62 protein-coding genes (2 of these 62 running past the window's edge) are annotated in these 55,888 nt (G+C 69.0%); 27 read left to right on the forward strand and 35 right to left on the reverse strand.

The features are described 5' to 3' along the window. The 3 genes in view from HNR02_RS34340 to HNR02_RS34350 are tightly spaced (at most 3 nt apart) and all read right to left on the reverse strand, a layout consistent with a single transcriptional unit that may run on beyond the window. On the reverse strand, positions 1–1,678 hold the 5' portion of the coding sequence (locus HNR02_RS34340) for an aerobic carbon-monoxide dehydrogenase large subunit (protein WP_179777746.1). It extends 704 nt beyond the left edge of the window; the window shows 1,678 of its 2,382 coding nt (coding positions 1–1,678); its start codon is at positions 1,676–1,678; its stop codon lies beyond the left edge, outside the window. Further along, positions 1,675–2,190 carry a (2Fe-2S)-binding protein gene (locus HNR02_RS34345; protein ID WP_179777747.1) on the reverse strand — a complete coding sequence of 172 codons (516 nt, stop codon included), beginning with the start codon at positions 2,188–2,190 and terminating at the stop codon, positions 1,675–1,677. The genes HNR02_RS34340 and HNR02_RS34345 overlap by 4 nt, the downstream gene beginning before the upstream one ends. Before the next feature lie 3 nt (positions 2,191–2,193). Further along, positions 2,194–3,078, reverse strand: a complete 885-nt coding sequence (locus HNR02_RS34350) for an FAD binding domain-containing protein (RefSeq protein ID WP_179777748.1) — start codon at positions 3,076–3,078, stop codon at positions 2,194–2,196. A 115-nt stretch (positions 3,079–3,193) separates the two neighbouring features. Here HNR02_RS34350 and HNR02_RS34355 point away from each other — a divergent pair, with 115 nt between their 5' ends. Further along, positions 3,194–4,129, forward strand: a complete 936-nt coding sequence (locus HNR02_RS34355; RefSeq protein ID WP_179777749.1) for a LysR family transcriptional regulator — start codon at positions 3,194–3,196, stop codon at positions 4,127–4,129. Between the two features lie 4 nt (positions 4,130–4,133). Here HNR02_RS34355 and HNR02_RS34360 read toward each other — a convergent pair whose 3' ends face one another. From HNR02_RS34360 to HNR02_RS34370, 3 genes are all read right to left on the reverse strand, one after another. Continuing rightward, positions 4,134–5,045 carry a hypothetical protein gene (locus HNR02_RS34360; protein ID WP_179777750.1) on the reverse strand — a complete coding sequence of 304 codons (912 nt, stop codon included), beginning with the start codon at positions 5,043–5,045 and terminating at the stop codon, positions 4,134–4,136. 2 nt (positions 5,046–5,047) lie between these two features. Beyond that, positions 5,048–5,542, reverse strand: coding sequence for a SigE family RNA polymerase sigma factor (locus tag HNR02_RS34365; protein WP_179777751.1), 495 nt, complete (start codon positions 5,540–5,542; stop codon positions 5,048–5,050). A 78-nt stretch (positions 5,543–5,620) separates the two neighbouring features. Beyond that, positions 5,621–6,262 (reverse strand): FMN-dependent NADH-azoreductase, encoded by a 642-nt coding sequence (locus HNR02_RS34370; protein ID WP_179777752.1) that lies wholly within the window; start codon positions 6,260–6,262, stop codon positions 5,621–5,623. An 82-nt stretch (positions 6,263–6,344) separates the two neighbouring features. Between HNR02_RS34370 and HNR02_RS34375 the strand changes: the two genes are divergently transcribed. Then, positions 6,345–6,815, forward strand: a complete 471-nt coding sequence (locus HNR02_RS34375; RefSeq protein WP_179777753.1) for a MarR family winged helix-turn-helix transcriptional regulator — start codon at positions 6,345–6,347, stop codon at positions 6,813–6,815. On the opposite strand, the gene HNR02_RS34380 is transcribed toward HNR02_RS34375, so the two are convergent. Both HNR02_RS34380 and hemW read right to left on the reverse strand, forming a co-directional pair. Beyond that, positions 6,802–7,269, reverse strand: a complete 468-nt coding sequence (locus HNR02_RS34380; protein WP_246339350.1) for a GNAT family N-acetyltransferase — start codon at positions 7,267–7,269, stop codon at positions 6,802–6,804. The genes HNR02_RS34375 and HNR02_RS34380 overlap by 14 nt on opposite strands. A 149-nt stretch (positions 7,270–7,418) precedes the next feature. Continuing rightward, on the reverse strand, positions 7,419–8,603 hold the full coding sequence (gene hemW / locus HNR02_RS34385) for a radical SAM family heme chaperone HemW (protein ID WP_179778019.1): 1,185 nt from the start codon (positions 8,601–8,603) through the stop codon (positions 7,419–7,421). A 142-nt stretch (positions 8,604–8,745) separates the two neighbouring features. On the opposite strand from hemW, the gene HNR02_RS36925 reads away from it, so the two are divergent. From HNR02_RS36925 to HNR02_RS34435, 11 genes are all read left to right on the forward strand, one after another. Then, complete coding sequence (locus HNR02_RS36925; RefSeq protein ID WP_369794296.1) at positions 8,746–8,832, forward strand: putative leader peptide; 87 nt, start codon at positions 8,746–8,748, stop codon at positions 8,830–8,832. Positions 8,833–8,961: 129 nt separating this feature from the next. Then, positions 8,962–10,659 carry a nitrite/sulfite reductase gene (locus tag HNR02_RS34390; RefSeq protein WP_179777755.1) on the forward strand — a complete coding sequence of 566 codons (1,698 nt, stop codon included), beginning with the start codon at positions 8,962–8,964 and terminating at the stop codon, positions 10,657–10,659. Continuing rightward, on the forward strand, positions 10,656–10,808 hold the full coding sequence (locus HNR02_RS34395) for an Insertion element protein (RefSeq protein WP_179777756.1): 153 nt from the start codon (positions 10,656–10,658) through the stop codon (positions 10,806–10,808). The genes HNR02_RS34390 and HNR02_RS34395 overlap by 4 nt, the downstream gene beginning before the upstream one ends. Next, the gene (locus tag HNR02_RS34400; RefSeq protein ID WP_179777757.1) at positions 10,805–11,512 is read left to right on the forward strand and encodes a phosphoadenylyl-sulfate reductase; all 708 of its coding nucleotides are present in this window, start codon (positions 10,805–10,807) and stop codon (positions 11,510–11,512) included. Before HNR02_RS34395 ends, HNR02_RS34400 begins: the two co-directional genes overlap by 4 nt. 9 nt (positions 11,513–11,521) lie before the next feature. Beyond that, positions 11,522–12,445 (forward strand): sulfate adenylyltransferase subunit CysD, encoded by a 924-nt coding sequence (gene cysD, locus HNR02_RS34405; protein WP_179777758.1) that lies wholly within the window; start codon positions 11,522–11,524, stop codon positions 12,443–12,445. Beyond that, a complete protein-coding gene (locus HNR02_RS34410) occupies positions 12,445–13,746 on the forward strand; it encodes a sulfate adenylyltransferase subunit 1 (protein ID WP_179777759.1) in 1,302 nt (433 codons plus the stop codon). Before cysD ends, HNR02_RS34410 begins: the two co-directional genes overlap by 1 nt. 43 nt (positions 13,747–13,789) lie before the next feature. Further along, entirely contained in the window at positions 13,790–14,830 is a 1,041-nt protein-coding gene (locus HNR02_RS34415) for an ABC transporter substrate-binding protein (RefSeq protein ID WP_312861284.1), read from the forward strand. 9 nt (positions 14,831–14,839) lie between these two features. Continuing rightward, positions 14,840–15,637 (forward strand): ABC transporter ATP-binding protein, encoded by a 798-nt coding sequence (locus HNR02_RS34420; RefSeq protein ID WP_179777761.1) that lies wholly within the window; start codon positions 14,840–14,842, stop codon positions 15,635–15,637. Next, positions 15,624–16,514, forward strand: a complete 891-nt coding sequence (locus tag HNR02_RS34425; RefSeq protein WP_179777762.1) for an ABC transporter permease — start codon at positions 15,624–15,626, stop codon at positions 16,512–16,514. The genes HNR02_RS34420 and HNR02_RS34425 overlap by 14 nt, the downstream gene beginning before the upstream one ends. After that, entirely contained in the window at positions 16,511–17,230 is a 720-nt protein-coding gene (locus tag HNR02_RS34430; RefSeq protein ID WP_179777763.1) for a sirohydrochlorin chelatase, read from the forward strand. The genes HNR02_RS34425 and HNR02_RS34430 overlap by 4 nt, the downstream gene beginning before the upstream one ends. Positions 17,231–17,247: 17 nt before the next feature. Then, positions 17,248–18,123, forward strand: a complete 876-nt coding sequence (locus tag HNR02_RS34435; RefSeq protein ID WP_179777764.1) for a TIGR03854 family LLM class F420-dependent oxidoreductase — start codon at positions 17,248–17,250, stop codon at positions 18,121–18,123. Position 18,124: 1 nt separating this feature from the next. On the opposite strand, the gene HNR02_RS34440 is transcribed toward HNR02_RS34435, so the two are convergent. The 10 genes from HNR02_RS34440 to HNR02_RS34490 form a co-directional block, all read right to left on the reverse strand. Further along, a complete protein-coding gene (locus HNR02_RS34440) occupies positions 18,125–18,541 on the reverse strand; it encodes a DUF3558 domain-containing protein (RefSeq protein ID WP_179777765.1) in 417 nt (138 codons plus the stop codon). Positions 18,542–18,579: 38 nt separating this feature from the next. Next, positions 18,580–19,092 carry a DUF3558 domain-containing protein gene (locus tag HNR02_RS34445; protein ID WP_179777766.1) on the reverse strand — a complete coding sequence of 171 codons (513 nt, stop codon included), beginning with the start codon at positions 19,090–19,092 and terminating at the stop codon, positions 18,580–18,582. Then, entirely contained in the window at positions 19,089–19,316 is a 228-nt protein-coding gene (locus HNR02_RS34450; protein ID WP_246339351.1) for a hypothetical protein, read from the reverse strand. The genes HNR02_RS34445 and HNR02_RS34450 overlap by 4 nt, the downstream gene beginning before the upstream one ends. A 37-nt stretch (positions 19,317–19,353) precedes the next feature. Then, the gene (locus tag HNR02_RS34455) at positions 19,354–19,740 is read right to left on the reverse strand and encodes a DUF3558 domain-containing protein (protein WP_179777767.1); all 387 of its coding nucleotides are present in this window, start codon (positions 19,738–19,740) and stop codon (positions 19,354–19,356) included. Positions 19,741–19,940: 200 nt separating this feature from the next. Next, positions 19,941–20,438: a DUF3558 domain-containing protein gene (locus HNR02_RS34460; protein ID WP_179777768.1), complete on the reverse strand. Its 498-nt coding sequence runs from the start codon at positions 20,436–20,438 to the stop codon at positions 19,941–19,943. Positions 20,439–20,443: 5 nt separating this feature from the next. After that, positions 20,444–20,971: a DUF3558 domain-containing protein gene (locus HNR02_RS34465; protein ID WP_179777769.1), complete on the reverse strand. Its 528-nt coding sequence runs from the start codon at positions 20,969–20,971 to the stop codon at positions 20,444–20,446. Positions 20,972–21,053: 82 nt separating this feature from the next. After that, positions 21,054–21,566 carry a DUF3558 domain-containing protein gene (locus HNR02_RS34470; RefSeq protein WP_179777770.1) on the reverse strand — a complete coding sequence of 171 codons (513 nt, stop codon included), beginning with the start codon at positions 21,564–21,566 and terminating at the stop codon, positions 21,054–21,056. Further along, entirely contained in the window at positions 21,563–22,018 is a 456-nt protein-coding gene (locus HNR02_RS34475; RefSeq protein WP_179777771.1) for a hypothetical protein, read from the reverse strand. Before HNR02_RS34475 ends, HNR02_RS34470 begins: the two co-directional genes overlap by 4 nt. Before the next feature lie 607 nt (positions 22,019–22,625). Then, positions 22,626–23,135, reverse strand: coding sequence for a DUF3558 domain-containing protein (locus HNR02_RS34485; RefSeq protein WP_179777772.1), 510 nt, complete (start codon positions 23,133–23,135; stop codon positions 22,626–22,628). A gap of 7 nt (positions 23,136–23,142) precedes the next feature. Continuing rightward, on the reverse strand, positions 23,143–23,580 hold the full coding sequence (locus tag HNR02_RS34490) for a hypothetical protein (protein WP_179777773.1): 438 nt from the start codon (positions 23,578–23,580) through the stop codon (positions 23,143–23,145). Positions 23,581–23,704: 124 nt separating this feature from the next. On the opposite strand from HNR02_RS34490, the gene HNR02_RS34495 reads away from it, so the two are divergent. After that, entirely contained in the window at positions 23,705–24,478 is a 774-nt protein-coding gene (locus tag HNR02_RS34495) for an enoyl-CoA hydratase-related protein (RefSeq protein WP_179777774.1), read from the forward strand. Here HNR02_RS34495 and HNR02_RS34500 read toward each other — a convergent pair. From HNR02_RS34500 to HNR02_RS34510, 3 genes are read right to left on the reverse strand one after another with little or no spacing between them, the layout of a single operon-like run. After that, positions 24,475–24,834 (reverse strand): barstar family protein, encoded by a 360-nt coding sequence (locus HNR02_RS34500; RefSeq protein ID WP_179777775.1) that lies wholly within the window; start codon positions 24,832–24,834, stop codon positions 24,475–24,477. The two genes, HNR02_RS34495 and HNR02_RS34500, sit on opposite strands and share 4 nt — an antisense overlap. Positions 24,835–24,846: 12 nt before the next feature. After that, on the reverse strand, positions 24,847–25,230 hold the full coding sequence (locus HNR02_RS34505; protein WP_179777776.1) for a guanyl-specific ribonuclease: 384 nt from the start codon (positions 25,228–25,230) through the stop codon (positions 24,847–24,849). Between the two features lie 10 nt (positions 25,231–25,240). Next, positions 25,241–25,441 (reverse strand): hypothetical protein, encoded by a 201-nt coding sequence (locus HNR02_RS34510; protein WP_179777777.1) that lies wholly within the window; start codon positions 25,439–25,441, stop codon positions 25,241–25,243. Between the two features lie 44 nt (positions 25,442–25,485). Here HNR02_RS34510 and HNR02_RS34515 point away from each other — a divergent pair, with 44 nt between their 5' ends. The 4 genes from HNR02_RS34515 (at position 25,486) to HNR02_RS34530 (ending at position 29,581) form a co-directional block, all read left to right on the forward strand. Beyond that, complete coding sequence (locus HNR02_RS34515; RefSeq protein WP_179777778.1) at positions 25,486–26,451, forward strand: quinone oxidoreductase family protein; 966 nt, start codon at positions 25,486–25,488, stop codon at positions 26,449–26,451. 103 nt (positions 26,452–26,554) lie between these two features. Further along, positions 26,555–27,523 carry an alpha/beta fold hydrolase gene (locus tag HNR02_RS34520; protein ID WP_179777779.1) on the forward strand — a complete coding sequence of 323 codons (969 nt, stop codon included), beginning with the start codon at positions 26,555–26,557 and terminating at the stop codon, positions 27,521–27,523. A 73-nt stretch (positions 27,524–27,596) separates the two neighbouring features. Then, positions 27,597–28,070, forward strand: coding sequence for a carboxymuconolactone decarboxylase family protein (locus tag HNR02_RS34525; RefSeq protein WP_179777780.1), 474 nt, complete (start codon positions 27,597–27,599; stop codon positions 28,068–28,070). A 98-nt stretch (positions 28,071–28,168) separates the two neighbouring features. Continuing rightward, entirely contained in the window at positions 28,169–29,581 is a 1,413-nt protein-coding gene (locus HNR02_RS34530; RefSeq protein ID WP_179777781.1) for an amino acid permease, read from the forward strand. A gap of 1 nt (position 29,582) precedes the next feature. On the opposite strand, the gene HNR02_RS34535 is transcribed toward HNR02_RS34530, so the two are convergent. Together HNR02_RS34535 and HNR02_RS34540 are read right to left on the reverse strand one after the other, a co-directional pair. Beyond that, entirely contained in the window at positions 29,583–30,263 is a 681-nt protein-coding gene (locus HNR02_RS34535; protein ID WP_179777782.1) for a hypothetical protein, read from the reverse strand. A 389-nt stretch (positions 30,264–30,652) separates the two neighbouring features. Further along, on the reverse strand, positions 30,653–31,945 hold the full coding sequence (locus HNR02_RS34540; RefSeq protein WP_179777783.1) for an MFS transporter: 1,293 nt from the start codon (positions 31,943–31,945) through the stop codon (positions 30,653–30,655). 247 nt (positions 31,946–32,192) lie between these two features. On the opposite strand from HNR02_RS34540, the gene HNR02_RS34545 reads away from it, so the two are divergent. From HNR02_RS34545 to HNR02_RS34565, 6 genes are all read left to right on the forward strand, one after another. Beyond that, a complete protein-coding gene (locus HNR02_RS34545) occupies positions 32,193–32,699 on the forward strand; it encodes a hypothetical protein (protein ID WP_179777784.1) in 507 nt (168 codons plus the stop codon). A 268-nt stretch (positions 32,700–32,967) separates the two neighbouring features. After that, positions 32,968–33,099: a hypothetical protein gene (locus HNR02_RS36370; protein WP_281377468.1), complete on the forward strand. Its 132-nt coding sequence runs from the start codon at positions 32,968–32,970 to the stop codon at positions 33,097–33,099. An 80-nt stretch (positions 33,100–33,179) separates the two neighbouring features. Next, a complete protein-coding gene (locus HNR02_RS34550) occupies positions 33,180–34,232 on the forward strand; it encodes a TauD/TfdA family dioxygenase (protein WP_179777785.1) in 1,053 nt (350 codons plus the stop codon). A 2-nt stretch (positions 34,233–34,234) separates the two neighbouring features. Then, positions 34,235–34,468 carry a hypothetical protein gene (locus HNR02_RS34555; protein WP_179777786.1) on the forward strand — a complete coding sequence of 78 codons (234 nt, stop codon included), beginning with the start codon at positions 34,235–34,237 and terminating at the stop codon, positions 34,466–34,468. Continuing rightward, complete coding sequence (locus tag HNR02_RS34560) at positions 34,465–34,770, forward strand: DUF4387 domain-containing protein (RefSeq protein ID WP_179777787.1); 306 nt, start codon at positions 34,465–34,467, stop codon at positions 34,768–34,770. Before HNR02_RS34555 ends, HNR02_RS34560 begins: the two co-directional genes overlap by 4 nt. Positions 34,771–34,855: 85 nt before the next feature. Continuing rightward, positions 34,856–36,211: an MFS transporter gene (locus tag HNR02_RS34565; RefSeq protein WP_179777788.1), complete on the forward strand. Its 1,356-nt coding sequence runs from the start codon at positions 34,856–34,858 to the stop codon at positions 36,209–36,211. A 72-nt stretch (positions 36,212–36,283) separates the two neighbouring features. Here HNR02_RS34565 and HNR02_RS34570 read toward each other — a convergent pair whose 3' ends face one another. Further along, complete coding sequence (locus tag HNR02_RS34570; RefSeq protein ID WP_312861285.1) at positions 36,284–37,816, reverse strand: GMC family oxidoreductase; 1,533 nt, start codon at positions 37,814–37,816, stop codon at positions 36,284–36,286. Positions 37,817–37,918: 102 nt separating this feature from the next. Further along, entirely contained in the window at positions 37,919–38,878 is a 960-nt protein-coding gene (locus HNR02_RS34575) for a helix-turn-helix transcriptional regulator (RefSeq protein ID WP_179777790.1), read from the reverse strand. 133 nt (positions 38,879–39,011) lie between these two features. On the opposite strand from HNR02_RS34575, the gene HNR02_RS34580 reads away from it, so the two are divergent. Together HNR02_RS34580 and HNR02_RS34585 are read left to right on the forward strand one after the other, a co-directional pair. Beyond that, on the forward strand, positions 39,012–40,484 hold the full coding sequence (locus tag HNR02_RS34580) for an MFS transporter (protein ID WP_179777791.1): 1,473 nt from the start codon (positions 39,012–39,014) through the stop codon (positions 40,482–40,484). Beyond that, the gene (locus tag HNR02_RS34585; RefSeq protein ID WP_246339352.1) at positions 40,481–41,614 is read left to right on the forward strand and encodes an FAD-dependent monooxygenase; all 1,134 of its coding nucleotides are present in this window, start codon (positions 40,481–40,483) and stop codon (positions 41,612–41,614) included. Before HNR02_RS34580 ends, HNR02_RS34585 begins: the two co-directional genes overlap by 4 nt. Positions 41,615–41,705: 91 nt before the next feature. On the opposite strand, the gene HNR02_RS34590 is transcribed toward HNR02_RS34585, so the two are convergent. The 10 genes from HNR02_RS34590 to HNR02_RS34635 all read right to left on the reverse strand — a co-directional run bounded on the left by HNR02_RS34590 (position 41,706) and on the right by HNR02_RS34635 (position 54,838). Further along, a complete protein-coding gene (locus HNR02_RS34590; protein ID WP_312861286.1) occupies positions 41,706–43,277 on the reverse strand; it encodes an AMP-binding protein in 1,572 nt (523 codons plus the stop codon). A 58-nt stretch (positions 43,278–43,335) separates the two neighbouring features. Continuing rightward, positions 43,336–45,081: a CocE/NonD family hydrolase gene (locus tag HNR02_RS34595; RefSeq protein WP_179777793.1), complete on the reverse strand. Its 1,746-nt coding sequence runs from the start codon at positions 45,079–45,081 to the stop codon at positions 43,336–43,338. Between the two features lie 25 nt (positions 45,082–45,106). Beyond that, on the reverse strand, positions 45,107–46,693 hold the full coding sequence (locus tag HNR02_RS34600) for an AMP-binding protein (RefSeq protein WP_179777794.1): 1,587 nt from the start codon (positions 46,691–46,693) through the stop codon (positions 45,107–45,109). A gap of 56 nt (positions 46,694–46,749) precedes the next feature. Continuing rightward, positions 46,750–47,862 (reverse strand): LLM class flavin-dependent oxidoreductase, encoded by a 1,113-nt coding sequence (locus tag HNR02_RS34605; protein ID WP_179777795.1) that lies wholly within the window; start codon positions 47,860–47,862, stop codon positions 46,750–46,752. A 31-nt stretch (positions 47,863–47,893) separates the two neighbouring features. Then, positions 47,894–48,997 carry an acyl-CoA dehydrogenase family protein gene (locus HNR02_RS34610; protein ID WP_246339635.1) on the reverse strand — a complete coding sequence of 368 codons (1,104 nt, stop codon included), beginning with the start codon at positions 48,995–48,997 and terminating at the stop codon, positions 47,894–47,896. A 5-nt stretch (positions 48,998–49,002) separates the two neighbouring features. Beyond that, a complete protein-coding gene (locus HNR02_RS34615) occupies positions 49,003–50,166 on the reverse strand; it encodes an acyl-CoA dehydrogenase family protein (protein ID WP_179777797.1) in 1,164 nt (387 codons plus the stop codon). Further along, a complete protein-coding gene (locus tag HNR02_RS34620) occupies positions 50,163–51,017 on the reverse strand; it encodes an enoyl-CoA hydratase-related protein (RefSeq protein ID WP_312861287.1) in 855 nt (284 codons plus the stop codon). The genes HNR02_RS34615 and HNR02_RS34620 overlap by 4 nt, the downstream gene beginning before the upstream one ends. Continuing rightward, complete coding sequence (locus HNR02_RS34625) at positions 50,941–51,867, reverse strand: alpha/beta hydrolase (RefSeq protein WP_312861288.1); 927 nt, start codon at positions 51,865–51,867, stop codon at positions 50,941–50,943. Before HNR02_RS34625 ends, HNR02_RS34620 begins: the two co-directional genes overlap by 77 nt. A 130-nt stretch (positions 51,868–51,997) precedes the next feature. Beyond that, positions 51,998–53,779 carry a sigma-54-dependent Fis family transcriptional regulator gene (locus tag HNR02_RS34630; protein WP_179777798.1) on the reverse strand — a complete coding sequence of 594 codons (1,782 nt, stop codon included), beginning with the start codon at positions 53,777–53,779 and terminating at the stop codon, positions 51,998–52,000. A 162-nt stretch (positions 53,780–53,941) separates the two neighbouring features. Next, entirely contained in the window at positions 53,942–54,838 is an 897-nt protein-coding gene (locus HNR02_RS34635) for an SDR family NAD(P)-dependent oxidoreductase (protein WP_179777799.1), read from the reverse strand. A gap of 146 nt (positions 54,839–54,984) precedes the next feature. Here HNR02_RS34635 and HNR02_RS34640 point away from each other — a divergent pair, with 146 nt between their 5' ends. Beyond that, positions 54,985–55,888, forward strand: partial view of an acyl-CoA dehydrogenase family protein gene (locus tag HNR02_RS34640; protein ID WP_179777800.1) — the 5' portion only. Its footprint extends 242 nt past the window's final position; only the first 904 of its 1,146 coding nucleotides appear in the window; the start codon lies at positions 54,985–54,987; its stop codon lies beyond the right edge, outside the window.

Here is a 55,888-nt window from a genome sequence, read left to right on the forward strand (position 1 = left end):
CCACGGCCGTCGCCCCGCCGGACACCGGGGTCGACCGCGATCCGTAGGTGCCCAGACCGAACGGCGTCTGGTCGGTGTCGCCGTGCACGACGTCGATGTCGTCCGGTGAGATGCCCAGCTCCTCGGCCACGATCTGCGCGAACGTCGTCTCGTGGCCCTGTCCCTGGCTCTGGCAGGACAGCCGCAGCACGGCCTTGCCGGTCGGGTGCACGCGCAGCTCGGCGCCGTCGGCCATGCCCAGCCCCAGGATGTCCATGTGCTTGCGCGGTCCGGCGCCGACGGCCTCGGTGAAGAAGCTGATGCCGATGCCCATCAGCGTGCCGTCCCCGGCGAGCGCGCGCTGCTTCTGCTCCTCACGCAGCTCCGGGTAACCGGCGATCTCCATCGCCCGGGTCAGCGCCCGCGGGTAGTCGCCGGAGTCGTACTCCCAGCCGGTCTTGCTCTGGTACGGGAACTGCTCGGGCTGCAGCAGGTTGCGCATCCGGAGCTCACCCGGGTCCATGCCGAGGTCGAAGGCCAGCACGTCGACCAGCCGCTCGATCAGGTACACCGCCTCGGTGATCCGGAACGAGCACGCGTAGGCCACGCCGCCGGGCGCCTTGTTGGTGTAGACACCGGTGACCGCGCAGTGTGCCGCCTCGATGTCGTAGGAACCGGTGAAGACGCTGAAGAACCCGGCCGGGAACTTCGTCGGCTGCGCGGTGCCGTTGAACGCGCCGTGGTCGGCGAGCACCTTGACCCGCACGCCGAGGATCTTCCCGTCGCTGCTGGCCGCGATCTCGCCGTGCATGTGGTAGTCGCGGGCGAAGGACGTGCTCATCAGGTTCTCCGAGCGGTCCTCCATCCACTTCACCGGTTTGCCGGTGACGATGGAGCCGACGACCGCGCAGACGTAGCCGGGGTAGATGCCGACCTTGTTGCCGAAGCCACCGCCGATGTCCGGTGAGATCACGCGGATCTTGTGCTCCGGCAACCCGGCCACCAGCGCGTACAGCGTGCGGTGCGCGTGCGGAGCCTGGGTGGTCGTCCACACGGTGAGCTTGCCGGTGACCGGGTCCATGTCGGCGACCGCGCCGCAGGTCTCCATCGGTGCCGGGTGCACCCGCGGGTAGAGCATGTCCTGAGCGGACACCACGTCGGCGCGGGCGAACACCTCGTCGGTCCGGCCGGAGTCGCCCGCCTCCCAGTCGAAGATGTGGTTGTCCCGCTTGCCGTCGATGTCGTCGCGGATCACCGGCGCGCCTTCGTCCAGAGCGCGCTGGGCGTCCACCACCGGCGGCAGCGCCTCGTAGTCGACGTCGATCAGCTCCAGCGCGTCCCGCGCGGCGTAGCGGTCGTCGGCGACGACGAAGGCCACCTCCTGACCCTGGAACCGCACCTTGTCGGTGGCCAGCACGGCCTGCACGTCGGCGGACAGAGTGGGCATCCAGGCGAGGTCGAGGCCGTCCAGGGTCTGGCCCGTGATGACGGCCTTGACCTTCGGGTGCGCCTCCGCCGCGCTGGTGTCGATCGAGACGACGCGGGCGTGGGCGTGCGGGCTGCGCAACACGGCGCCGTGCAGCATGCCGGGCAGGTTCACGTCGTCGACGTAGTGCCCGCGGCCGCGGAGGAACCGGGCGTCCTCCTTGCGGTGCATGCGGCCGAAGCCCATCGGCGTAGAGTTCTCGGTGGTGGTCATGCGGACACCTCTTTGCTGTCCACTGTGGTCCCGGCCGGTGCGGCCTCGTGCGCGGTGTCGTGCTCGGCGGCCCACCGGATGGACTTGACGATGTTGTCGTAGCCGGTGCAGCGGCACAGCTGACCGGAGATCGCCTCGCGGATGTCCGCTTCGGACGGATCGGGGTTCTTGTCGATCAGCCACCGCGCGGTGAGCATCATGCCGGGCGTCCAGAATCCGCACTGCAGGCCGTGGCATTCGGTGAAACCCTGCTGCACCGGGTCCAGGCCGTCGGCACCGGCGAGCCCTTCGACGGTGCGCACGCGGTGGCCGTCGGCCATCACCGCCAGCACCGTGCACGACTTGACCGGCGTCTCGTCCAGCCACACCACGCACGCGCCGCAGTTGGAGGTGTCGCAGCCCCAGTGCGTGCCCGTCATGCCCAGCTCGTCACGCAGGAAGTGCACCAGCAGCAGCCGCGGCTCGATGTCGCGGGTGTACGCCCGGCCGTTGACCGTGACCGTGATTTCCATGTGTCAGCCCTCTTCCTGGTGGTTGTTGCCGTGCCACCGGGTCCGGGCCCGGCGCAGCGCGCGGACCGTGAGGACTTCGGCGAGGTGCCGCTTGTAGTCGGCCGGGCCGCGCTGGTCGGCGACCGGATTGCAGTGCCGCGCCGCGATCCGCCCGGCCTCGGCGAACCGCTCGTCCACCGCCGGACCGGCGAGCAGATACTCCTCAGCCTCCGGGGCGTGGAAGTTCGGCGCGCCGAGCGCGGTCAGGCCGATGCCGACCGAAACCAGTTGCGTGCCTTCGATCCGCAGTTCGGCTCCCGCCGCGGCCACCGCCCAGTCACCCGCGCGGCGCTCCACTTTCTGGTACGCGGAGGCCGACGAGGAAATCGGCACGCGCAATTGCACGAGCAATTCGTTTTCTCCCACCACGGTCTGATAGGGACCGGTGAAGAACTCACGGATCGGAACGACGCGGCGTCCGCCCGGTCCTTCGATCACCGCCTCCCCCCGCACCGCGGCGAACGCGGCGGACAGGTCTTCGGACGGATCGGCCTGGCACAGCGACCCGCCCACGGTGCCGCGATTGCGGACCACCGGGTCGGCAACCACCTTCTCGGCGTCGTGGAAGATCGGGAAGTGTTCCCCGGCGACGGCCGACGCCAGCAGGTCGGCGTGCCGGACCATCGCGCCGACGCACAAAGTCCCGTCCTCGACGCTGATCCGGGCCAGATCGGTCAGGTCGTTGATGTCGATCAGGGCCTGTGGCTGGGCCAGTCGCAGCTTCATCATCGGGATGAGGCTGTGACCGCCCGCCACGATCCGGCTGTCCGGCCCGTACTTCGTCAAAAGGCTCAACGCGTGTTGCACACTCGTCGCCCTTTGGTATTGGAACTGCGCAGGTACCTGCACGCACCCTCCCAGGGCCTGGATTTTCGGCACAGGGTGCCCGCGTTGGGAGAAACCGACAATGGCCGATTAAGGGATCACTTATGTACGCTGTTCGAGTGATGCGGAGCGGTGGGAAATGACGCTCGGTCAGCTGAGTGCCTTCGTTCTGGTGGCCCGGCTCGGCTCGGTGACGGACGCGGCGCGGACGCTCGGGGTGAGTGAACCCGCGGTGTCGCAGGCGCTCGCGGCGCTGCGCCAGCACCACGGGGACAAGCTGCTCGTGCGCACCGCCAACGGGATGACTCTGACACCCGGCGGAAGCAGGCTGCTGCCGATCGCCTCACAGATGGTGGCGCTGGGGGCGGACGCGGATGCGGCCGTTCGCGAGGCCAACGGTGTGGCCGAACGGCTGCACGTCGTCGTGACGAGCACGATCGCCGAGTTCGTCGCCGATCCGTTGCTGGAAGCGTTCGCGCGCCGGTCGGGTCAGGCGGTGGACGCGTCGGCCGGTTTGGCGCAGGTGGCGGAAATGCCGGTGCTGGTGACCAACCGGCTCGCCGACGCGGCGCTGGGGCCACGCCTGGAGGGTGACGTGGAGAGCGAGCCGGTGTTCCGGTGCAGCATCGTCGCCGTTGCGGCGCCCGGGTTCCGGCCGCGGGGCAGGCCGGGTCAGTGGCCGTGGCTGGTGGATCCCTCCGGTGCGGACCCGGGCAGCGGGACGGCACACCTGTTGCGCCGCATGGGGGTAGGAGAGTCCGCCATCCGCGTGTTCCCGAACCAGACGGCGGCGTGGTCGGCCGCGGCGAACGGCAGCGGGGTGTCGCTGGCGTTCGAACACCTGGCGGCGCCCCAGTTGCGCCGGCACGAGCTGGTGATCGTCCCGACGCCCGCGACGCCGCGAACGGAGTACTGGCACCTGACCACGTTGCCGCACAATCGTTCCTCCACCGCGGCCGGTTCACTGCGTCACTTCCTGGCCACCCCGGCGGCGATGCAGGTGATGCGCTCGCCGGGCACGGGGGTGCCGCCGTCGCGGTTCCGGCCGCCGGTCTACGTGACGATCTGGAGCTGAGGCGTCACCCTGCCACCGCGGAGGAGGCGATCGCGTCCATCACCGGTTGCGTCCCGCTTTCCGTCCGCACCGTCAGAGTCCGACCGCCATCGAGGAGGCGGCGCACGGACTTGACCGGCATCGTCACCGGCGGGGGCGCCTTCGACGTCGCGGTGGTGTACGCGCTGGGCGGCCGTCCCTCGACCGTGACCGAGTAGCACCGCCCGTCCCCGCCCGTCGGCGCCGCCGCCGGAACCTCGTCCGGGCACAGCACGAGGTAGTCGAACCCGTCGGAACCGGTCCACTGCCGCACGGTCAGGCCCTCCGGTGCACGCAGCGCGCGCAACGTCGAGGGGACCGGCGTCGGCACGAGGCGGACCGTTCCGGCGATGTCCAGGAGCTTCGACGACGCCAGCTGGTTCAGTTTGGCCAGCACCGTCACGATCCGGCCGGGTGCGATCTGCTTCTGCGCCTGCGCACCGCCTCCCGCCGGGGACGAGACGTATCCGCCGACGTCCCTCCCGTTCGGGACCTTCGCCGGTGCCTCGGGCAAGGTTCCCTCCGACAGGATGATCTCGACGTGGTCCCCCCTGGGGCTGTCGTAGAGCCCGCTCGCGTTCGTGTCGGAAACCGTCCATCCGGTGAGCTCGTACCCCTCGGGCAGGCCGTCGACGGTGAACGGCAACGCCGGGGCCGCCACCGGGGCGTCGCCGGCGGCGGCGTCGATTCGCGGCGCGTCCTCCGACGGTCGCAACAGGCTCATGCCCGCGCCCACGCCCGCGATCGTCACCGCGACCGCCGCCGCCGCGCCCACCACGCGCCGCTTCGTGCGGCGGCGCCGGATCCGGCCGTGCGCTCCGGCGAGCACCACCTCGGGGTCGGGAGCCAGCGACTCCCGGGTCCGCAACGCTTTCCTCAGCTCCGGAATCTCGGACATGGTCAGGCCACCTCCATCTCGGCACCAAGGCGGACCCGCAGCACGGACAGGCCGCGGGAGATGTGGCTGCGCACCGTGCCCACCGCACAGCCGAGGACCGCGGCGATGTCGTTGTCGTCGCGGTCCTCATAGAAGCGGAGCACGATCGCGGCCTGCTGCGACCGGCTCAGCCCGGACAGCAGCTCCCTGAGGTGATCACCCTCGGCGATCCGGGCCGCGGGGTCGGCGGTGTGCGGTTCGCGGAACCACGTGGGGTCGGCCACCGACCGCACCGCACGCTGGTACCACCGTCGCCGCCACGACAGGTGCCCGTTGACGACCATCTTCCGCAGGTACAGGTCCGGCCGTTCGGTCCGCACGACCCTGGCCCACCGTTCGTGGGCGCGCACCAGCGCCTCCTGCACCAGGTCCTGGGCGAGGTCGGGATCCCCCGTCAGGACCGCCGCGAACCGCACCAGCGCCGGCAGCTGCTCGCGGGCGAAGTCGTCGAAGTGCACTCCCAGCAGATGCTCGCACCCGGCGTGCCGGTTGCACCCGGATCACACTTTCCACCCAAGTGCGATGCGGGTCACAGTTCAGGCGGCGACCGGCGACCAGAGCGAGTCGATCTCCTCCTGGGCGGCGGTCAGGCTCTTCTCCGCCAGCGGGATCAGCTCGGCCATCGCGGGGTTGCTGTGGGCGAGGATCAGCTCGGCCGTGATGAACCGCGGCTCCAGGCCGGTCAGCGACAGGCCGTGCGGCAGCCACGCCTGCGCGTGGTCCCAGCCCTCGCGCGGGGTGCCCGGCCCGTATCCGCCGCCACGGCTGGTGATCACGACGAACTCGCGCCCGCCCAGCAGGCCCTGCCTGGTCTCCGGGTCCACCGCCAGACCCGGAGCGATGAGGTGGTCGACCCACGACTTGACCGTGCTCGGCGCGCCGTAGTTGTACAGCGGCAGGCCGAGCAGGACCGTGTCGGCGGCCTTGATCTCGCCGACCAGTTCCTCGGTGAGCGCCCACGACGCCCGCTGGGCTTCGCTGCGCTGTTCCGGTGGCGTCATGCCGGCCTGGGCGCTGGCGGCGTCGATGTGCGGCAACGGGTTCCGGCCGAGGTCGCGGTAGCTGATGGTGCCGCCGGGATGTGCCGCCAGCCAGGCCCGCGCCGCGCGTGTGGTCAGCTTGCGGCTGACGGACTCCTCGCCACGGACGCTCGAGTCGATGTGCAGGAGGTTTGCCATGATTGACCTTTCATAATTGATTAGCGTTACGCAAACTATCTATACCACGACGATAGTCGTTCGCGGGAGGTAAAGTGACGAGGTGGCCGCCCTGCCCGTGCTCAACCAGCCCCCGCACCGCGTCGGCGCCCTGCTCGACCACCTGACGCGGCAGATGCGGCTGCGCTCGGAGGGCGTGCTGACCCCACTGGGCATCCGGCCGCGGCACCTGCTCGCGATGACGGTGATCCGGGACCGCGGCGGCATCGCCCAGCAGGCGCTGGCGACGACACTGGGCATGGACGGGACGAACGTCGTCGGGCTGCTCAACGACCTGGAGCGCGACCAGCTGGTCGAGCGGCGGCGCTCCCCGCAGGACCGCAGGCGCCACACCGTCGAGTTGACCGAAACAGGGGCCAAGCTGCTGGCCAGGGCCGAGTTCGCGCTGGCCACCGTCGAGGACGAAGTACTGGCCGCCCTGGACGGCGACCAACGCGAAACTCTCTACCAGCTCCTGCAGACCGCGGCCAACGGGACCGAACCGGTCTGCGCGGAGACGGTCACCGACTGCTGAAGCGCAGCACGTCGCCGTCGTCGGCGACGCACTCGAACTCCGCCGCTTCGAGGACCCGGACCGAAGCCGGATTCGCGCGCTCGACCTGCGCGGACACCTCACGCACGTCCGGCGACTTCAGCGCGAACTCCGTCAGCGCCACCGTGGCCTCCGTGGCGTAGCCACGACCGCGGCGGCTGGGCGCGATGCCGTAGCCGATCTCCACGACGCCGTCCTCGGGCGGCCAGAACAGGCCGATCGAGCCGACCACGAGGTCGGTGGCCCGCTCGACGACCAGGTGGTGACCGAACTCGGACAGCCAGTCCGGCCGTTCGGCGAGCAGGCCGGCGATGACGCCGTCACCCTCGGCGGGGAAGTCCGGCGCCCAGCCCGGGCGGCGCTCCCCGGCGCGGACAGCGACCGCCTCGTCCGTGGTCCACGGACGCAACAGCAGACGATCAGTGATGAGAGACAAGGAGAACTCCTGGTGTGAACAGAAAACGGGCATGTCGAAGAGAGCCGCTGACAGCCATATTCCTCGACCTCCCTCATCACCAGGTGTGTTACGGCGAAGCTAGCGCACCGTCGCGATCACGCCTCCAACCGGCTTCGCGGAAGAACCAGTCAGGCGGCCAGCCGCCGCACCAGGCCGTCGGCCAGCAGCCTGCCGCGGAAGGTCAGCACGCAGCGTCCCTTCTCCGCGAACGAAGCCGCGTCCAGCAGGCCCTCGGCCACGGCCAGCTCCGCCTCACGCACGCCGTCGGCATCCAGTGCGTCCAGCGGCAGGCCCTCGGCCAGCCGCAGCTCCAGCATGATCCGCTCGAACGCCTGTTCCTCGGCGGTCAGCACCTCGCGATCGGCCTCCGCGGAGCCTCCCGACGCGAGCGCGGAGGCGTAGCGCGCGGGATGTTTCACGTTCCACCACCGCACGCCGCCGACGTGGCTGTGCGCGCCCGGCCCGGCGCCCCACCAGTCGCCACCGCGCCAGTAGCCCAGGTTGTGCCGGCACGCGGCCGCCTCCGAGGCCGCCCAGTTCGACACCTCGTACCAGGTCAGCCCGGCCGCGGACAGCACCGAGTCGATCAGCTCGTAGTCGGTGGCGAGCACGTCCTCGTCGGGTGCGGGCAGCTCGCCCTTGCGCACGCGCCGGGCCAGTGCCGTGCCGTCCTCGACGATCAGCGAATACGCCGACACGTGGTCGACGCCGGCGTCGAGCACCGCCTCCAGCGAGGCACGCAGGTCCGCGGTCCGCTCCCCCGGTGTGCCGTAGATGACGTCGAGGTTCACGTGCTCGAAGCCCGCGGCCCCGGCCTCGCGCGCCGCGGCGACCGGACGGCCGGGTGTGTGGGTGCGGTCCAGGATCTTCAGCACGTGCGACGCCGCCGACTGCATGCCCAGCGACACCCGGGTGTAGCCGGCCGCGCGGAGGCCGTGGAAGAACTCCGGCGAGGTGGACTCGGGGTTCGACTCCGTGGTCACCTCGGCGCCCGGCGCCAGGCCGAACGCGTTCCGCACCGCGTCGAGCACGTCGGCGAGCCCGTCGGCGCCCAGCAGGGACGGCGTGCCGCCCCCGACGAACACCGTTTCGGCCGCCGGTGCGGTGCCGAGCGCCCGCGCGCCCAGGTCCAGCTCGCGCCGCAGCCCCTCCAGCCAGGACTCCGGCGAGGCGCTCGTGCCCAGCTCACCGGCGGTGTAGGTGTTGAAGTCGCAGTACCCGCAGCGGGTCGCGCAGAACGGCACGTGCACATACACCCCGAAGGGCCGCGTCCCCAGCCCGGCCAGCGCGTGCCCGGGCAACGTGAACGCCACCGGCGCGGAAATCTCACTCACGCGTCCAGTGTCCCTGATCGATGCGGGGCGACATTCTGCCGGAGTTTTTTCCGGCGTGATGCGTATCCCAGGATCTGGAGCGGGCTGGACCACTTCATGAGCAGCGTGGCACGCTGACGAGGTGACTTATGCCGGAGTTCTCCTCGTGGTGCGTCGCCACGTCGACTTCCGGCGTGTCGCCAGCGCACTGTGCCGCGAGACGAACTGACGCCGCCCACCGCCACCAGCTAGGACCAGCGGGCGCCGTCTGCCGCGGACTGCCTCCCCCTTCACCACGGGCTGACCAGGGCACATCCGTGCGCGCGGCGCCTTCGCGAGCCCCCGGAAGGACTCCAAGATGGCTTCGCCGACGCGCGACAACTCTGCCGCCCGTACCCCGCGCGCCCGGCAGCGCCGTGGTGAGGGCCAGTGGGCCCTCGGCTACCGCGAGCCGCTGAACCCGAACGAGCGCTCGAAGAAGGACGACCACCCGCTCAACGTTCGGCCGCGCATCGAAAACATCTACGCCCACGGCGGCTTCGACTCGATCGACCCCGGCGATTTGCGTGGCCGGTTCCGCTGGTACGGCCTCTACACGCAGCGCAAGCCCGGGATCGACGGCGGCCGCACGGCGACGCTGGAGCCGGAGGAGCTGGACGACGAGTACTTCATGCTCCGCGTCCGCATCGACGGCGGTGCACTGACCACCGAGCAGCTCGCGCTGATCGGGGAGATCTCGCAGACCTACGCGCGGGACACCGCCGACATCACCGACCGGCAGAACATCCAGTACCACTGGATCCGCATCGAGGACATGCCGGTCATCTGGGAGAAGCTGGAGGCCGCGGGACTGACCACGATGACCGCGTGCGGCGACAGCCCGCGCGTCATCCTCAACTCGCCGGTCGCCGGGATCGCCGAGGACGAGGTCATCGACGGCACCCCCGCTGTCGACGACATCAAGCGGAACTACCTGGGCAGGCAGGAGTACGCGAACCTGCCGCGCAAGTTCAAGACGGCGGTGTCCGGGCTCCCCGACGTCACCCACGAGATCCACGACGTGGCCTTCGTCGGCGTGCACCATCCCGAGCACGGGCCCGGTTTCGACGTGTGGGTCGGCGGTGGCCTCTCGACCAACCCGATGTTCGGCCGGCGGCTGGGGGCGTGGGTGCCGCGTGACGAGGTGCACGAGGTGTGGGCCGGCGTGGTCGGTGTGTTCCGCGACTACGGCTACCGGCGCCTGCGTTCGCGGGCGCGGATCAAGTTCCTGGTCAAGGACTGGGGTCCAGAAAAGTTCCGTGAAATTCTCGAATCGGAGTACCTGCAGCGGAAGATGATCGACGGCCCCGCGCCCGAGGTGCCCGCCGTGCAGCACGACCACGTGGGCGTGCACCGGCAGAAGGACGGCAGGTTCTACGTCGGAGCCGCGCCGGTCGGCGGCCGCGTGTCCGGTTCCACGCTGGTCAAGGTCGCGAAGGCCGCCGAGCGCGCCGGGTCGAACCGGGTGCGGCTGACCCCGCTGCAGAAGCTGCTCGTGCTGGACGTGGCCGAGGAGGACGTGCCCGGTCTGCAGGCGGAACTGGCCGAACTGGACCTGCCGACGCGGCCGAGCCCGTGGCGGCGCGGCGTGATGGCCTGCACCGGCATCGAGTTCTGCAAGCTCGCGATCGTGGAGACCAAGCAGCGCGCCAGGGACCTGGTGACCGCGCTGGAGCAGCGGCTGGCCGACATCCAGGACCAGGTGGAGAACCCGGTCACCGTGCACATCAACGGCTGCCCGAACTCCTGCGCCCGCATCCAGACCGCCGACATCGGCCTCAAGGGCCAGATCGTGACCGACGACGACGGCAACCAGGTCGAGGGTTTCCAGGTACACCTGGGCGGCGGGCTCGGACTGGACACCGGGTTCGGCCGCAAGCTGCGTGGCCACAAGGTCACCGGCGACGAGCTGATCGGCTACGTCGAGCGGGTCGTGCGCAACTACCTGTCCCAGCGCGAGGACGGCGAGCGCTTCGCCCAGTGGGCGGCCCGCGCGGACGAGGCCGATCTCCGATGACCGAACGGGCGACCCCGTTCCACTGCCCGTACTGCGGGGACGAGGATCTCCGCCCCGAGGAGAACTCGGCTTGGCTGTGCGGCGCGTGCCGCCGCGTGTTCACCGTCAAGTTCATCGGGCTGCGCTTTCCGGAAGGAGCGAGCAAGTGACCACCGCGACGAGGACCACCGAGGAACTGAAGGCACTGGCGGAGAAGGCGTCCGCCGAACTGGCCGACGCGAGCGCGCTGGAAGCCCTGCGCTGGACCGCGGAGACCTTCGGCGACGACTTCATCGTCGCCTCCAACATGCAGGACGCGGTGCTCATCGACCTCGCCACGAAGGTGAAGTCCGATGTGGACATCCTGTTCCTGGAGACCGGCTACCACTTCGCCGAGACGATCGGCACCCGGGACGCGGTCGCGACCGTGTACCCGGACGTGAGGATCGTCAACGCCGCCGCGGAGCAGACGGTCGCGCAGCAGGACGCCGAGTACGGCCCCAAGCTGCACGACCGGGACCCGACGCTGTGCTGCAACCTGCGCAAGGTGGTGCCGCTGCGGAAAACGCTGGCGAACTACTCCGCATGGGTCACCGGGGTGCGCCGGGTGGACGCCCCGACGCGGGCGAACACGCCGATCGTCACCTGGGACGACCGCAACGGCCTGGTGAAGATCAACCCGATCGCGCCGTGGACCGACGACGAGTTCAACGCCTACATCGACGACCACGGCATCCTGCAGAACCCGCTGGTGGGCGAGGGATACCTGTCGATCGGCTGCGCGCCGTGCACCGCGAAGGTGGCGCCGGGCGCCGATCCGCGCAGCGGCCGCTGGGCCGGCAAGTCCAAGACCGAGTGCGGCCTGCACGCGTAGGGAGAGGGAATGACGACGCTGGAACAAGTCGCGGCCGACGCGGCGACCGACAACCTCGCGGCACTGGAGTCCGAGGCCATCCACATCTTCCGTGAGGTGGCGGGTGAGTTCGACCGGCCGGTGATCCTGTTCTCCGGCGGAAAGGACTCGACCCTGCTGCTGCACCTGGCGATCAAGGCGTTCTGGCCGGCGCCGGTGCCGTTCCCGCTGCTGCACGTCGACACCGGGCACAACTTCGACGAGGTCATCGCATTCCGCGACCACGTCGTGGAGAAGTACGGCCTGCGCCTGATCGTGGCCAGCGTGCAGGACTGGATCGACGACGGCCGCCTCACCGAGCGTCCCGACGGCACCCGCAATCCGCTGCAGACGCAGCCGCTGCTGGGGGCGATCGAGGAGAACAAGTTCGACGCCGTGTTCGGCGGCGGGCGCCGCGACGAGGAGCGCGCGCGGGCCAAGGAACGGATCTTCAGCCTGCGCAACGCGTTCGGTCAGTGGGATCCGCGGCGCCAGCGTCCCGAATTGTGGAACCTCTACAACGGAAGGCACCGTCCGGGGGAACATGTGCGGGTGTTCCCGCTCTCCAACTGGACCGAAGCCGATGTGTGGAACTACATCGCGCGCGAGAAGGTGGAGCTGCCCTCGATCTACTACGCCCACCAGCGCCCGGTCTACAAGCGCGACGGCATGTGGCTGACCGAGGGACCGTGGGGCGGTCCGCGAGACGGCGAGGAGGTCAGGGAGCTGACGGTGCGCTACCGCACGGTCGGCGACGGCTCCTGCACCGGCGCAGTCGAGTCGACGGCCTCGACCGTCGACGAGGTGATCGCCGAGGTGATGGCGAGCAGGCTCACCGAGCGCGGCGCCACCCGTGCCGACGACCGGTTGTCCGAGGCCGCCATGGAGGACCGCAAGCGGGAGGGGTACTTCTGATGAGCTCGTTGTTGCGGCTCGCCACCGCCGGGAGCGTCGACGACGGCAAGTCGACGCTCGTCGGCAGGCTGCTCTACGACACCAAGTCGGTGCTGGCCGACCAGCTGGACGCGGTCACCCGCGCCAGCGTCGACCGCGGTCTGTCCACTCCGGACCTGTCGCTGCTCGTCGACGGGCTGCGCTCGGAACGCGAGCAGGGCATCACGATCGACGTGGCCTACCGCTACTTCGCGACGCCGAAGCGGTCGTTCGTGCTGGCCGACACCCCGGGGCACGTGCAGTACACCCGCAACACGGTCACCGGCGCGTCCACCGCGCAGCTGGCCGTGCTGCTGGTCGACGCGCGCAAGGGCGTGATCGAGCAGACCCGCCGCCACGCCGCGGTGCTCGCGCTGCTCGGGGTGCCACGCCTGGTGCTGGCGGTGAACAAGATCGACCTGGTGGACTACGACGAGGAGACCTTCCGGGTCATCGCGAAGGAGTTCACCGACCACGCCACGTCACTGGGCTACGCCGAAGGATCGGTGCTGTCGGTCCCGGTGTCCGCACTGGTGGGTGACAACGTGGTGGACCGCTCCGAGCGGACCCCGTGGTACACCGGCCCGACCCTGCTCAGCCACCTGGAGGACGTGCCGGTCGCGCCGGACCCGCACGACGCGCCGTTCCGGTTCCCGGTGCAGTACGTGATCCGGCCGCGCACGCCCGAGCACCCGGACTACCGCGGCTACGCCGGCCAGGTCGCAGCGGGCACGGTGCGTCCCGGTGACGAGGTGGTCGTGCTGCCCGCCGGGCTGCGCACCACTGTCGAGCGCATCGACACCGCCGACGGCGAGTTGCCCGAGGCGGCCGCGGGCCGGTCGGTGACGCTGGTGCTGGCGCACGACCTGGACATCTCGCGCGGCGACGTGATCGCCGCGGGTGCCTCGGCCCCGGTGGCCACCGACGAGCTGGACGCGACGCTGGCGTGGCTGTCGGAGAAGCCGCTGCGCCCGGGTGCCCGTGTGCTGGTCAAGCACGGGGCGCGCACCGTGCAGGCGTTCGTCGACCAGCTGGTGTCCCGCTTCGACGAGCAGAAGCTGTCCACTGTGGAGTCCCCGGAGACGCTGCAGCTGAACGAGATCGGCCGTGCCCGGGTCCGCGTCGCGGAACCGCTCCCGGTCGACGACTACGAGGTCAGCCGGCGTACCGGTGCCTTCCTGGTGATCGACCCCGCCGACGGCACCACGCTGGCGGCCGGGATGGTCGGTGCGCCGCTCCCCGTGCTGCGCGGCGACTCCGACGTGGTCTCCCCCGGCCCGTAACTCCCTCCCCCAACCGAAAGGTCCGCCCGTGAAAACTCGTGTCGTGGCTCTGGCAGCCGCAGCTTTGTCGGTTCTGGCAGTCGTGAGCGGGTGTTCGCGGGCGGACCGCTCGGACGACAGCGCCGACGCGACCGACCAGGGTCCGGCCGCCGAACTGCGCCTGGGCTACTTCCCCAACGTCACGCACGCGTCCGCGCTGATCGGCCTGGACCAGAACCTGTTCGCCCAGCGGCTGGGCGACACCACACTGGTGCCGACCAAGTTCAACGCCGGCCCCGAAGAGGTGAACGCGCTGCTCGGCGGGTCGCTGGACGCCGGGTTCATCGGCTCCGGCCCGGCGATCAGCGCGTACTCCCAGTCCGACGGGGAGGCGGTGCGGCTGATCGCGGGCGCGACCTCGGGCGGCGCGCAGCTGGTGGTGAAGCCGGAGATCAACACGCCACAGGACCTGCAGGGCAAGACGGTCGCCTCGCCGCAGCTGGCCAACACCCAGGACGTCGCGCTCAAGAAGTGGCTCTCCGACGAGAAGCTGACCGGCGTCAACGTGCAGAACATCGACAACGCGCTGACTCTCGACCAGTTCAAATCCGGCGCGATCCAGGGCGCGTGGCTGCCGGAGCCGTGGGCGTCGCGCCTGGTCCTCGAAGCCGGCGCGAAGGTCCTGGTGGACGAGAAGGACCTGTGGCCGGGCGGGCAGTTCCCGACCACCGTGCTCGTCGTGCGCACCCAGTTCCTCAAGGAGCACCCGGCCACGGTCACCGCGCTGCTGCAGGGCTTGCTGGACGCGAACTCGCTCGCCGAATCCGATCCGGCGACGGCCAAGACCGCGGTGAACAACCAGCTGCAGCAGCTCACCGGCAAGGCACTCGCCGGCCCGGTGATCGACCGCGCGTGGCAGGGCATCCAGCTGACCACCGATCCGCTGGCGGGCCGGTTCCCGCAGCTGTCGCAGGACCAGGTGACGGCGGGCGTGAAGAACGCGGCACCGGAGGTCGCCGGGTTCGCCGATCTCACGCTGCTCAACACCGTGCTCACCCAGGCGGGCAAGACCACCGTCGACGCCGCGGGCCTGGACAAGAAGTAGGAGGCTGTCATGACCGCCACGCTGGAAGGGCCCACGGTGGAGGCGACCGGCCAGGCCGTGCGCCTGACCGGGGTGCACAAGAGCTTCGGGCAGGGTCAGAACGCCGTGACCGCGCTCGCCGGGGTCGACCTCGACGTCGCGCCGGGTGAGTTCGTCTGCCTGCTCGGCGCGTCGGGGTGCGGCAAGACCACACTGCTGAACCTGATCGCGAACCTGGACCGGCCGAGCGCGGGCGAGATCGAGCTGACGACCTCACGTCCCGCGGTCATGTTCCAGGAAGCGGCCCTGATGCCGTGGCTGACCGCGGCGGCGAACGTCGAGCTGCCGTTGAAGCTGGCCGGGATGGGACGGAGCGAGCGCAAGGCCCGCACCGGCGAGCTGCTCGAACTGGTGCGGCTGTCCGGTGTCGGCGCGAAGCGACCGCACGAACTGTCCGGCGGTATGCGGCAGCGCGTGGCGCTGGCCAGGGCTCTGGCATCGGCCACCCACACCGAAAACGGTGCGGACCGCCCGGCGCTGCTGCTGATGGACGAGCCGTTCTCCGCGCTGGACGCCATCACGCGTGACGTGCTGCAGGCCGAACTGGTGCGGATCTGGGAGGCGACCGGCACCGCGGTGGTGTTCGTGACGCACGACGTGCGCGAGGCGGTCCGGCTGGGGCAGCGCGTCGTGCTGCTGTCGTCGCGGCCGGGCAAGGTCGTGCAGCAGTGGCGGGTGGACGGGCTCACCGGGCAGGACGAGGTCAAGGCGGTCGACGTCATCAACCGGCGCCTGCGCGAGGTGATCAGCAGTCATGCCGCAGCTTGAGGACGCGACCGCCGAGCCGGACGCGGCGGCGGTCGAAGCCGGCCTCGACGCGCTCGACACCCCGGTCACGACGGCGAAGCCGCCGAGCGGCTGGCGCCGGTTCACCCGCTCGGTGCTGCCGCCCGTGGCGTTCCTGGTGCTGGTCGTCGCGGTGTGGCAGGCGCTGTGGGCGGCGGCGTTCTGGCCGGAATACCAGCTGCCCGCGCCGCTGGCGGTCGGGACCGAGCTGTGGAACCTGCTGAGCAGCGGTGACGCGTTCGGGTTCGTGTGGACGTCGGTGCACCGCGCGGTGCTCGGGTTCCTCATCGCGATCGTGATCGCGACACCGCTGGGCCTGCTGGTCGCGAAGGTGAAGCTGGTGCGGGCCGGGATCGGGCCGTTCCTGTCCGGCCTGCAGAGCCTGCCGTCGGTGGCGTGGGTGCCGGCGGCCGTGTTGTGGTTCGGCGTCGAACCCACCGCGATGTACGTCGTGCTGCTGCTGGGCAGCGTGCCGTCGATCGCGAACGGCCTGGTGTCGGGCATCGACCAGATCCCGCCGATCCTGCCGCGCGTGGGCAAGGTGCTGGGCGCCGGGCGGCTGGCCACGGCGCGGCACATCCTGCTGCCCGCGGCCCTGCCCGGGTACCTCGCCGGTCTCAAGCAGGGCTGGGCGTTCTCGTGGCGCTCGCTGATGGCCGCCGAGATCATCGCGACCTCGCCGCTGCTGGGCAAGGGCCTGGGCGCCTATCTCGACGACGGCCGGTTCCTCAACGACATGTCGACCGTCATTTCGGCGATCGTGCTGATCCTGCTGGTCGGTGTCGGCATCGAGCTGCTGGTGTTCCGGCCGCTGGAGCGGGCCGTGCTGCGGGCTCGCGGGCTGAGCGGGGCGCTGTGATCCCGCTCGTCGCCGTCGCGCACGGGAGCCGGGACCCGCGCTCCGCGGCGACCGTGCGGGCGCTGGCGCGCCGGGTTTCGGCCGCGGCTCCGGAGCTGGACGTGCGGGTGTCGTTCCTGGACCTGTCCGAGCCGCTGGTGACCGACGTGCTGCGGGATCTGGTGCGGGAGGGGCACCGGTCGGCCGTGGTGGTGCCGTTGCTGCTGGGGAGCGCCTTCCACGCTCGCGTCGACCTGCCCGCGTTGGTGGCGCAGGTGCCGGGGTTGCGGGTGACGATCGCGGACGTGCTGGGGGCGGCGCTGTCGGACGTCGCGTTCGACCGGCTCGCCGCCGTCGCCGATGTGGACGATCCTTCGCTGGGTGTCGTACTGGCCGCGGTCGGTTCGTCGCGTGCGGCGGCGAACGAGGCTGTCGCTTCGCTGGCTCGCTCGTGGCAGGCGCGGCACGGTTTCCGCGCGGTGGCGGCGTTCGCGAGCGCCGCGAAGCCGGATGTGCCCGCGGCGATGGCGAAACTGCGCGCCCGTGGTGCGCGGCGGATCGGCGTGGCGTCGTGGTTCCTGGCGCCCGGGTTGCTGCCGGACCGCATCGCTTCGCAGGCGCGCGCGGTCGATCCTTCGGTGGCACTGGCCGCGCCGTTGGCCGACGATCCGCGCGTGGCGGAGCTGGTGCTGGAGCGGTACGCCACCGCGTTGGCCGGTGCCGTCCGGTCTGCTTGAGCCGTACCGTGGAGGGTATGAAGATCCGGTTCGGTGTCGGGCTCGGGGCGGAGACGCCGCCGGGTGAGCTGTCGGGGATCGTGGACCGCCTGGAGGCCGCCGGGGTCGACTCGGTGTGGTTCTCGGAGCAGGTGTATTCGGACGCGGTCGACCCGTTCATCGGGATGGCGCACGCGCTTTCGCGGACTTCGTCGTTGAAGGCGGGCACGTCGGTCGCCGTGTTGCCGGGCCGCCATCCGGTGCTGGTGGCGAAGCAGATCGCGTCACTGGCCGCGCTGGCGCCGAAGCGGGTGCTGCCGGTGTTCGGCCTCCGCCCGGCGCGCCGCACCGAGTGGGCCCTGTTCGACGTCCCGGCCGGCGCGCGGGCCGCGGTGTTCGACGAGTCGCTGCGACTGTTGCGTTCGGCACTCAGCGGGGGCGGCGATTTCACCGGCGAGTTCTGGAAACTGGACGACGTGCGACCGGGACCGGTGCCGCCCCGGGTGGATTTGTGGCTCGGCGGCAGCGCCCCCGCGGCGTTGGAGAGGATCGGCCGGTTCGCCGACGGCTGGCTGGGAAGCTTCCTGTCCCCCACGGACGCCCGCGACGCCCGGTTGACGATCGAGGCCGCCGCGGCCTCCGCGGGCCGCGAGATCGAGGACGACCACTACGGGATGAGCCTGATCCTCAGTGAGAACGGCATCACGCCAGAGCTGGCGGCGGCCGCCCGCGCCCGCCGCCCGGACACCCCGCCCTCGGAGGTGATCGCGGGAAGCTGGCCGGAACTGCACCGCTTGATCGACGGGCACCTGGCGGCCGGGTTGACGAAGTTCGTGATCTACCACCGGGGTGACGCGTCTTTCGACGCCTTCCTGGACCGGTTCGTGTCAGAGTTGGTGCCGCGGCAGAACTGAGTCACCGGGGAAGCAGAGGTTCGAGCTTCTCGGCGAAAGCCTGGGCATCCACGCAAGCCTGCGGATCGCGCGGACCGGTTGCCAGCGCCACCTGCACCATCGCCCGAGCATGCTCACCAACCTCCACCGCGATCGCACACCCACCCAAGGGAATGTCGGCTTTCATGGCTTGACGTCCGTTGACCGAAGTGTTCGCCACGGCGTCGTTGGTCTTGTTCTCTCCTGGGTTGAACCCCTGCCCGGCGACGAGCTGATCGAGGACCTGGCAAGCGTTGAGGCCCGCGAACACATCGGCCCCCGTGCTTGGAACAGGAGCCGGCGACGCCGTGCCTGACACGGTAGTGGCGCAAGCCGCCGTAACCAGCGCGACGGACGCAGCACCTACGACTGCCCGGACGATGCGAACGATAATGATCACCGAATTTTATCGAACCTCGGGAAGGAGCGGTAACTGGCTCACCGTGGCAGCAAAGGCTCAAGCTTCTCAGCGAGCGCTTGAGCGTCGACGCAGGCCTGCGGGTCATGCGGCCCCGAAATCAGCGACACCTGCACCATTGCGCGAGCGTGCTCACCGACCTCGATCACGATCGCGCACCCGCCCAACGGAATCGGCGCCTGCAGCGCAGCACGTCCATTGACCGAGGTCTCCACGACACCCTCGGTGGTTTCGGCGTACTCACGAAGCCCCTGAACCGGGTCCAGCGCAAGCCCGTACGTGCCGAACTCGTGCTTCAAAACATCACACTCGTTGCGCCGACTGATGTTCTCGCCGGGGCCGAACCCCTGACCGGCGGTGAGCTGCTCAAGGACTCGACAAGCATTGAGGTTCGCGAAAACATCAGCACTTCCCGTGCTCGAGGCAGGAGCTGGCGACGCCGTGCCTGACACGGTGGTAGTGCAGGCGGTCATAGCCATTGTCAAAGCCGCCATCGCTGCGGCGACCTGGACGATGCGAACGTTGATGGTCACCGGTCCTGATCCTTGAGGGTGTTGAGAACCTCGGTCGCCGCCTCATCCGAGGCGTCATATTTGCTGATCGCGATCTCGATAGCCTCCCGAAGGCTTTCGAGCATGTCTTCAGCCGCGAGGAACACCCGGACGAGGGACTGATCATCCGAATCCATCGCGACGAGAAAATGCGCCGCTGCTTTCTGGGCGTATTCATCGTTACCGAACTTGGGAGCGCGCCGCAAGCGGTCGATGCGACTCCGGCGAGTACTCGAACGACGATCACTGCCCCTCGGGAAGCAGAGGTTCGAGCTTCTCGGCGAAAGCCTGGGCATCCACGCAAGCCCGCGGATCGCGCGGGCCGGTTGCCAGCGCCACCTGCACCATCGCCCGAGCATGCGCACCAACCTCGATCGCGATCGCGCACCCACCCAGGGGAATGTCGGCTTGCATGGCTTGACGTCCGTTGACCGTGGCGTTCACCAGGCCCTCACTTGTCTCGGCGAACTCGCGAAGCCCCTGCACAGGATCCAACGCCAACCCATACGTCGACACCCCAGGCTTCGTCGCATCACACTCGTTGCGACGGCTGATGTTCTCACCCGGATCGAACCCTTCCCCAGCCACCAGCTGATCGAGAACCTGGCAAGCGTTGAGGCCTGCGAACACATCGGCCCCCGTGCTTGGAACAGGAGCCGGCGACGCCGTGCCTGACACGGTAGTGGCGCAAGCCGCCGTAACCAGCGCGACAGACGCAGCACCTACGACTGCCCCCGACGATGCGAACGATAACGATAACCGCATCTCCTGATCCTCGAAAGTACTCGAATCTCGTCCAAGCCCGGTTCTGCATCTGCAGCGACCGAGCTTCACTGAACCTCGGGAAGGAGCGGTTCGAGCTTCTCCGCGAGCGCCTGAGCGTCCGGACAAGCCTGAGCAGCATCACTGGTGCGCGACATCGTCACCGTGACCATCGCGCGAGCATGTTCCGCCACCTCGACGGCGACGGAGCATCCCGTCGAGGAGAAGCTGGCACGCATGGCGTCACGGCCATTGACCGAGATGTCGACTACGCCGGTATTCGCGGCGGCAAACTCGGAAAGCCCCTGTACGGGGTCCAATGCCAGGCCATACGACCCGTACTCGGGCTTGAGGACATCGCATTCGTTACGCTTGCTGATGTTCTCACCGGGCCCGAACCCTTCCCCCGCGGTCAGCTGCTCCAAGACCTGACAGGCTTGGAGACCGGCGAACACATCAGTACTCGCCGGACTCGATGTCACGACAGGCGATGGCGTGCCCGCAACCGTGCTGGTGCAGGCGGTCAAGGTCAAAATCAGGTAGGCAACTCCGGCGAGCGCTCGCATGACGATCACCGCCCACTGGGAAGGAGCGGCTCAAGCTTCTCGGCGAGAGCCTGAGCGTCCACGCAAGCCTGCGGATCGCGGGGGCCGGTCGACAAGGTTACGAGCACCAACGCGCGGGCATGCTCGCCGGCTTCGGCTGCGATCGCGCATCCACCGGTCGGGATGTCTGCTTTCATGGCAGCGCGTCCCTTGACCATGAGGTCCACCACGGCCTTGTTCGTCGGGGCGAACTCGCTGAGCCCCTGCGCAGGATCCAGCGCCAGGCTGTTCCCCGAAACTCCCGGCTTGGACGCACCGCACTCGTTGCGCCTGGTCTTGTTCACGCCCGGTTCGTATCCCTGTCCGGCATTGAGCTGGTCCAGAGCCTGGCAAGCGTTGAGACCGGCGAGAACGTCGGACGCTGCACTCGAACCCGGTCCGGCGTCCGGGGCGGGCGACGCTGTGCCCTCGACCGTGCTGGTGCAACCGATCGAAGCCGCCGCAAGACATGACATGCCGATGATGACCGGGGCGGTACGAATTCTGCGGATCACTGGGCTTCCTGGTCCTTCATCTACGTGCCCCCTACGCAGGCGCGTGCCTGTCTCTGCATCCACGCCCAGTGACTCAACTGACTCACCGCGGAAGCAAAGGCTCAAGCTTCTCAGCGAGCGCTTGAGCGTCGACACAGGCTTGCGGGTCATCCGGACCACTGATCAGCGCAACCTGCACCATCGCACGAGCGTGTTCGGTCACCTCGATCGCGATCGCACACCCGCCGGTGGGGACAGCGGCCTGCAGCGCCTTCCGGCCATTGACCACCGCATCGACCACCTCGGCATTCGCCTCTGCGAACTCGCTGAGCCCCTGCACGGGATCCAGGGCCAGGCCCCACGCTGCCGATCCGGGCTTCGTCGCACCGCACTCGTTGCGCCGGCTCTTGTTCTCACCCGGGTTGAACCCCTGCCCAGCGGCCAGCTGGTTGAGGACGTCACAAGCGTTGAGGCCAGCGAACACATCAGTGTTCACCGCGCTCGATGTGGAGGCTGGCGACGGTGCACCCGCCACCGTGGTGGTGCAGGCGGCGGTGATCAGTGCAAGACACGCAGCGCCTGTCAAGATCCGCACGATGCGAACGTTGAGGGTCACGGAGTTTCCTGTTCCTTGAATGCGTTGAGAGCCTCCGACGCCGCTTCCTCCGACGCATTGTACTTGCTGATGGCGATGTCAATCGCCTCACCGAGACTGGTGAGCATTTCCTGAGCAGCGTGGAAGACCCGGACGAGAGACTGTTCATCCGAATCCATCGCCGCAAGGAAATGCGCGGCCGCTGTCTTCGCGTACTCGTCATTGCCGAATTTCGGCGCTTGCTGCAGCCGACCGATCCGCAAGCTGAGGTCGATCATTCGCTCCTGCATCTGCGTCACCGCTCTACGCAGGTGTGACCCTGTCTCCTCATCCACCGCCCAGTGGCCCGCCTTCGCGTCGGCCAGCATGCGCTTCGCGTCGGCCTTCATGGTGTTCAGGGTGTCCTCGCCGCCGAAGATCTGCGCCACCTGATCGACCGCGGGCGCCTTCGAACCATCACTGTGGTGGCGCAAGCGGTCACGGTCGACGCAAGACAAACAACTCCGGCGAGTACTCGAACGACGATCACTGCCCCTCGGGAAGCAGAGGTTCGAGCTTCTCGGCGAAAGCCTGGGCATCCACGCAAGCCCGCGGATCGCGCGGGCCGGTTGCCAGCGCCACCTGCACCATCGCCCGAGCATGCGCACCAACCTCGATCGCGATCGCGCAGCCGCCCAAAGGGCATGTTCGCCTGAAGCGCATCACGCCCGTTGACCGACGTGTTCGCCACGGCGTCGTTGGTCTCGGTGAACTCCTGGAGCCCCTGCACAGGATCCAACGCCAAACCGTACGTCGACACCCCAGGCTTCGTGGCATTGCATTCATTGCGTCGGCTCTTGTTCTCGCCCGGGTTGAACCCCTGCCCGGCGACGAGCTGATCGAGGACCTGGCAAGCGTTGAGGCCTGCGAACACATCGGCCCCCGTGCTCGGAACAGGAGCCGGCGACGCCGTGCCTGACACGGTAGTGGCGCAAGCCGCCGTAACCAGCGCGACGGACGCAGCACCTACGACTGCCTGAACGATGCGAACGATGATGATCACCGAATTTTATCGAACCTCGGGAAGGAGCGGTAACTGGCTCACCGTGGCAGCAAAGGCTCAAGCTTCTCAGCGAATGCCTGGGCGTCCACACACGCTTGCGGATCGCGTGGAGTAGTCGACAGTGACACCTGGACCATCGCGCGAGCGTGCTCACCGACCTCGATCGCTATCGCACATCCGCCCAAGGGAATCGACGCCTGCAGGGCGTTACGTCCGTTAACCGAGGTAGTAACCACGTCCTCGCTGGTCTCGGCGAATTCGCGAAGCCCCTGCACGGGATCGAGCGCCAGACCATACGTCCCGAATTCCGGCTTCGTGGCGCCACACTCATTGCGTCGACTCTTGTTCACCCCCGGATCGAACCCTTCCCCGGCGACGAGCCGATCAAGGACCTGGCAGGCGTTGAGGCCGGCGAAAACATCGGAAGCCGCACTCGATGTCACGACGGGCGATGCTGTGCCCGCAACCGTACTGGTGCAGGCAATCGTGGCCGCCGCAAGACATGCAACGCCCGTTACGGTCTGCGCAACACGAACGATGATGGTCACCAGATTCCTATTCTTTGAAAGCGTTGAAAACCTCTGCCGCTGACTCATCCGACGCGTTATATTTGCTGATTGCGACATCGATAGCCTGGCGAAGACTTTCGAGCATCTCCTGAGCCGCGAAAAACACCCGGACAAGAGACTGTTCATCCGAATCCATCGCCCTAAGGAAGTGCTCCGCGGCGAGTTGGGCATACTCGTCATTACCGAATTTGGGCGCTCGTTGCAACCGGTCGATCCGCTGAGCGATATCGGTCATCCGGTCATGCATCTGCGTCACCGCTCTACGCAGGTGTGACCCCGTCTCCTCATCCACCGCCCAGTGGCCCGCCTTCGCGTCGGCCAGCATGCGCTTCGCGTCGGCCTTCATGGTGTTCAGGGTGTCCTCGCCGCCGAAGATCTGCGCCACCTGATCGACCGCGGGCGCCTTCGGACCATCGTCGACCACAGCCACATCCTCCCCCGCGTCCGACCGCTCTCTGGCACGGTATCGCGCGGCCTGACGCTCTGTCACCGCTTCACCGCGATCGGCGACACGTGCCGCGGCCGGGCAGCGAACTAAGGTGAAGCCCGTGACTGATGAACTGGTGCACTACTCGGTGGCGAGCGGTGTCGCGACCATCACCCTCGACTCACCGCACAACCGGAACGCCCTCTCCGCCCAGCTGCGTCGTGAGCTGTCCGGCTCGCTGGCCAAGGCGGCGGACGACGACAACGTCCGGGTGATCGTCCTCACCCACACCGGCAGGGTGTTCTGCGCGGGCATGGACCTCAAGGAGGCCAACGGCGCCGGGGCGGGTGACCAGGGCGTCAACGAGTTCCCGCGGATCCTGGAGCAGATCTGGTCCAGCCCCAAGCCGGTCGTCGCGAAGCTGTCCGGCGTCGCGCGGGCGGGGGGCGTCGGGATGGTTGCCGCGGCGGACATCGTCGTCGCCACCAACGAGGTGACCTTCGCGTTCTCCGAGGTGCGCATCGGCGTGGTGCCCGCGGTGATCTCGCTGACCGTCCTGCCGCGCGTGAACCCGCGTGCGGCGCAGGAACTGTTCCTGACCGGCGAGGTGTTCGACGCCGGGCGCGCCGCCGAGATCGGGCTGATCAACACCGCCGTCGAGGCGCACATGCTCGACGCGGAGACCGACCGCTACGTGCAGGCGCTCACCCTCGGTGGCCCGGCCGCCCTGGCCGCCACCAAACGGCTCCTCGCCAGCCCGCGCCCGGCCACGCCGTCCGACGGGTTCCCCGACATGCTCGAGCTGTCCGCGCGTTTCTTCGCCAGCGAGGAAGGGCAGGAGGGCATCCGCTCCTTCGCCGAAAAACGCAAGCCGAACTGGGTTCCCCAGGACTAATCGTCGCTGAGGGCGACCGTCAGCCGGCGCCGGTCGGTGCGGTCGCCGCCCGGCGCGAGGGCCCGTTCGGCGTCCGAGAGGACACCTCGGATCGCCAGGTAGGACTTGGGGTCGGCGTCCTTGAGCAGGTCGGAACCCGCCCAGACCAGGACGTGCTCGCCGTAGGGCAGCCACGACAGATCGGTGAGGCAGTCGTACAGCGCGTCCAGGTTGCGGCCGAACCAGTCCGGAAAGGACAGGGCGGACGCGATGGCGTCGAGCGCGGCCATCTTGTCCGCCGGGCGGTTGCCGATGAGGTGCGAGTAGGCGCCACGCGCGCGGGCCTGCTCGACGATCTGCGAAGACGTCTGGGACATGGGTTGTTCTCGCTACTTCGACGGGTCGACCTGGACGAAGGAAGCGTAGTGATCGCCGGTGTAGTACAGCTCGGCCTGCCCCCCGGTGACCAACCGCCGGGCACCGCGGTCCTCGCTGCCGGGCGTCGGCACCGTGTACTCGCGGTAGTAGCCGCTCTCCCTGCCGGGAAGCCGCTGCTCCCGGTTCTGGAACACGGTTCCGTCGGTGCGGTACGGGAACGGGCCGCCCGCCTGGATCAGACGCCACGTCTGCCCGGCTTCGGGCGGCAGACCGGACAGTGCGGTGAGACCCGCCTCGGGCTCGGTCGACGTGGTCGTCTCGCGGACGATCCACCCAGCGAACACGAGCACGATGAGCCCGACCAGCGCGACGGTGATCCGCCTCCTGCTTGACACCAGCGACACCCTATGACCGGCTCGACGCGTCCTCGTCGCGGCCCGCCCGCAACCACGCGGCCACCCGGTCCACGATCCGGTCGATCAGCCACGCCACGCCGAGGCACAGCGGCGCGAGAACCGCGATGACCAGCAGGAACTGCAGCGGGAACCACAGCTGCGCGAGCCACAGTTCCGCGTTGTCCCACCAGTTGGCGAAGCCGTCGAACACCTCATCAGGGTACGCCAGGGGCCCCGGCGCGGTACGTTGCAGGCATGTTCGCCGTGTACGCCTCAGAACCGAACCCCGAAAACCCGCTCGACGCGCTGGTCGTCGGCGAGCGTCCGGAACCCGAGGTCCCCGAGGGCTGGGTCAAGGTCGCCGTCAAGGCCGCCAGCCTGAACATGCACGACATCTGGACCCTGCGCGGGGTCGGGATCAAACCGGACCAGTTCCCGATGATCCTCGGCTGCGACGGCGCCGGCGTGCTGGAGGACGGCACCGAGGTCGTGCTGCACTCGGTGATCAACGCGCCCGGCTGGCAGGGCGACGACACCCTCGACCCGAAGCGCACACTGCTCACCGAGAAGCACCAGGGCACCTTCGCCGATCACGTGATCGTCCCCGCCCGCAACGCCGTGCCGAAGCCGCCCGGGCTGTCGTTCGCCGAGGCCGCGACGATGGGCACGGCGTGGCTGACGGCCTACCGGATGCTGTTCGTGAAGTCCGGGCTGCGGCCCGGTCAGACAATGCTCGTGCAGGGCGCCTCCGGCGGCGTGTCCACGGCTCTCGTGCAGCTCGGTCGCGCCGCGGGCCTGCGGGTGTGGGTCACCGGCCGCTCCGAGGAGAAGCGGGCACTGGCCGAGCAGCTGGGCGCGCACCAGACGTTCGAGTCCGGTGCGCGGCTGCCCGAGCGGGTGGACGGGGTGTTCGAGACCGTCGGCAAGGCGACCTGGGGCCACTCGCTCAAATCGCTCAAACCGGGCGGGATCGTGGTCGTGTCCGGCTCGACCAGTGGCCCGGACCCGAGCGCGGACCTGCAGCGGGTGTTCTTCCTCCAGCTGCGCGTCGCCGGGTCCACCATGGGCACCCGCGACGAGCTGGAGGACATGCTCCGCTACCTCGAACTCACCGGCATCCGGCCGCGGATCGGCAAGGAGCTGCCGCTGTCCGAGGCCGCCGAAGGGATGCGCCTGATGCAGGAGGGCGAGACCTCCGGGAAGGTCGTCTTCACCCACTGAATCGCTCCGACCAGCGCGGACGCCTTGTTGACATCGCGCCGATACCGGTTTGTGATCCACGTCGACTGAGCGGAACCCGAGATTTACTCGCTAATCTGGGTACATGACCGCAGTGCAGCGGGAGATCGAGGAGCCGCCGGGCTCGCGACCGGCCGGCCCGGAGGACGTCCGGGCCGGCCATCGGAGTTTCGCCGGCGTGCGCACCAGGGTGCTCGAAGTCGGGCCCAAGCCCAGGCGGGGCACCGGAAGACTCGTCCTGCTGCACGGCTACTGCGACAGCGCCGACACCTGGCGCCCGGCGCTGGCCGAACTGGCCGCCGCCGGGATCCCCGCGGTCGCGGTCGACCTGCCCGGTTTCGGCGAGGCGGATCCGCTGCGTTCCGGCGCGATGCTGGCCCAGATGGACGCCTTCGTCGCCGCGGTCACCCGCTTCTACTCCGACCGCGGCAAGGTCGTGCTGGCCGGCAACTCGCTGGGCGGCACGCTGAGCCTGCGCGCCGCGTGCCGCCACGAGCTGCCGGTCGCCGGGGTCGTGTCGATCGCCGCACCCGGCTTCGTCGACTCCTGGCTCGTGCGCACCGTCGGGAAGTACCCGCTGCCGCTGCGCCTGGCCGCGTCCCTGCCGCTGCCGGTGCCCGGGTTCCTCGTGCGGACCGTCGCCGAGTTCGTGGTCCCGCGGCTGCTCTACGCCGACCGCGCGGCCGCCGACCTCACCCACGTGGCCCGGTTCACCGGGCTGTTCCCGGACTTCCGGTCGACCACCACGCGCCTGGACCAGGCCCGTCAGCTGGTCGCCGAGCTGACCGGCGCCTACGACGGCCTGGAGTCGATCAAGGTCCCGCTGCTGGTGGTCGCCTGCGGCCGGGACCGCCTGGTCACCGCCGCCGCGGGACGCCGCCTGCATGCGCTCGTGCCGCACAGCAGGCTGATGCTGCGCGAGGAGTGGGGACACTGCCCGCAGCTGGACGACCCGGTCGCGATCGCCGAGCTGCTGAGCTACTTCCGCGCTTCCGCCCTGCACAAACGCGGCCGCCGGGCGGTCGGTGCCGCGCCGAAGGCCGCCGCGGTCTGAGCTCCTGTCACATCTCGCCGGGCTGTTCCGTCAGGTAGGTGTCATCCCAACGGAAACCCGACAGGAGTTCATCGTGGACGCTCGGCTGAACCTGTTCACCAACCCGGTCACCGGCAAGTTCTTCCGGCACCTCAACTCGGCGGGCAAGGTGGTCTCGGACTCGCCGCTGCCCGCTTCGACGCAGGAGCTGGTGAAGCTGCGCGCCAGCCAGATCAACGGCTGCGGCTTCTGCACCGACATGCACTACAAGGACGCGGTGGCGGCCGGTGAGGACCCGGTGCGCCTCAACCTCGTCGCGTCGTGGCGCGAGGCCACGGTCTTCACCGAGGCCGAGCGCGCCGCCCTGGAACTGGCGGAGGAGGGCACCCGCATCGCCGACGCGGCGGGCGGGGTCAGCGACGAGGTCTGGTCCACCGCCGCCAAGCACTACGACGAGGAGCAGCTCGCGGCGCTGGTCGCGGTCATCGCCGTGATCAACGCCTACAACCGGCTGAACGTCATGGTGCAGCAGCCCGCCGGCGGCTACCGGCCCGGCCAGTTCGGCTGACCGCCCGGCCCCGGGGCCACCTTTCGCAGGGTCCCGGGGCGGGCCCGTTCCGAGTACCGTCGACCGGTCGTATCCACACGGACCGATCGGGGGACCCGATGACCGCGCGCGAGTTGTTCCGGCGCAAGCCCGTCGACCGGATCGAGACCGACGACGGTGGCGGGCTCCACCGGACGCTGGGACTGTGGCAGCTCACCGCGATCGGTGTCGGCGGCATCATCGGCGCGGGCATCTTCTCCCTCGCGGGCGCGGTCGCCAACGAGACCGCCGGGCCCGCGGTGCTGATCTCGTTCCTGGTGGCCGGCATCGCGAGCGCGGCCGCCGCGTTGTCCTACGCCGAGTTCGCCGGGCTCATCCCGCGGGCCGGGTCCGCCTACACCTACGGCTACGCGGTGCTCGGCGAGCTGGTCGGCTGGTTCATCGGCTGGGACCTGCTGCTGGAATACACCGCGATCGTCGCCGTGGTCGCGATCGGCATCTCCGGCTACTTCAACGACCTGCTGGGGTTCCTGGACATCCACCTGCCGCTGTGGATGTCCGGCGCACCGGGGACCGAACCGGACGGTGTCGCGTCCGGTTCGTACAAGGTGAACCTGTTCGCGGTGCTGCTGTGCCTGCTGATCGCTTTCATCCTCAACCAGGGCATGCGCTCGGCCGCCCGGTTCGAAACGCTGCTGGTGTACCTCAAGGTCGCGCTCGTGCTGCTGGTGATCGTCGTCGGCGCGTTCCACGTCAAGACCGGGAACTGGTCGGACTTCTTCCCCTTCGGGCTGGGCGGCGCTTTCACGGGCGCGGCGACGGTGTTCTTCGCGGTCTTCGGTTACGACGCGATGTCGACCGCGGCCGAGGAATCCACCGACTCGCAGAAGCACATGCCCAAGGCGATCCTGTACTCGCTCGGGATCTCGATGGTGCTGTACGTGCTGGCGTGCCTGGTGCTGACCGGAATGGTGCCCTACACCGACATCGACCCGGAAGCCGCGTTCTCCAGCGCGTTCTCCTCGGTCGGGCTGTCCGCGCTCGGGGCGGTGATCGCCGTCGGCGCGATCCTGGGCATCCTCACGGTGCTGTTCACGTTCCTGCTGGGTGCGACGCGCGTCGGGTACTCGATGAGCCGGGACGGGCTGCTGCCGAAATGGTTCTCCGGCACGCACCCGGTGAAGAAGGTCCCGACGCGGATGACGTGGATCCTCGGCGCCGCGGCGGCGGTGATCGCCGGGCTGCTGCCGATCGGCGAGGCCGCGGAGCTGACGAACATCGGGATCCTGCTGGCGTTCGTCGTGGTGTGCGTGGCCGTGGTGGTGCTGCGGTACCGCCGTCCGGATCTGCCGCGCACGTTCCGCTGCCCCGGGGTGCCGGTGGTGCCCGCGATCGGGGTGGCGTTCTCGATCTGGCTGATCACGTTCCTCAAGCCGGAGACGTGGCTGCGGTTCGCGATCTGGTTCGCCATCGGGCTGGTCGTCTACTTCGCCTACAGCAGGCGGCATTCCGCGCTGGCGCGCAAGGAGTGAGTCACCACCAGAGGTAGACGTACCCGGGCGCGCCGGGCTGTCCGGGGGCACCGCCCGCGCCGATCCCGCTCGGCGGCGCGCTCGGAATGACGCCCGCCGTACCGGGTTTCGCGCCGTCGCCGTCGGTCCCGGCCGCCACGAGCCCGGGCGAGGTGCCGCAGTCGGCGGTGCCGCCCTTGCCCGCCGCCTCGGCGGTCCCGGGTTCACCCCCGTGGGCGACGACCATCGCGGGACTCCCCGGCACGCCGACGCTGGACTCACCGCCCGCGGCGCTGTCCGGTTGCTCCGCGAGCCCGCCCGCGCCCACGGTGATCGTGTACTCGGTGGCCGGGGTGACCGCGACCGAACACCAGGCCGCGCCACCGCCTCCTCCCCCGGTGCCCGCCACCGGATCCGCCCGGCCCGCGGGAGCGGGTGGATTGGTGCCGTCACCGGGAGCGGGTGGAACGGCGCCGCCCGGAGCAGGTGGGGTCGTTTCGCCGCCGATGACCTGCGGGGGCGCCGCACTGCCCGCACCCCCGGCGCCCCACACCGCCACGAAGACGGAGGTGACGCCCCCGGGCGGAGTGAAGGTTCCGCTCGCGGTGTAGGTCTGCTCGCCGTGCGCGAGTTCGGCGTGCACCACCGGCGCGGCGGCCACGACCAGGACAGCCGCCACGGCAACGGCTCTTCCGAACGCCATGGTCGAAGCGTGCGCCGCCTCGCGCCGCCCCGCACCACTTCTCATCCGTTGGAGTGATGCCCGGCCAGCCGGAACGCCACGGTCAGCACGACCAGGACAACGACCCGCGGCGAGCGTGAGCCGCCCGTATCACCCAGGCCCCGGCGGACGATCGCCGTCCCGGCCGGCGCGACCACGACCACCTCGCCTGCCAGTGCGGCGACGCGTCCCGCGCCGGCGGCGGTCCCCGGCGGTCCTCAGTGGACTTTCCCGATCGTACGGGAGTTGGTGCCGGGCCCCGGAAGGTCGGTTGGTTGCTGCTCCCCCTACGGCACCCGCCGAATCCTCCCGGCCTGCCCACGACGGCCCCGCTTCCGTGGGCGTTCGTGATTCCGGTCGCCGGTGCCTGCTCACCGTGCCGTTCCGGGTGTCGGCGGTTGCCTCCGGCCGCGTGCCGTGACCGCGACGACCGGGAGGATGGCCAGCGACAGTACTCCGCCGGCCAGGGCCAGCACGGGATAGCCCGCGGCGGAGACGACGACGCCGGACGCCGCCCCGCCGCCGGCACCCGCGATGCCGACGGCGACGTCCACGAGGCCCTGCGTTCTGGCCCGGGTGGCCGGATGCAGGGCGTCGGTGATGGCGGCGGTCCCGGAGACGAGGCCGAAGTTCCAGCCCAGGCCGAGCAGGGCGAGCGCGAGCGCGAGCAGGGCGACCGAGTCGCCGGGCACGGCCGCGGCGATGACGCCGGCGGCCAGGAGGGCGACCCCGGCGGCGACGGCGATCGAGCTGCGCCCGTAGCGGTCGACCAGCCACCCGGTCAACGGCGAGGGCAGGTACATCGCCCCGACGTGGATGGCGATGACGAGACCGGCCGCGGCCGTGCCGTGCCCGTGGTCGTGCAGGTGAACCGGGGTCATCGTCATGATGGCGACCATCACGAGCTGGGTCAGGACCATGGTCAGCGCGCCGAGCGCCAGCCCCCGCTCCGGCTGCGCCGCAGGCGTTCCCCCGTCGCGCACGGGATCGCGCTCCAGTGCGCGGGCCATCAGCAACGGATCAGGACGCAGCCAGAGGGTCAGCACCAGTGCGGCGAGTGCGTAGGCGGCACCGGCGAGAAGGAACGGCCCGGCCAGGGTGGGGATGCCGAGCACACGGGCGAGGCCACCGGTGGGTGCGGCGAGGTTGGGGCCGACGACACCGCCGACCGTGGTGGCAACCAGGACGGTGGACAGGGCGCGGGCGCGGTGCTCCGGCGCGGCGAGGTCGGCTCCGGCGTAGCGGGACTGGAGGTTGGTGGCGGTCCCCGCGCCGTAGACGAAAAGAGAGACGAACAGCAGGACCGCAGTGCCGGTGATCGCGGCGACGAGGACACCCGCGCTGCCCAACGCACCGGCGAGGTAGCCGGCGGCGAGACCCGGGCGCCGGCCCCGTGCGTGCGAGAGACGACCGACGGCCACAGCCGCGAGCGCGGACCCGGCGGTCGACAGCGCGTTGGGCAGGCCGGCGAAGCCAGTTCCGCCGAGCATGTCCTGGGCGAGCAGCGCGCCGACCGTGAGCCCGGCTGCCAGTCCAGCGCCACTGAGCAACTGGGACGCGAACAGGATCGCCAGTATGCGGCGCTGCACCTCGGGCGGTGCGCCGGTGGCGGTGCTCGTCACCGGCGCGGTCTTCGCTCGTGCGGTCTCCACGACATCGCTCATGCATACCGGAAACACCCCGCCGATGCTCCTGGTTTTGCCGGACCCGGGCCGGTGCACGCCCTGCCGGGGCTCGACGATGCGCCACCGGAGGAGATCGCCGCGATCGACATCCGGTACGACGCCGGCGCTGGCCCGTGCGGGTCCATTGCGGACGGTCCGGCACGGCCCGCGACCACTGCCGCTTCGACGGCGGGCGATCCCCGCCGCGCTGTACGATGGCGCCAGGGATCAGGGGAGGCCGCCACGCATGCACACCCTCACCGATGCCTTCTACGGTGACCTGAAGTCCGACGTCGACCGGGAGGCGGGCGTCGTTGAGCTGTCGGGGGCCGACGTGCCCACGGTCCGGATCCGCCGTCTCGTGCGCGAGCCGAGCGCCGAGCACGTTCCCGTCGGCACCCGGCAACCGCACGAGCTCGACGTCCGCGTCGACGGCGAACGCGCGGGCATCGTCCCGGGGCCGGGCAAGGTGCGGCGCCGCACTTACCGCGTCGATCTCACCTGGAACCAGCACCACTACTCGTTCGCCCCCAACAGCAGTGCCACCAGCCGGCTCAAGCGGGACGGTCGGCAGCTCGCCGACTTCTCCGCCGGAGACGACGGCGACTTCATCGTGTACTGGGTTGCCGCACGGGACGAGACGACAGCCGCGGACGCCGCGATCGGTTATGCCCTGTCGCTGGCGTTCGGCACCGGCGCCTACACCCTGGTCGGGATGGTGCTCAGCGGTATCGGCGCCCTCCTGCCCGGCTAGCCGGGCAGCGCTCTCGACCCGCACGCCGGTCCGGCCCGGCACAGCCGACCCGGCCGGAAACCCCTTCTCGTCCCTCGATCGACACGAGTCTCTCGCCGAGCGCGGCCTACCAGCAGATCCGGGAGCTGCTCTACGCCGAATCGCTGCTGCGGGGCGCCCTGGCCCGCATCGCCGCACAGAAGACGCTCGAATCCCTGGCGTCGAGCGCGGGCATCTTCGGGCGGCGCGCCGCATCCGTGCGATCGAACATCGATCACCCCAGGAACGAGTGGCCGGCCTGCACATCCACCGCGAGATCCCCGACGCGCTCCGAGCGCGGGACGCCGACCGGGTCGAGCAGCTGACGCGCGAGCAGGTCGAGTCCTCGCGGCGCCTGCTGCTCAGCGCCGAGCTCGACTGATTCACTCCTTGACAGCGAGCCCGCACTCAGCTTCTATTTGCTATAGCATCTAGCGGATACCACGGTGCAAGGAGACAGCTGTGACGTACTCACCGCTGAGCAAGGACCTGGCTTGGCTCCCCGCCGACCTCGAGGATGAGAGCCGATGGATCTACCGGCTCACCCCCGCGGACATCAGGGATATCGAAGCCGCGCTCGCCGCGTCCAAATCCGCTGGGGCGACAATCGAGACGCTGACCCGGGAGACATTCCCCCTCGACCTCCTGGCCGACGTCCTGACTCTCACCCTCGACCGGCTGGAGAACGACCTCGGCCTGTTCGTGCTCCGCGGATTGCCCGTCGAGCGGTTCACGAAAGACGAGTTGCGGCTGATCTTCTGGGGCATCGGCCTGCACATGGGCACCGCCCGTCCCCAGAGCTTCAAGGGCGACGTGCTCGGTGACGTCCGGGACTTCGGCCAGTCCCCCACCACCCGGACCGGCCGGGGGTACATGTCGCGCCAGGGCCTCGGCTTCCACACCGACAGTGCCGACATCGTCGGGCTCTTCGTGCTGCGGACCGCCAAGAGTGGCGGCAGGAGCCTGTTCTGCAGCTCCGTCGCGGTCGCCGACGAGATCGCCCGCACCCGCCCCGACCTGTTCGAGGTGCTCCAGCAACCCTTCTACCACTCCTGGAAGAGCCACGAGCAGCCCGGCGAGGCGCCGTACTACCAGCAACCGATCTTCAGCATCGAGGACGGCCGCTTCTCCTCGCGCTGGCTTGCGCCGCACATCTGGTCCGCCCAGGAACTCGAGGGCGTACCCCCGCTGACCGACGCGCAGACCGAGGCGATGAACCTGCTCATCTCCCTCAACGACGACCCGCGCTTCCACACCTCGATGATGTTCGAGCCGGGCGACTTCCAGTTCCTCAACGACCACGTGACCTACCACGCGCGGACGGAGTTCGAAGACTGGGCCGAACCCGAGCGCAAGCGGCACCTGCTGCGGCTCTGGCTGGCCCCCGCCGACTCGCGCCCGTTGAGCGAGGGCATGAAGGAGTTCTACCAGGACGTCCGGCCCGGTGCGGTGCGCGGTGGATTCCCTTCGCACGTCGAGGAGCCCATCTTCGTCACCAAAGCCGCGGAGTTCTGATCGTGACGACCACCGCGACGACACCGGCGTACTCCGGGGCAGCCGTGGCGATCCTGCCCGCACTGGCCGCGCGGATCGCCACCTACCGGATCGACGACCTCGACGAGCACGCCCGCCGGCTCGTCCGGACGGCATTCACCGTGGGCGAGTCGTTCGAGTTCGTGCTGCAGCACGTGATCGACGTGTCCGACGAGCGGGACCTGTTCCGGACCGTACGGACGGAAGTGGGACCGTGACCCGCCTTCACGACATCGCAACGTACATCCGGTCGAAGAACGCGGGCCCGTTCTGGCTGACCATCGACGTCTTCCTGCCCGATCGCCCCTCGTTCGAACGGGCCGCGGCCTCCGGCCTCACGGACCCGGACGTGCTCGGCCGCATCTACGGAGCAAACTCCGCGAGCGTGCTCGTCTTCCCGATCCCCGACCTGCATGTCATCAAGGTCTCGTTCCCGCGGCCCACGACACAGGGGTCCCGGGAGGACCGGGACATGCACGGCGGTCAGCAGTTCGTCCCACTCCTTGGCCTGCCCGTCTGAGCCCCGGCAAACGCCTTCCCCAACCGACATCTCCCGGTCGTCCACCCTTCCGGGCGGTGTTCATTCCTCAACGAGGAGGATCTTCGTGGACGGTCCGACTACCCACACCGCACCCCAGAGCCGCGGTGCGGAACTCATCGCCCGCTTCGACCGCCTGCCCCGCATGGCGCGGGCCCATTGGAAGTGGCTGCCCCTGCTCGGCCTGCTGTCCCTCGGTGACACCGCCGACATCAACGTGCTGGCCTACGCGGCACCAGCGCTGCGGAAGGAATGGGGCCTGTCGATCGCCCAGATCGGCAACCTGACCTCGTTGTCGCTACTGGGCATGTTCGCCGGGGCACTGCTCGGTGGGCGGCTGGCCGATCGGTTCGGCCGGAAGCGGATCATCCTCAGCGGAACGGTCCTCTACTCCGCATGCTCGATCCTCTGCGGGGTCGCACCGAACTTCGCGGTCCTGGGCCTGTTCCGGACTCTGTCCGGCATCGGGATCCAGGCCACCATCGGGGTGCTCAGCGTCTACGTGGCCGAGATGTACCCGGCCAAGGTCCGAGGCCGGTGCCAGGCGGCCGTCCTCGGAGTCGGATTTCTCGGAGTGCCGTTCGTCGCCTTCGCCGCCAAACTGATCATCCCACTCGGTCCGCAGGCCTGGCGCTGGGTGTTCGTCGTGGGCGCGGTGGGCCTCATCCCCGCCGTTCTCGGCTTGTTCCTGCTGCCGGAGTCCGTCCGCTGGCAACTCGCACACGGTCAGGACGAGAAGGCAGCCCGGACCGTGCTCCGGCTGGAGGCGCAGTATTCCGGCGAGCTGCCGCCGCCGGCGCTCGCCGCCCCGTCGGCGCCGCCGGCGCAGGGCAGGCTGACAGAGCTCGTCACCGGTGCTCAGCGCCGGATCACGATCGTCACCGTCCTCACCCTCATGTTCGGCCTCGTCGCGTTCTACGGATTCAACTCCTGGGTGCCGACCCTCCTGGTCGAGCGCGGCTACTCGACGTCAAGCGCGCTCACCATCTCGACGGTCCTGTCCGTCGCGCCGCCGTTCGGCGCGCTCGTCGGGATGCTGGTGACCGACCGCTGGCAGCGCAGCCGGACCCTGGCCGTCATCTCCCTCACGACCGCCGTACTCATGGCGATCTTCGCCCTCACCAACGCGCTCTGGCTCACCATCGTCGCCGGATTCCTCATCACGATGTTCCTGCAGTCGAACGCGGTCACCATCTACGCCTATCTCCCGGAGGTCTTCCCCACCACGCTGCGCGCGTCCGGTGCAGGCCTGTCGAACGGAGCAGGGCGGCTGGCCGCCGTCGGCGGCGCTGCCCTCATCGCAGCCGTCTACGCCGGCGCCGGCTTCGTCGGGGTCTTCCTCACCACCGCCCTGTTCTCCCTCATCACCGCTGCGGTCATCGGCCTGTTCGGTGAGGACACCCGAAACCGCTCACTCCGCTGATTCCTCATCGGAGCGCCGCCCGAGGTGAAAGGACAACCAGTCGATGCAGTGACGGTAGCCAGGTTCAGGGCGTCAGTCGTCGAGCCGGTCGGACATGCGTTCCGCCATCATCATCGTCGCCAGGTTCGTGTTCGCTCGGGGTACCGAGGGGAAAACGGAGGCATCGACCACCCGCAGCCCCTCGGTTCCCAGGACCCGGCATGAGGAGTCGACGACAGTGTCGGCGGCGTCGGGCGCGCCCATCCGGCACGTGCTCGTGCCGTGCTGGGCGTCCGCGACGGTGGACAGGAGATAGTCGTCCAGAGCTCGGTCGCTCGACAGGGCTTCGAACAACGGCTGGTTGGTCTCCCGCAGCGGATGGGACAACAGACGGGAGACGTCGTCGTGGCCACCCAGCTCGACGACGGTGCGGACGCCCTCGCGCAGTACCGACAGATCGCGTTCGTCGGAAAGCATCCGTTCGTCGATCCGCGGCTGGACGGTCGGGTCGGTCGAGACGAGAGTGAGGTCACCGCGCGAGTGGGCTTTGTTCAGGATGACGCCGAACGCGCCCGCCCGTGTCCCGGGGTCGCCGGCCGCCATGGCCCAGACGTCTTGGTTGAGCGCGATGAGAAGCAAGTCGTTCGTATGCGTTCCGCCGTCGCTCGACCACCGGACACATATGTTGGTGTGCCGATCGTGCGGCGACGAGATGGCGTGCGCGGACAGCAACGGCAACGAGAGCAGGGCGATCGGATGGTCCTGCATACCGAGTCCGACCGGGAGATCCTGCCGCACCTCGATCCCCAGGGCCCGCAGTCGCCGAGCGGGTCCGACGCCCGAACGCATCAGCACGGCTGGAGAGTGGACAGCTCCCGCGCTGAGCACGATCTCGTCCGCGTGCTCGACGACCGCCCGCCCGTCGGCGACCACGCGGACGCCGACGGCGCGTCGCCCCTCGAAGACCACCTTGTCCACGAGGGCGTCACCGCGGACGGTGAGGTTCTCCACGTCACGCACGGGCTCGAGATAACCGTCGCTCACGCTGACGCGCCGGCCCCCGCGTGAGTTGATCGGATAGGGAGACACGCCGAAGGCACCTGGTGCGTTGACATCGGCCTCCCACGGGAAGCCCGCGGCGAGGGCTGACTCGACCAGCGCGCGGTCCACCGCGCCCCAGGCCCGCTCCGGAGCGCGGTGGATGGGGGTTGGGCCGCCACGCCCGTGATAGGGCAGGTCTCCGAACTCTTCGTCGTCCTCGAGCCTGACGAAGTACGGCAGGACGTCGTGGGGCGCCCAACCCTCGCAGCCGAGCCGGGACCAGTCCTCGAAGTCCTCCATCGGGGGCCGGATCGCGATCTGGCCGTTGACGACCGAGCTGCCTCCGACTCCCCGGCCACGCGCATACAGACGGGGTGGCTGTCCGTCGGTCCGTGACGAGGTCACGTCCCACCAGAGCATGTCCGAGACAGTGCGGTCCGACAGGCCTACCATGGGATTCGGTGACCGCCAGGCTTCCGGCAGTTCCGCCGAGCGACGGTCAGGGCCGGCCTCGAGCAACAGCACACGTCTGCCCCGGGCGGCGGCACGGGCGGCCAGCACCGAGCCGGCCGTGCCCGCGCCCACGACGATGACGTCCCAGGTGGACTTCCGCATCTGTACTCCCGAGAACTCGTGCTGCCCCGCGCCTGGAGCATATGTTCCGCGCTACGCTCCCCACGGGGCGGCTCAAGATTGCTGGGAACCAGGCTCGGAAGGGTTGGACGTCGGCCCCTGTTCGCGCGTTTCGTTGCCCGGCCGCGCGGATCGCCGGGTGTGGACGTCGTCGCTGCCGGTCCCCTGGTAGGAGGCGGCCATCGACCCGAGGATCCGCAGGGCCTCCGCGGATTTCGACCCTGGCTCGGCCATGTAGGTGACCAGCATCTGGTCCGGCGCACCCGGCGTCGACCAGGCGACGTAGGAAAGGTCGATGTCACCGACGTCGGGATGCCGCACGAGGTTGAGCCCGGTGGTCTTCTCGAAGACGTGGTGCTCGGCCCAGAGCCGCCGGAACGTCTCACTCCGGACAGCCAGTTCTCCGACCAGCGCGGCCAGTCGAGGGTTGCCAGGGTCTTCGCCCGCGGTCTTTCTCAGGATGCCGACGGTGCCGCGTGCCGACGCCTCCCAATCGCGGTGCCGGGCCGCGATCTCTTCGTCCAGGAACAGCAGCCACGCCGAGTTCCGTTCGGCCTCGGGCAGGGCCCCGTAGTCGGTGAAGACGGCACACGCAAGGGGGTTCCAGCCGATCACCTGCATCGTGCGGGTCATGACGAGCGCCGGCACGGTGAGGGTCTCCAGGAACTGGCGCGTCAAGTCCGGCATGCGGTCCCTGACCGCGCGCCGGGCGGGGCGGGGCCGAGGACGTGCCAGGTCGTACAGGTGGGCCCGTTGAGTGTCGTCGAGCAGGAGAACACGGGCGATGGCATCGAGCAGCGATTCGGTGGGGCGGCCACCGCGGCCCTGTTCGAGCCGCACGTAGTAGTCCGTCGACACGCCGACGAGGGCCGCCAGTTCCTCGCGGCGCAACCCTGGCACGCGGCGGCGACCGGTGTCCGGGAGCCCCGCCGAGGCAGGCGCCACGGCAGCCCTTCGGGCTTGCAGGAACTCGCCGAGTTCGGACTTCCAGTCGCCAGGCTCCGTCGCGGTCACTTCCTCAGTCTGCCACCGGGAACTCAAGGCCGGGTAGTCCTGCGAGTACCCAGGCTTCCCAGTACCCAGGTCGGGCGACACCCGGTACACACCGGCCCTGAATAGGTGTTCGCGGATCCTCCAACCTGGACGCATGGTTTCCGATCCACCTGCCTCGATGGCCCCGGGGATGGCGAGCCGGGCGTCGATCGGCGCGGTCCTTCTCGCTTCCTTCTTCCTGCCGTTCGCCGTGACGGGCCCAGCGATCGTCCTGCCCGGCATGGCAGCCGACCTGAACGCCTCCTCGGCCGGTACCCAGTGGGTGCAGAACTCCTACAACGCGATCTTCGCCGCGACCGTGCTCGCCACCGGTAGCCTGGCGGACCGCTTCGGGCGCCGGCTCGTGTTGCGTACCGGCATCGCGACGTTCGGGCTGGCGATGGCGCTCATCGCGGTCTCGTCCAACATCCTGGTCATCGACGTGCTGCGGGGCGTCCAGGGGCTGGCCGCCGGCGCCACGGTCTCCGCCGGCTCGGCCGTGCTCGCGCACAGCACCTCCGGGCCACGGCGAGTTCGCGTGTTCGGGTTGCTCGGGGCCAGTTTCGGCGGCGGCACCGCCGCCGGCCCTCTGGTCGCCGGCGCACTCGCTCCGCTGGGCTGGCGGTCGATCTTCGTGGTGATCGCACTCGGAGCCGCCATCGCGTTCATCGCTTCCCGGTACACCCAGGCTTCCAGCGACCCGTCCGCGCCCCGCCCGGACCTGCCCGGCATGGCCTGTTTCGGCGGCGCGCTGCTCGTGCTGTCCCTCGGGTTCATCCGGGCCGGTGAGGCCGGGTGGTCGAACTTGTGGACGCTGCTGGCGTTCGCGGTGACGATCCTGCTGCTCGGCGTGTTCGTCCTGGTCGAGCTCCGCAGCAGCCATCCGATGTTCGACGTTCGCCTGTTCCGCCGTCCCTCGTTCACGGCGCTGATGTGCCTGCCGTTCTCGGTGACGTTCGGACTGGCCGCGTTGAACGTCTTCCTTCCCGTCTTCCTGCAGAGCGGCGGCGCCAGCCCGTGGCGAGCCGCGGTCGAGCTGACACCGCTCGAGGTCCCGGTGCTGCTGGTGCCGTTGGCTGCCCGATGGCTGACGTCCCGTTGGTCGATGCGGACCTTGCTGGTCGCCGGCCCGGTCCTGATCGCGGCGGGAAGTTTCTGGCTGGTCGTGGTGGATCGCGGCACCTCGGCGTGGGTTTCGGCACCGCCCCTCCTGCTCTTCGGAGTCGGCGTCGGCATGGCCTTCTCGGTGATGGACAACGCCGCTGTCAGCACGGTCCCCGTGGACAAGTCCGGATCGGCGGCGGGAATGTTCAACACGATGCGGATCACCGGCGAGTCGCTCGCCGTGGCGGCCACCGCCGCCGTGCTCATCTCGGTCACCGCCGCCCGCACCTCGACCACGCAAGCGGTCGCCGCGGTGCAAGGCCGGCACGTGCCGGTGACCACCGGGCAGGCATTCGCCGACGCACTGCACGTGGTCGTCATCGGCCTGGGCGTGCTCGCACTCGTCGGAGCGATTCTGACCGCCTGGGCGTTGCGCTCGTCCCACGACACCGAAGCCGACGAAGTGCGTGCGGGAACGCGATGACCGACAGTTCCAGGAGACAGCACATGACCCAAGACCACCAGCCAGGGACACCTGGTTCCGCCATCGTCGTCGGAGCCTCACTGGCCGGATTGATGAGCGCACTGGCGCTGTCCCGCATCGGGGTGCGGGTGACGATGCTGGAGCGCTCGGCCCGGAAGGTCCGGACGGGCGCCGCCCTGCCGGTGAGCGATGGACTGCTGGAGCGCCTGACGGGCCGTCGCTCGCCCGGCGGGAAAGACATCCTCCCGTCGGGCGGCCAGGCCTGGGCCGACGTGCACGCCGGCCTCAGCTCAGTCACACAGGCCGACCCCGGTATTTCCCTTCGGTCGCCGGTACGGGTGACCGATGTGGGCCAGGACGATCGATCGGCGTGGGTCGTGACCGACGACGGCGAGTTCGTGCGCGCGGATCTCGTCGTCGGAGCCGACGGACACGCGAGCGTCGTGCGTCGGCACGTCGTCCCCGAGGCGCCCGACGCGACCTTCTCCGGTTACCTGATCTGGCTGGGGCTGGTCGACGAACGCGAGATCCGGTCCCGCCCGTGGCCGTCGGACCTCGCGATCCTCTACGAGCGGGACTACTGCCTCAACGCCTACTACCTACCGGGAGCGGACGGATCAGTCGCCCGGGGAAGGCGGCGAATCGGCTGGGGATGGTACGACTCCGGTCGCAACGACCTCCTGCGCGCCAGCGGAGCGGTGATCGGCGATGTTGTCCAGCGCACGCTCCGAGCGGCTGACGTGCCCGACGCGACCTTCGACGAACTTGCCGACGAGGCACGGGAAATCTGGCCCAGCCCGTGGCGCGACGCCATTGTCGACTGCATCTGCCGTCGCGCGGTGATCGGCACACCGATCGGCGAATACCTGCCGCACCGACTCGCCTCCGGGCGTGTGTGCCTTGTCGGGGACGCTGCCCATCTGCCCTCGCCGATGACCGGCAGCGGCTTCGCCGCGTCCGCGCAAGACGCCATCGCCCTTGCCGACGTGCTCGGCGGCAACGGGAATCGGGTCAGCACCTCCGATGCACTGCGCCGCTACGAGACGGCGCGACTCGATGCCGCTCGCCAACTGGTCCGCTCGGGTCAGAGCTTCAGCAACTCGTTCGCGCCCCGTGGCGCCGCACAGTGAACGGAGCTCGACGGCTGAGGGCGGAGTTCCGTCAACCCCCGCGGAGGAGTCCCGGACCTTCGCCACACGTCGGGGCTGAAACCGGATGCGCTCAGTTCGATGCCCGATGGATCTCCGCCCGTCGGCGGAGCAGCGCCCGCTGCACTTTGCCGCTCGGTGTCTTCGGCAGCTCCGCCACGAAATGCACCCGGCGCGGATAGGCGTGCGCTCCGTAGCGGTTCCGCACAAGGTCCTGCAGGTCCCGGGTCAGCTCGCCCGGCGGCTCCATCCCCGTGCGCAGGACGACGAAAGCCTCGACCACCTCGCCGCGAAGGTCGTCGGCGGCAGCGACGCAAGCCGCCTCCGCGACCAGGGGATGACCGATGAGCGCCGACTCGATGTCGAAGGGACCGATGCGGTAGCCGGCCATGATGATCACGTCGTCGTCGCGGGACGAGAAGGAGAAGAAGCCGTCCTCGTCGCGTCGGGCGATGTCGCCGGTCAGGTACCACCGGCGATCGGCGCTGAAGCGTTCCGCCGTGGCGTCAGGACGATCGAGATACCCCTCGAACCACATGAGCGGGCTCGCGGACACGTCGATCGCCAGCCTGCCGAGCCCGCCGGCGCCCAGAACCTCGTCCCGGTCGCTGTGGAGTATCTCCGCCGTCCAGCCCGGCAGTGCCGTTCCCATGCTCCCCGGTCTCATCTGCCCGGAAACGGACGGGTGATGGGAATTGCCGATGACCATCCCGAGCTCGGTCTGTCCATAGTGGTCGTGCACAGCCGCGCCGAGAACCTCAGCCGACCATTCCACGACGTCGGGGTTGAGCGGCTCGCCCGCACTCGACACGCGCCGCAGCGCCGGTGTCCCGTCGCCTCGGTGGGGTGACGCACGCAGCGAGCGGAAGACCGTCGGCGCCGCGGCGAAATTGGTCACGCCGTACTCGGTGAGGATCCGCCAGGTGTCCTCGACGGTGAACCTGCCTGCCACCAACATCGAACACCGGCCCAGCAGCAACGGTGCGACGATCGAGTAGTACAGGCCATAAGCCCAGCCGGGGTCGGCCGCGTTCCAGTAGATGTCGTCGCTCGAGACACCCAGTCCGTAGACGAAGTAGCTCTCGAACGACGCCAGCGCGCGGACCGGCACCTCGACCCCTTTCGGGCTTCCGGTGGTTCCCGAGGTGTACAGGACCATCATGGCGCCGTCCGGCCCCACCGCGACGGGCGCGGCGCCGGAGGGAAAGTCCAGCAGATCGGCGAACCGGACGTCGCCCTCGCCGACGACCTCCGCCGTGTTCACCAGCGTCCACGACGGCTGCGGCCCCAATTCGGTGCCGGGTTCGAGCTTGTGGCGTTCCGGCCCGTCGCACAGGACCACCCTGGCGTTCGCCTGGCGGAGGCGATCGCCTATGGCGCCCGCGCCGAACGCGGTGAACAGAGGCAGATAGACCGCACCCAGCCGCCAGATCGCGAGCTGTGCCGTGACCAGATCCCCACCTTTGGCCATCAGCGTCGCGACCCGGTCCCCGCGGCCGACCCCCAGTGATGCGAGGCCGGCCGCAAGGCGCTCCGAACGCTCACGGAGCAGGCCGAAGGTCAGGTCGGCTCGCGATCCGTCCCGGTCGAGTACCGTGAACGCCACGGCGCCCGCGTCATGCCGGTCGCACAGCAGCTCCGCCACGCAGGCACCAGGAAGACCGGACGGATGATCCCGGAATTCGTCACCGACCATCGCTCGCCTACTTCGGGGGAACGATCGCGGCCAGCAGGTACGACGCCCGGCTACCGCCACCGTACAGCGTGACCTCGTTGTCGTAGACCGCTGCCGGCCTGCGGAGCGGGTCGACGTGCGGCCAGATCGACGAACCACGCAACTCGAGTCCCGACTTTCCCCACATGACGGGCTCACGGCCGTGATCGAAATCGACACCGGCGACGGTCAGACCGAGCCGGTAACCCTGCGGGACCAGGATGCAGGTGGGCCAGATTTCGATGTCGAACTCGTAGACCTTGCCAGGAAAGAGCGGCTTCACCGTGTCGTGACTGAGGTAGGGGCGGAACGGCAGGCTCTTCGACTCGTCCAGTTTGCGCTGGGAACCCCGCAACCAGCCGTTCGTGACCGGTACCTGCGGATCCGCCATACCGTGGAAGAGAACCTCCTGGCCGTCCGGGTCGAAAAGCCGGAGGCTGACGAAGAAGTCCGCGTCCGTGGTCGAGGACGAAGCCCACAGTTTGACCGCTTGCGGACCGAGGATCTCCGTGTCGTGCTCCATCGGAGCCGTGCGGAAGGTCAGGCCCGCCTTGCTGAATCCCTGGTAGCTCGCGCTCTGCTCGCTGGGCTGCTTCTCGGTCAGTTCGAGGTTCCCGACGTCGAGGTACAGCTTCGTCCACTCGGTGCGTGCCACCGGCCACTCGTTCTCGGCTCGCTGTTCGAGGACGTCGTCCCCTACGCCGCGGATGTCGAGCAGCACCTTCGGCTGGGTCCGCTCGAAATCCTCCGCACCCTTGAGCACGAAGTCGAAGAACCGCCGCTGCAGCTCGACACCCTCGCTGGTGTACATCCCGGCGAACGTGCCCTGGGACTGGCGCATCACCAGCCACTTCCGCGTGGACGCGGCGTGCATGAAACCCTCGGAATTCCCGCGCAGGTGAACGCCGACGGAACCCCAGCTGCCCACGGACAGGAGCGGGACCTTGATCCTGTCCCACCGCGCCCTTCGCTGGTCGTAGAAGCCGTCGTCGAGCGGATGCTCCATCACCTGCACATAGGGGTCGACGATGTTCGCGTCGAGTTCCTCCTGGGAGAGCTCGACATCACCCGAGATCAGCGTGCCGGTGAACTGGTTGCGGTATCCGCGCGCTCCCAGTCCGTGCTGGACCGACCGCACCTGGGAATCCGACCAGCTCCGGTAGAACGTCGAGGGAATCCCGCCGTGATAGCTGAGTCCGCGGAGCATGTCGTTCCACGCTTCCCACGCGATCATCCCGGCGTGGTGCGGCGGCTGGAGACCGGCGACCAGCCATTGGGACACGGCGAGGTAGGACATCCCCATCGTCCCGATCTTGCCGGTGGACCACGGCTGCGCCGCAGCCCATTCGATCGCCTGGTAGTAGTCCTGCGCCTCGCGCTGCGAGAAACTGTTCACCACACCCGGTGACCGGCCGATGCCACGGGCGTCCACGACCACGACCGCGTAGCCGTGTGGCACCCATTTCTCGGGGTCCACCGCCTCGAAGGAGATGTATTTCCCCGACGTCTCCTCGGCGAGCTCGGGGGCGATCTTGAGCGCGTTCTCCCAGGCGTCCGGGTAACCCTGGCAGAAGGGCAGATCCTTCGCGTAGTTCGTGACCGCGAGGACCACGGGATACACGCCCTCCGCGGGCGGCAGGAACACGTTGGCACGCAACACGATGCCGTCATCCATCGGGATCGGCTCGTCGTGCAGGATCCTCATTTCGACGGCCGGCTCTGGCCCCTGGTTCATCTGTTTCCCCTTCTCGTGCTTCGACTCAACTGCCGGTGCGCGACGCCGCCTGCTCGGCGGCGAGGCGTTCTTTCACCATCTGCCGGAGGATCACCTTCTGAACTTTTCCGCTGGCCGTCTTGGGGAGCGACTCGACGAGTTCCAGTCGCTCGGGGAACTTCTGGCGCGCGGTGCCGGTGGACTCCAGGTAGCGGACGACGTCGCCGAGGCCGAGTGCGGCGCCGGGCCGGGGCACGACGAAGGCGCACGCCTTCTCGGTGAGGACCTCGTCGGGCATCGCGACAACGGCGACCTCCCGGATGGCCGGATGTTCGCCGAGGATTTCCTCCACCTCTTTCGCGCTGATGTTCTCACCGCCACGAAGGATGATGTCCTTGGTCCGGCCCGTGATGCGGACGTAGCCCTCCGTGTCGACGACGGCCTGATCACCGGTGCTGATCCAGCCGTCAGGACCGATCGCCGCCTCGGTGTCCTTCGCGTCCAGATAGCCGAGGAACGCTTCGGGGCCACGCACGTACAGGTCGCCGGCAACCCCTGGTGGCGCCACCGTGCCGTCATCCGTCATGACGCGTGCTTCCGCCGCTCCGATGATCTGGCCGTCGGTGTTCGCGCGACGCTCCACGGAGTCACCGGGACTGCCCGCGGACAGCGTCGGGAACTCGGTGGAGCCGTAGGCACGAACGACCACACACTTCAGCTTCTCGTCGGCCAGCCGGACCAGGTGCGGCGGTACATCCGCCCCGCCGCACACGAAGTAGCGCAACGAGCTGCCGGAGCCGTCCTCGGGCTCGGCGTCGACGAGGCCGTTGAGGAACGGCGTGGCACCCACGGTGAACGTGCAGTTCTCGGCGCTGACGAGGTCGCGACCCCGCTCGGGCCGCCACTGATCGAGCAGCGCGACCTTCGTCCGCAGCGCGACCGGCAGGTGGATCCCGTAGAGAAGACCCGAAATGTGCGTCACCGGCGAGGGCATGAAAACGGCGTCCCGGTCCGAGAGCGCGTACCGTACGATCATGGTCCGGTTCTCGTAGACGAGTCCGTTGTGGCTGTGCACGACACCTTTGGGCCGGGATTCCGTACCGGACGTGTACATCAACAGGGCCGGATCGTCCGCGGACCTACCGGTCGCCCCGGCCGGCTCCGCGAACGGCGCGCCCGCCTCCAGCAAGCCGTCGAACGTCAGGGCCCGGCCGTGCGCACCTCGCACCACCACCATCGCCTCGAGCGAGGGCAGCTCGTGGCAGAGCCTGCTCGCCAGTGCCGCGTAATCGAATCCCCGGTGTCTCGAAGGGACGAACAACATCTTCGAGTCCGCCTGCCGCAGCATGAACTCGAGCTCCCGGTGCCGCAGGATCGGGACGAGGGGATTGCTGACCGCACCGAGGCGAATGGTGGCGAAATGCACCACCGATGCTTCCCACCAGTTCGGAAGCTGGAACGAGACCACATCACCCGGGCCGATGCCCCGCTCCCGCATCGCGTGCGCCAGGCTCTCGACCCGGCGGAACAGATCGGCGTAGGTCAGCCGATGCGCACCGTCGACGATCGCGGTCCGCGATCCGCGGGACGCGGCCGCCTGTTCAAGCTGCCGATCCAGCAGTTCATCGGTCAACTGCCCCTGTTCGGCGTACCTCTTCCGGGCCCTCGCTCGCCCGGTCGGCATCGCGATCATCGACCGCCCGGCCCCTGCGCCGAGGCCCCTTCGGAGGGGCGACGGGTCGGCAGATCCTGCAGGTGCGGCAGGACCTTGTCGACGAAGTTGCCGTGATACTCGGCTGCCTGTTCCCACGTCATCCCGGGGCGTGTCGCGATCAGCAGGAACTGGTCGGGAGCCCGCTTCTCGTGGGTGGCGCGGAACTCGGCGATCGCCTCTTCCGGCGTCATGAAGGTCTTCCGCAGATCGATCCCCGTGATCAACCCCTTGTCGCCGCCGTGGCGGAGGCTCTCGTCCGAGTACACGTGGATCGACGGTCGCGACTCCCACGTCAGGCAGTATTCGACAGCGTCACCGTGAAGTGCCGCCGCGCGCTCCGGGTCGTCGGTGACGAAGCACTGTCCGAACACCGAGATGTTCACGTCGTCGGGGTCGCGGTCGTAGCGGGCGCACACCTCCTGCCACATGGGCAGCCACGCGTCCCACCGTTCCTTCGAGGTCAGGCCGTCGAAGAAGCCGCCAGGCCCGCCGATGTCGAACCCCATGCGCGCGACGCGATCGGCCGATGCCTCGCTCACGCCGACGACCTGCATGCGAGGGCTCGGTTTCTGCAGGGGCTTGGGAGTGATCGTGATGTGCTTGCCCTGGTAGCGTTTTCCCTCGTAGTCGAAGGGCTCGTCCTCCGTCCAGCAGCGGCGCAGCAGCTCGAGCCCCTCTTCCAGCAGGCTCGGCCGGTGTTTGGTGTTCACACCGAGCATTTCCATCTCGACATCCCAGGGCGAGCCGATCTGTCCCAGCCCCAGTGCCTTCAGCCTGCCCCCGGACATGATGTCGACGAACGCCAGGCGCTCGGCCAGCATCACCGGGTGGTAGTAGGGCAGCTGGATGATGTTCGTACCCAGTGACACCCTGCTGGTCCGGTCCGCCGCCATGACCAGCGATTCCACGATGTGCGGGTTGAAGCCGTCGACATCCCCGTGATGCTCGCCGAAACTGATGATGTCCACGCCCCTGCGCTCCATCTCGGCGATGTGCTCGAAGCCCTCCCGGTAGAACCGCTGCCACGGTGTGAACCACTGCGGGCGGGGAGGGTTGCGCCAGTCGTACAACAAGCCGAACTCGATCATTTTGTCTCCACTCCCTTGTAGAGTCGCCGGGCTACCAGAGCGCGAGATCCTTGCCGACGAGGAGGTTTCCCAGCTCCGTCGCGATCACGCGCTGATCGCCGTACAGCCCCTGCAGGCCAAGACCGTGCACATGCCATCGATGGAGCGGGAACTCACGCGTGAAAGCGATGCCGCCGTGTACCTGCAGGGCCCCCTCCCCCACCACGCGACCCACGTCGGCGGCGATCGCCTTGGCCGTCGCGGCGTCGACGTGGCGGCGTGATGGTTCCGAATCCCATGAGGCGAGGCCCTGCTCACAGGCCGCCTCCAGCGTTGTCTGCCTGGTCGTCAGAGCGGCCAGGAGGTGCTGGATGGACTGGAATGACCCGATCGGGCGGCCGAACTGCTCTCGTTCCTTCGCATAACGGACAGCACTGTCCAGCAGGTGCCGCGCGGTCCCTGCCGCCTCACACGCGAACGACAGGCGCGCGGCGTCACGGAGTTCGGTGACAGCGGCCGCCGCACGTGCTCTCCCGCCCGGACCATCCTGGAAAAGCGGCTCGAACTCCGAACCGTCGAAATCGACGGACGCGCATTCGACCGAAGGGGCGAACGAGTGACGGCGGTGCAGGGTCAGTCCCTTCGCGGCGACATCGGCCATCACGAGTGTCGGTCCCGGATCCTCGACGACCACCATGAGGTGGTCGACGGCACCACCGAGCCGCACCAGATCCACGGCTCCGAACAGCTTGCCGTCGCGAATGGAGGGCCTGGTGCCCATCGCCTGGCATCCGGCCGCGCCGTCGGCGAGGGAAATTCTCGTCCTGCCGGCGATGAGGCCCAGCAGATGCTCGGCTCTGCTCGCCCGGCCCGCGATGAGCGGCACCGCGACGGCGTTGTCGAAGAGCGGGCCCGGCACCAGGTACCTGCCCGCGGCGGTGAAGACGCCGGCGATCTGCTGGAATCCGAGATCAAGTCCGCCGAGGGCGTCAGGGAGCATCACGTCCAGCCAGCCCGCGTCGACCAGCGAGGTCCACAGCGACTCGCTCCATCCGGACTTTTCCAGCTCCTCGCGAATCGGGGCGCGGGCCATCTGGGCTTCCAGCAACTCGACGGCCGCGGTCTCGAATTCTCTGGCAAAGTCATTCACCGGCATCTCGATCACCTCGCCCTCGGAAGTCCGAGCAGTCGTTCCGCGACGATCGTGAGCTGGATCTGTTCGGAGCCGCCGTAGACCGACGCGGCGCGACCGTGCAGGTAGTCTTTGACGATCTGCTCTCCGTCGAGCGATGTGCCACGGGTCAGTGGAGCCGCTCGATGCGCACCGAGCAGATCCAGTGCTGTGCCGGACAGATGCTGCTCGCCCTTCGCGAGTGCCAGCTTGTCGACCGAATCCCATGGCGAAGGTATCTCGCCGTCCCTCGCTCGCCGCACGGCACGACGCGAAAGAGCCGACAGGCCGCTCAGGGTGATGTAGGCGGCGCCGATCGCCGCGGCCACGTCGGAGTCCGAATCTTCCCGGCGAACCGACTCCAGCAGATTCCGGTAGGAGACCTCGAGCTCGGCGCGACGTCGTAGAGCGTATCCACTGCGCTCGTGGCCCAGTGTGTGCATCGCCAGTTCCCATCCGCCGTGCAGGGGTCCCAGGAGGTTCGAGCGCGGAACCCGCACGTCTTCGAAGAAGACCTCGCAGAATTCGGCGTCGCCCGTGATCTGCGTGATCGGGCGGACGGTCACCCCCGGCGCGTGCATGTCCACCAGCAGGTAGCTGATGCCCTTGTGTTTGGGCCGATCGGGATCCGTTCGCGCGAGCACCGCGCACCAGTCGGCGTCGTCTGCCCAGCTGGTCCAGATCTTTTGACCCGTGAGCACGAACCCGTCGTTCTCGACGGCGGCGCGCGTGCGCAGCGACGCGAGGTCAGAGCCCGCGTCCGGTTCCGAGAAACCCTGGCACCAGATCTCCGCACCCGACAACAGCGGCTCGACGAAGCGCTCCAGCTGCTGCCTCGTTCCGTACCTGAGCAGAGTCGGGCCGACGACGTGCAGACCGATCGCCCCGAAGGGCTGGGGAGCACCGGCGCGGGCGGACTCCTCGATGAAGATCAAGGCGTGTTCGAGCGAGAGGCCCTGCCCACCGTGTTCCGATGGCCAGTCGATGCCCACCCATCCCGATCGGTACAGCGTGCTGTGCCACTCCCGGAGCACCTCGGTCCTGAGCCGGTAGTCCTGCGAAAGAGGGGGCGGTGCCGAGTCGGCGAGCCAGCTTCGCGCGTTGAGCCGGTACGCCTCCAGTGCCTGCGGCTCGACCGGGGCCGGCGACGTCATGTGGCCCTCCCGAACTCGGGCGAACGGCGCTCCAGCAGGGCCCGGACGGCCTCCCTGGAATCGGGGTGCCCGGAGAACTCTCTGGTCAGCCCTTGCTCGAAGGTGTATCCCGCCTTGATGTCCATGGTCTCGATTTCTTTGAGAGATCGCTTCGCCATCCGGATCGCGGCACCACTGTGGCGCACAATGCGCCTCGCCCAGTCCTGCGCTGTCGCGATCAGGTCCTCCGAGCTGCACACGTCGACGATCCCGCCCAGTGCACGGAGAGCCGATGCGGGCAGCGGGTCCCCGGTGAGATACATGCACCGGACCCACGGCTCCGGCACCAGACGGGCCAGATGCCGCGCTCCCCCCATCACCCCGACTCCGATCTCCGGGGTACCGAGGCGCGCGTCGTCCGCGGCGATCACGAAGTCGCAGGATGCCGCGATCGCCAGCCCGGTACCCACCGCTGTGCCGTTGACGGCTCCGATGACCGGAACCGCGCAATCTTGGATCGCGAAGAACGCCGTGCGGACGACCTCCATCCGTGCATCCGAGTTCTCCGGAGTCAGCGTCGCGAACTCGTCGAGGTCGTTGCCACCGCAAAAGTGCCTGCCCGCCCCCGACAACACGACCGCGTCGGCCACCTCGTCGGCGGTGGAGAAGAACTCGGTGATCTCGCGATACATCTGTTGTGTCACCGCGTTCACCGGAGGACGGTTCAGCAGAACGGTCGCGATCCTGTCCGATACGGTGAAGGTCAGATTTGTGAAGCCGGTCATCGTGGATTCCTCAAGCGGTTTCACAAGAAGACGACAACGTGCTCTTGAACCATTCGGCGGCGTGCGCCGCGGCGATGTTCGTGTCACGACGGTCCGAGTAGAGACTCATGTGGCCCGCGGCGGGAAGCACCTTGAGCGACTTGTCGGGCGACGGGATGCGGTTGAACGCGTCGACCTCGAGGTCGATCGAGGTGATGTTGTCGCCCGAGGCGACGATCATCATCACCGAACGCTCGATGATCCTTGGCAGGTAGGGAAAAACGCTGTAGTTGAGAAGCTGCTCCGTGGACTCGGTGGTACTCCAGTGCTCGTGCAGTGGCGCTTCCGTTTCCTTGAGCACCTTGAACACCTCGTACGCCTGCGGATAGGGCCAGGTCGGCCGGTCCTGGTGCGGTGTCAACGACGACATGGCCTTCGTACCGCCCTTGCCGTCGAAACGGTTGCGGAGGTCCTGGAGAAGCTCGTCTTCGAGCAACCGGAAGTCGATCTCACCGTGGCAGCGCTTCAGGGTGGTGTAACCGTCGACGACGGGAAGCACGGACACGAAGGCTTTCAGGCGGGGCTCGATCGCCGCCAGTATCAGCACGTGACCGCCACTGTAGGAGATGCCGAACGCGCCCAGCGCGTTCTCATCCACCTCGTCGAGCCGCTCCGCGAAGGTCACGGCGTTGCGGTAGTCCTGAATCTGGGCCCACGGATCGATGTGCTGCCTGCGTTGCCCCCCGCTCTCGCCGAAGCCGCGGTAGTCGAATGCCAGGAACTGCACGTCATCGCGCCCGGCGATCCTGGCGACGTGCGGGAGCACGATCTCCTTGGTGTAGCACCAGCCGCCGGCACCGATCACGGTCGGCAACGGCCCCTCGCGGCCGTCCGGCCGGTAGAGGGTACCGACAATCGTGTCTCCTTCACTGTGAAACTCGACCCTGCGCTCCAACACAATGTCCCTTCAGGCGCTTCTCTCGGATGAGTGTCGATTCGGGCGCTCCGGCCCTCACTGAACAGAGAATAGGTGCGCTGGAAGGGGTGCCCGTGTCTCATCAATGGACACGAACGTGATCGATCGTTGGTCAAGCCAGATCGAGCGCGGCAAGGCGCCGGTAGAGCGTCGCTCTCGAGATCCCGAGATCGGCCGCGGCGGCCTTCTTGTTGCCGTTCGCGGCCTGCAGCGCCGCGATGACCGCGTCACGCTCGGCCTGTTCCAGCCTCGACAACACCCTTTTGTGCCTCGGCGTTCTGAACTGCAGGGGCAGGTCGCTGAGGCGGATCCAGGCCCCGCCACCCGCACGGTGGGCCGCCTCGACGGCACCGTGGAGTTGACGGATGTTTCCTGGCCAGTCGAACGAGGACAGTGTTCGTTTGACCGCGTCGTCGACGCGAAGGCCCGCGGGACCGGTGGTGGCGGCGATGGCGTCGATGAGTTCCGGGATGTCCTCGGGCCGGTCGCGCAGCGGAGGCACCTCGAGCACGTGAGGGAAGCGAGCTGCCAGCAATGCGGGCGCGGTGGGGCGAGGTGAACCGGTGGTGAACGTCCCGATGATCCATGCCGGTTCGCCGGGGCCGTCCATCCAGGAACACAGCGCAGCGAGCGCGGGCTCCTCGACCCTGTCGAGGTGGGTCAGCACCAGTGGCACCGCGCCGTTCGAAGCTCTTTCGGCGAGTTCGGCGAGTTCGGCGAGTTCGGCGAGCCATGAGCCCGGCGACCTGCTGATCACCTCGCTGACGTCGACCGTCGAGTCCCCGGTGCCGCCCGCGACCGAGGAGAACCGTCGCGCACAGGTCAGCTTGCCCGCACCGGTCTCACCGACGAGCAGCGTGTGCTGCCTCGTCTTCAACGCGTGGGCGGCTTCCCGCGCAAACCGTCGCCACACCGCGCTTCTGCCCGGCAACGCCTCCGACAACGGCGACTCCGCGGACCGGCGAGCTCGCCGCGACGGCTCCTGCTCGGCCGCGCGCAGCTGGACGACCGCTCCCGCGAAACCGTCCCCGGCCTCGATCTTCTGGATCGTGGCGTACACCGGCAGCTCACCCTCGCACAGGACGACCTTCCGCCTGCCGTCCGCGAGCGCACGTTCGATCTTCTCCTGCACCAACCGCCGGTCGACACCGCCCAGTAGGTCACCCGCCAGCGGGTTGGTGATCAGCAGGCGATCGTTCACGGCGATGATCGGACGACGGTAACCGCGCCGGTCCGCTCGCAGGTAGCCGTCGAGCAGTGCTCGATCGGCCGCGGCATAGCCCGAGAGCAAGCGTGTGCCTATCTCGCGTGCCGCACGGATGACCAGGGGCATCATGAGGTCGGAAGCGTCCGCGGACGCGGACACGAAGTCGATCGCCCCCTCCAAGGTGCCGGAGACGGGGTGGATGATCGGCGCTCCGAACGCGGACAGGTGGTGGTAGATCTCGGAGAAGTGTTCCGCTCCCCTGACGGCAACGGGATGTTGTTCTTCGAGGACCGTTCCGAGCGCCGTTGTTCCGGCGAGTTGCTCCCCGCAGTCGTAGCCGGGTGCGGCGGCCACGCTGTCGAGAGCGCCGAGCAGGCGCCGGGCGCTCGCCCATCGCCCCAGCAGCTGACCCTGGGCATCGCTCACGAGCACCGCGACGGCATCGGTGTGCATCTCGGCGAATATCGGTTCGACCACACTGCGTACCGCACGGAGGAACGCACTGTCCGGGTCCGCCTGACCGCGATGAGGAAGCTCGATCGGGCCCGTGGGGTTGACCCCGGCTGCCCTGCACCGCGCCCACGAGCGCAGGATCGTGTCCCGGACGCTACCGTCCGCGCCCTCGCCGGCCAGGAATCGCCGGCGAGCCAGCTCGATCGTTCGCTGCTGCGTGGCTGCTCTCGTCATCGGTACCACCCCCCGCAGACCCACGTTGGTCTGTCTCAGGCCGCTCTCGACCACCTGAGCACGCACGTCCCCAGCGGGTCAAGACCTCCTGGGGCGGATGTGCAGCGGCATACTTTCCGGGCGGTCGGGTTCCAGCGCGGATGCGAGGTCAAGGCCGGACAATCAGAAGCGGGCCTTCGGCTCGCCACTCGTCGTCCAGTTGCCGTCGACGACGGAGAACTGCTTGATGACCGGCGCCATCGCCGCCTTGTTCTCCGCTGTCGCCGGGCCCATCCCGCCGGAGGCGACCAAGCCGCCGTCGACGATCAGGTTCTGGCCGGTCACCCAGGATGCCTGGGGCGAGACCAGGAAGAGCGCCGCGTTGGCGATGTCGTCCGGCTCGCCCAGCCTCGGCACCAGCGTGCCGAGCTCCGAGACCCGGCGGCTCTCGGTGCCGGGTTCGCCGTAGAACGTCAGCCCGGCTTCGGTGCCCACCGCGCCGGGCGTGACGGAGTTGACCCGGACCCCGATCTCGGCCAGTTCGTTGGCGAGGATGACCGTCATCCGCAGGACCGCGGCTTTCGCACAGCAGTAGGACAGCAGGAAGCTCAGGTTGCCGGGATAGCCGGCACCGAGAATGCCGGTCGTCGATCCGACGAACACGATCGCGCCGCCACCGCGCTTGCGCATGTGCGGAATCACGTGCTTGGTGACCAAATAGTGCAATGTGAGAACGTTGTCCTGGGAGAACTTCCAGTCCTCGAGCGACATGTCCTCGATCGTCCCGATCCGGAACTGGGCGGCGCTGTTGTAGAGGATATCGATTCCGCCATAGGTCTCGGCAGCGAATTCGGCGAGACGATGGGCGTTCTCCTCGACGGTGAGATCGAGCGGGTAGAGCGCCTCCATCTCGCCACCGGCCTTACGGACCAGCTCGACGGTTTCGGCGGCCGTTTCCTCGTTGATGTCGCAACCGATGATCCTGGCGCCCTCGCTGGCGTACCGCAGGGCGACATTCCGAGCGATACCCCTTCCGGTTCCCGTGATAACGGCAACCTTCCCTTCGAGTTGACCCGGCATACGCCTCACCTTCCCGCGTGACTTGTGCGACCGTCTCGACTGTTGTGAGGATGATAGGCACGAGCCGGAAGCACTGTGTGTCTCAAACTTGGACAGAATCGGCGTGATCGGCATTTGCGCCGCGAGCGGGCGTTAACATCGGCGCTGTGCCAGCAAAGAGACTTCTGCCGACCCCCGAAGCGGACGCGATCGTGGAGGAGGCCCGCCGTTTCGCTCAAGAGGAGTTGACGCCGCGAGCCGCCGACGAATCCGAGTCGGGGTCGCTGCGGGATGTGTTCACACGGCTGGGTGAGCTCGGCTACCTGGGCATGCCCTACCCCAGGCAGGCCGGTGGGTCGGGTCAGCCCTACGAGGTCTACCTACAGGCGCTCGAGGAGATAGGTGGCGCCTGGACCGCTGTCGGCCTCGGCCTCAGCGTCCACATTGCATCGTGCTATCCGCTCGCCACCCTCGGGACGCGCGCCCAGTCCGAACGCTGGCTCGGCGACATGCTGGCGGGCGGGCAGCTCGGTGGTTACTGCCTCTCCGAGAAACACGCCGGCTCCGATCCGGCGGCGATGCAGTCGCGGGCCCGGCGCACGCCGGAAGGGTTCGAGCTCACCGGCAGCAAGGCCTGGGTGACCCACGCCGGCGACGCCGACTTCTACACCGTGTTCGCCCGAACCTCGAAGGACCGCTCGCACGGCATTTCCTGCTTCCTGGTCGCCGCCGACTCGCCGGGACTGTCGGTACGGCGCCCGGAGCGCACGATGGGCCTGGCCGGGTCGGCTGTCGCGACGGTCGACTTCGACGGCGTCAGAATCGACGCCGAGCGGCTGGTCGGCGGAGACGGCAGGGGGCTGGGAATCGCGCTCGAGGCGCTGGACAGCGGGCGGCTGGGAATCGCCGCCATCGCCGTCGGACTGGCCCAGGCGGCACTCGATCATTCGGTGGCATACGCGACGGAACGTGAAACCTTCGGCGAGCGGCTCATCGAGCACCAGGGCCTCGGCTTTCTGCTCGCCGACATGGCGGCCGCGGTGGCCGGCGCGCGTGGAGCCTTGCTCGATG

Origin of the sequence: Amycolatopsis endophytica (assembly GCF_013410405.1) — a bacterium.
GTDB classification, from domain to species: Bacteria; Actinomycetota; Actinomycetes; order Mycobacteriales; family Pseudonocardiaceae; genus Amycolatopsis_E; species Amycolatopsis_E endophytica.

What these genes read in the sequence shown, in the direction of transcription:
- HNR02_RS34345 (WP_179777747.1), bottom strand. Translation starts at nt 2,190, where the DNA reads ATGGAAATCACGGTCACGGTCAACGGCCGGGCGTACACCCGCGACATC.
- HNR02_RS34355 (WP_179777749.1), top strand. Translation starts at nt 3,194, where the DNA reads ATGACGCTCGGTCAGCTGAGTGCCTTCGTTCTGGTGGCCCGGCTCGGC.
- HNR02_RS34360 (WP_179777750.1), bottom strand. Translation starts at nt 5,045, where the DNA reads ATGTCCGAGATTCCGGAGCTGAGGAAAGCGTTGCGGACCCGGGAGTCG.
- HNR02_RS34370 (WP_179777752.1), bottom strand. Translation starts at nt 6,262, where the DNA reads ATGGCAAACCTCCTGCACATCGACTCGAGCGTCCGTGGCGAGGAGTCC.
- HNR02_RS34390 (WP_179777755.1), top strand. Translation starts at nt 8,962, where the DNA reads ATGGCTTCGCCGACGCGCGACAACTCTGCCGCCCGTACCCCGCGCGCC.
- HNR02_RS34395 (WP_179777756.1), top strand. Translation starts at nt 10,656, where the DNA reads ATGACCGAACGGGCGACCCCGTTCCACTGCCCGTACTGCGGGGACGAG.
- cysD (WP_179777758.1), top strand. Translation starts at nt 11,522, where the DNA reads ATGACGACGCTGGAACAAGTCGCGGCCGACGCGGCGACCGACAACCTC.
- HNR02_RS34410 (WP_179777759.1), top strand. Translation starts at nt 12,445, where the DNA reads ATGAGCTCGTTGTTGCGGCTCGCCACCGCCGGGAGCGTCGACGACGGC.
- HNR02_RS34420 (WP_179777761.1), top strand. Translation starts at nt 14,840, where the DNA reads ATGACCGCCACGCTGGAAGGGCCCACGGTGGAGGCGACCGGCCAGGCC.
- HNR02_RS34425 (WP_179777762.1), top strand. Translation starts at nt 15,624, where the DNA reads ATGCCGCAGCTTGAGGACGCGACCGCCGAGCCGGACGCGGCGGCGGTC.
- HNR02_RS34435 (WP_179777764.1), top strand. Translation starts at nt 17,248, where the DNA reads ATGAAGATCCGGTTCGGTGTCGGGCTCGGGGCGGAGACGCCGCCGGGT.
- HNR02_RS34460 (WP_179777768.1), bottom strand. Translation starts at nt 20,438, where the DNA reads ATGCGAGCGCTCGCCGGAGTTGCCTACCTGATTTTGACCTTGACCGCC.
- HNR02_RS34500 (WP_179777775.1), bottom strand. Translation starts at nt 24,834, where the DNA reads ATGTCCCAGACGTCTTCGCAGATCGTCGAGCAGGCCCGCGCGCGTGGC.
- HNR02_RS34515 (WP_179777778.1), top strand. Translation starts at nt 25,486, where the DNA reads ATGTTCGCCGTGTACGCCTCAGAACCGAACCCCGAAAACCCGCTCGAC.
- HNR02_RS34520 (WP_179777779.1), top strand. Translation starts at nt 26,555, where the DNA reads ATGACCGCAGTGCAGCGGGAGATCGAGGAGCCGCCGGGCTCGCGACCG.
- HNR02_RS34530 (WP_179777781.1), top strand. Translation starts at nt 28,169, where the DNA reads ATGACCGCGCGCGAGTTGTTCCGGCGCAAGCCCGTCGACCGGATCGAG.
- HNR02_RS34535 (WP_179777782.1), bottom strand. Translation starts at nt 30,263, where the DNA reads ATGGCGTTCGGAAGAGCCGTTGCCGTGGCGGCTGTCCTGGTCGTGGCC.
- HNR02_RS34540 (WP_179777783.1), bottom strand. Translation starts at nt 31,945, where the DNA reads ATGAGCGATGTCGTGGAGACCGCACGAGCGAAGACCGCGCCGGTGACG.
- HNR02_RS34545 (WP_179777784.1), top strand. Translation starts at nt 32,193, where the DNA reads ATGCACACCCTCACCGATGCCTTCTACGGTGACCTGAAGTCCGACGTC.
- HNR02_RS34580 (WP_179777791.1), top strand. Translation starts at nt 39,012, where the DNA reads ATGGTTTCCGATCCACCTGCCTCGATGGCCCCGGGGATGGCGAGCCGG.
- HNR02_RS34585 (WP_246339352.1), top strand. Translation starts at nt 40,481, where the DNA reads ATGACCGACAGTTCCAGGAGACAGCACATGACCCAAGACCACCAGCCA.
- HNR02_RS34595 (WP_179777793.1), bottom strand. Translation starts at nt 45,081, where the DNA reads ATGAACCAGGGGCCAGAGCCGGCCGTCGAAATGAGGATCCTGCACGAC.
- HNR02_RS34605 (WP_179777795.1), bottom strand. Translation starts at nt 47,862, where the DNA reads ATGATCGAGTTCGGCTTGTTGTACGACTGGCGCAACCCTCCCCGCCCG.
- HNR02_RS34610 (WP_246339635.1), bottom strand. Translation starts at nt 48,997, where the DNA reads ATGCCGGTGAATGACTTTGCCAGAGAATTCGAGACCGCGGCCGTCGAG.
- HNR02_RS34615 (WP_179777797.1), bottom strand. Translation starts at nt 50,166, where the DNA reads ATGACGTCGCCGGCCCCGGTCGAGCCGCAGGCACTGGAGGCGTACCGG.
- HNR02_RS34630 (WP_179777798.1), bottom strand. Translation starts at nt 53,779, where the DNA reads ATGACGAGAGCAGCCACGCAGCAGCGAACGATCGAGCTGGCTCGCCGG.
- HNR02_RS34635 (WP_179777799.1), bottom strand. Translation starts at nt 54,838, where the DNA reads ATGCCGGGTCAACTCGAAGGGAAGGTTGCCGTTATCACGGGAACCGGA.